This window comes from Bacillus norwichensis (assembly GCF_014836955.1).
Lineage (GTDB): Bacteria > Bacillota > Bacilli > Bacillales > Bacillaceae_C > Siminovitchia > Siminovitchia norwichensis.
The window spans coordinates 115,343-173,013 of the sequence record NZ_JACSPV010000003.1 but is presented as its reverse complement, the minus strand read 5'-3'; the positions used below and the strand labels follow the sequence as shown (position 1 = coordinate 173,013).

The 57,671-nt window shown below is 41.3% G+C and carries 48 protein-coding genes and 1 riboswitch (2 of these 49 running past the window's edge); of the genes, 2 read left to right on the top strand and 46 right to left on the bottom strand.

Annotated features, from left to right (window positions below; translation table 11 throughout):
• The 7 genes from ymfI to H9631_RS03210 all read right to left on the bottom strand — a co-directional run.
• Positions 1–703, bottom strand: the 5' portion of a protein-coding gene (gene ymfI, locus H9631_RS03240; RefSeq protein WP_191809881.1) for an elongation factor P 5-aminopentanone reductase. The gene continues 20 nt to the left of window position 1, outside the view; the window shows 703 of its 723 coding nt (coding positions 1–703); the start codon lies at positions 701–703; the stop codon falls past the left edge of the window.
• Between the two features lie 51 nt (positions 704–754).
• On the bottom strand, positions 755–2,035 hold the full coding sequence (gene yfmH / locus H9631_RS03235) for an EF-P 5-aminopentanol modification-associated protein YfmH (protein WP_191809879.1): 1,281 nt from the start codon (positions 2,033–2,035) through the stop codon (positions 755–757).
• Positions 2,032–3,315: an EF-P 5-aminopentanol modification-associated protein YfmF gene (yfmF, locus tag H9631_RS03230; RefSeq protein WP_191809877.1), complete on the bottom strand. Its 1,284-nt coding sequence runs from the start codon at positions 3,313–3,315 to the stop codon at positions 2,032–2,034. Before yfmF ends, yfmH begins: the two co-directional genes overlap by 4 nt.
• Before the next feature lie 541 nt (positions 3,316–3,856).
• Positions 3,857–6,172, bottom strand: a complete 2,316-nt coding sequence (locus H9631_RS03225; RefSeq protein ID WP_191809875.1) for an FtsK/SpoIIIE family DNA translocase — start codon at positions 6,170–6,172, stop codon at positions 3,857–3,859.
• A gap of 405 nt (positions 6,173–6,577) precedes the next feature.
• The gene (locus tag H9631_RS03220; RefSeq protein ID WP_191809873.1) at positions 6,578–6,802 is read right to left on the bottom strand and encodes a YlzJ-like family protein; all 225 of its coding nucleotides are present in this window, start codon (positions 6,800–6,802) and stop codon (positions 6,578–6,580) included.
• Positions 6,799–7,563 carry a ClpP family protease gene (locus H9631_RS03215; RefSeq protein ID WP_191809871.1) on the bottom strand — a complete coding sequence of 255 codons (765 nt, stop codon included), beginning with the start codon at positions 7,561–7,563 and terminating at the stop codon, positions 6,799–6,801. The genes H9631_RS03220 and H9631_RS03215 overlap by 4 nt, the downstream gene beginning before the upstream one ends.
• A gap of 323 nt (positions 7,564–7,886) precedes the next feature.
• Positions 7,887–9,557, bottom strand: a complete 1,671-nt coding sequence (locus H9631_RS03210) for a ribonuclease J (protein WP_191809869.1) — start codon at positions 9,555–9,557, stop codon at positions 7,887–7,889.
• Positions 9,558–9,760: 203 nt separating this feature from the next.
• Here H9631_RS03210 and H9631_RS03205 point away from each other — a divergent pair, with 203 nt between their 5' ends.
• On the top strand, positions 9,761–11,191 hold the full coding sequence (locus H9631_RS03205; RefSeq protein WP_191809867.1) for a PAS domain-containing sensor histidine kinase: 1,431 nt from the start codon (positions 9,761–9,763) through the stop codon (positions 11,189–11,191).
• A 34-nt stretch (positions 11,192–11,225) separates the two neighbouring features.
• Here the strand turns inward: H9631_RS03205 and dapA are convergent, their stop codons facing one another.
• From dapA to dpaA, 5 genes are all read right to left on the bottom strand, one after another.
• Positions 11,226–12,116 (bottom strand): 4-hydroxy-tetrahydrodipicolinate synthase, encoded by an 891-nt coding sequence (gene dapA / locus H9631_RS03200; protein ID WP_191809865.1) that lies wholly within the window; start codon positions 12,114–12,116, stop codon positions 11,226–11,228.
• A gap of 11 nt (positions 12,117–12,127) precedes the next feature.
• On the bottom strand, positions 12,128–13,369 hold the full coding sequence (gene dapG / locus H9631_RS03195) for an aspartate kinase (RefSeq protein ID WP_191809863.1): 1,242 nt from the start codon (positions 13,367–13,369) through the stop codon (positions 12,128–12,130).
• A gap of 22 nt (positions 13,370–13,391) precedes the next feature.
• Positions 13,392–14,456: an aspartate-semialdehyde dehydrogenase gene (gene asd / locus H9631_RS03190; RefSeq protein ID WP_191809861.1), complete on the bottom strand. Its 1,065-nt coding sequence runs from the start codon at positions 14,454–14,456 to the stop codon at positions 13,392–13,394.
• 169 nt (positions 14,457–14,625) lie between these two features.
• Positions 14,626–15,225 carry a dipicolinate synthase subunit B gene (gene dpaB / locus H9631_RS03185; RefSeq protein ID WP_191809859.1) on the bottom strand — a complete coding sequence of 200 codons (600 nt, stop codon included), beginning with the start codon at positions 15,223–15,225 and terminating at the stop codon, positions 14,626–14,628.
• Positions 15,226–15,229: 4 nt separating this feature from the next.
• Positions 15,230–16,126: a dipicolinic acid synthetase subunit A gene (dpaA, locus tag H9631_RS03180; protein ID WP_191809858.1), complete on the bottom strand. Its 897-nt coding sequence runs from the start codon at positions 16,124–16,126 to the stop codon at positions 15,230–15,232.
• A 634-nt stretch (positions 16,127–16,760) separates the two neighbouring features.
• On the opposite strand from dpaA, the gene speD reads away from it, so the two are divergent.
• Positions 16,761–18,266: an adenosylmethionine decarboxylase gene (gene speD, locus H9631_RS03175; protein ID WP_191809856.1), complete on the top strand. Its 1,506-nt coding sequence runs from the start codon at positions 16,761–16,763 to the stop codon at positions 18,264–18,266.
• Between the two features lie 148 nt (positions 18,267–18,414).
• Here the strand turns inward: speD and H9631_RS03170 are convergent, their stop codons facing one another.
• From H9631_RS03170 to H9631_RS03005, 34 genes are all read right to left on the bottom strand, one after another.
• Complete coding sequence (locus tag H9631_RS03170; protein WP_191809854.1) at positions 18,415–18,648, bottom strand: YlmC/YmxH family sporulation protein; 234 nt, start codon at positions 18,646–18,648, stop codon at positions 18,415–18,417.
• Positions 18,649–18,827: 179 nt separating this feature from the next.
• Positions 18,828–19,892, bottom strand: a complete 1,065-nt coding sequence (locus tag H9631_RS03165; RefSeq protein WP_191809852.1) for an enoyl-CoA hydratase/isomerase family protein — start codon at positions 19,890–19,892, stop codon at positions 18,828–18,830.
• A 17-nt stretch (positions 19,893–19,909) separates the two neighbouring features.
• The gene (locus H9631_RS03160) at positions 19,910–20,695 is read right to left on the bottom strand and encodes an enoyl-CoA hydratase-related protein (protein WP_191809850.1); all 786 of its coding nucleotides are present in this window, start codon (positions 20,693–20,695) and stop codon (positions 19,910–19,912) included.
• Between the two features lie 139 nt (positions 20,696–20,834).
• A complete protein-coding gene (locus H9631_RS03155) occupies positions 20,835–22,295 on the bottom strand; it encodes a CoA-acylating methylmalonate-semialdehyde dehydrogenase (RefSeq protein ID WP_191809848.1) in 1,461 nt (486 codons plus the stop codon).
• Between the two features lie 295 nt (positions 22,296–22,590).
• Entirely contained in the window at positions 22,591–23,481 is an 891-nt protein-coding gene (locus H9631_RS03150) for an NAD(P)-dependent oxidoreductase (RefSeq protein WP_191809846.1), read from the bottom strand.
• A 15-nt stretch (positions 23,482–23,496) separates the two neighbouring features.
• The gene (locus H9631_RS03145; RefSeq protein WP_191809845.1) at positions 23,497–25,212 is read right to left on the bottom strand and encodes an acyl-CoA dehydrogenase family protein; all 1,716 of its coding nucleotides are present in this window, start codon (positions 25,210–25,212) and stop codon (positions 23,497–23,499) included.
• 815 nt (positions 25,213–26,027) lie between these two features.
• Positions 26,028–27,146, bottom strand: coding sequence for a citrate synthase (mmgD, locus tag H9631_RS03140; RefSeq protein ID WP_191809843.1), 1,119 nt, complete (start codon positions 27,144–27,146; stop codon positions 26,028–26,030).
• The gene (locus H9631_RS03135; protein ID WP_191809841.1) at positions 27,131–27,367 is read right to left on the bottom strand and encodes a hypothetical protein; all 237 of its coding nucleotides are present in this window, start codon (positions 27,365–27,367) and stop codon (positions 27,131–27,133) included. The genes mmgD and H9631_RS03135 overlap by 16 nt, the downstream gene beginning before the upstream one ends.
• Before the next feature lie 166 nt (positions 27,368–27,533).
• Positions 27,534–27,731, bottom strand: a riboswitch (cobalamin riboswitch).
• Positions 27,732–27,972: 241 nt separating this feature from the next.
• Positions 27,973–29,211 (bottom strand): M16 family metallopeptidase, encoded by a 1,239-nt coding sequence (locus H9631_RS03130; RefSeq protein ID WP_191809839.1) that lies wholly within the window; start codon positions 29,209–29,211, stop codon positions 27,973–27,975.
• A 361-nt stretch (positions 29,212–29,572) separates the two neighbouring features.
• Entirely contained in the window at positions 29,573–30,544 is a 972-nt protein-coding gene (locus H9631_RS03125; protein ID WP_404801707.1) for a polysaccharide deacetylase family protein, read from the bottom strand.
• A gap of 135 nt (positions 30,545–30,679) precedes the next feature.
• Positions 30,680–32,803, bottom strand: coding sequence for a polyribonucleotide nucleotidyltransferase (gene pnp, locus H9631_RS03120; protein ID WP_191809836.1), 2,124 nt, complete (start codon positions 32,801–32,803; stop codon positions 30,680–30,682).
• A 245-nt stretch (positions 32,804–33,048) separates the two neighbouring features.
• Positions 33,049–33,318, bottom strand: a complete 270-nt coding sequence (rpsO, locus tag H9631_RS03115) for a 30S ribosomal protein S15 (protein WP_191809835.1) — start codon at positions 33,316–33,318, stop codon at positions 33,049–33,051.
• Positions 33,319–33,436: 118 nt separating this feature from the next.
• On the bottom strand, positions 33,437–34,387 hold the full coding sequence (ribF, locus tag H9631_RS03110) for a bifunctional riboflavin kinase/FAD synthetase (RefSeq protein WP_191809833.1): 951 nt from the start codon (positions 34,385–34,387) through the stop codon (positions 33,437–33,439).
• A 15-nt stretch (positions 34,388–34,402) separates the two neighbouring features.
• Positions 34,403–35,308, bottom strand: a complete 906-nt coding sequence (truB, locus tag H9631_RS03105; protein WP_191809831.1) for a tRNA pseudouridine(55) synthase TruB — start codon at positions 35,306–35,308, stop codon at positions 34,403–34,405.
• A 173-nt stretch (positions 35,309–35,481) separates the two neighbouring features.
• Complete coding sequence (rbfA, locus tag H9631_RS03100) at positions 35,482–35,823, bottom strand: 30S ribosome-binding factor RbfA (protein WP_191809829.1); 342 nt, start codon at positions 35,821–35,823, stop codon at positions 35,482–35,484.
• Between the two features lie 15 nt (positions 35,824–35,838).
• Positions 35,839–36,120, bottom strand: coding sequence for a DUF503 domain-containing protein (locus tag H9631_RS03095; protein WP_191809827.1), 282 nt, complete (start codon positions 36,118–36,120; stop codon positions 35,839–35,841).
• A complete protein-coding gene (gene infB, locus H9631_RS03090; RefSeq protein WP_191809825.1) occupies positions 36,117–38,393 on the bottom strand; it encodes a translation initiation factor IF-2 in 2,277 nt (758 codons plus the stop codon). Before infB ends, H9631_RS03095 begins: the two co-directional genes overlap by 4 nt.
• Before the next feature lie 16 nt (positions 38,394–38,409).
• Positions 38,410–38,715 carry a YlxQ family RNA-binding protein gene (locus H9631_RS03085; protein WP_191809823.1) on the bottom strand — a complete coding sequence of 102 codons (306 nt, stop codon included), beginning with the start codon at positions 38,713–38,715 and terminating at the stop codon, positions 38,410–38,412.
• Positions 38,712–38,987: an RNase P modulator RnpM gene (gene rnpM / locus H9631_RS03080; protein WP_191809821.1), complete on the bottom strand. Its 276-nt coding sequence runs from the start codon at positions 38,985–38,987 to the stop codon at positions 38,712–38,714. The genes H9631_RS03085 and rnpM overlap by 4 nt, the downstream gene beginning before the upstream one ends.
• A gap of 11 nt (positions 38,988–38,998) precedes the next feature.
• Complete coding sequence (gene nusA, locus H9631_RS03075; protein WP_191809820.1) at positions 38,999–40,123, bottom strand: transcription termination factor NusA; 1,125 nt, start codon at positions 40,121–40,123, stop codon at positions 38,999–39,001.
• A gap of 35 nt (positions 40,124–40,158) precedes the next feature.
• Positions 40,159–40,626: a ribosome maturation factor RimP gene (gene rimP, locus H9631_RS03070; RefSeq protein WP_191809818.1), complete on the bottom strand. Its 468-nt coding sequence runs from the start codon at positions 40,624–40,626 to the stop codon at positions 40,159–40,161.
• 248 nt (positions 40,627–40,874) lie between these two features.
• Positions 40,875–45,209 carry a PolC-type DNA polymerase III gene (locus H9631_RS03065; protein WP_191809816.1) on the bottom strand — a complete coding sequence of 1,445 codons (4,335 nt, stop codon included), beginning with the start codon at positions 45,207–45,209 and terminating at the stop codon, positions 40,875–40,877.
• A 247-nt stretch (positions 45,210–45,456) separates the two neighbouring features.
• Positions 45,457–47,163, bottom strand: a complete 1,707-nt coding sequence (locus H9631_RS03060) for a proline--tRNA ligase (RefSeq protein WP_191809814.1) — start codon at positions 47,161–47,163, stop codon at positions 45,457–45,459.
• 20 nt (positions 47,164–47,183) lie between these two features.
• Positions 47,184–48,449 carry an RIP metalloprotease RseP gene (gene rseP, locus H9631_RS03055; RefSeq protein WP_191809812.1) on the bottom strand — a complete coding sequence of 422 codons (1,266 nt, stop codon included), beginning with the start codon at positions 48,447–48,449 and terminating at the stop codon, positions 47,184–47,186.
• A gap of 15 nt (positions 48,450–48,464) precedes the next feature.
• Positions 48,465–49,610: a 1-deoxy-D-xylulose-5-phosphate reductoisomerase gene (locus tag H9631_RS03050; protein ID WP_191809810.1), complete on the bottom strand. Its 1,146-nt coding sequence runs from the start codon at positions 49,608–49,610 to the stop codon at positions 48,465–48,467.
• Between the two features lie 243 nt (positions 49,611–49,853).
• A complete protein-coding gene (locus H9631_RS03045; RefSeq protein ID WP_191809808.1) occupies positions 49,854–50,639 on the bottom strand; it encodes a phosphatidate cytidylyltransferase in 786 nt (261 codons plus the stop codon).
• A complete protein-coding gene (locus H9631_RS03040; protein WP_191809806.1) occupies positions 50,639–51,433 on the bottom strand; it encodes an isoprenyl transferase in 795 nt (264 codons plus the stop codon). The genes H9631_RS03045 and H9631_RS03040 overlap by 1 nt, the downstream gene beginning before the upstream one ends.
• A gap of 507 nt (positions 51,434–51,940) precedes the next feature.
• On the bottom strand, positions 51,941–52,498 hold the full coding sequence (gene frr / locus H9631_RS03035) for a ribosome recycling factor (RefSeq protein WP_191809804.1): 558 nt from the start codon (positions 52,496–52,498) through the stop codon (positions 51,941–51,943).
• Positions 52,498–53,223, bottom strand: coding sequence for a UMP kinase (pyrH, locus tag H9631_RS03030; RefSeq protein WP_160705201.1), 726 nt, complete (start codon positions 53,221–53,223; stop codon positions 52,498–52,500). The genes frr and pyrH overlap by 1 nt, the downstream gene beginning before the upstream one ends.
• 152 nt (positions 53,224–53,375) lie before the next feature.
• Positions 53,376–54,257, bottom strand: a complete 882-nt coding sequence (gene tsf, locus H9631_RS03025; RefSeq protein ID WP_191809802.1) for a translation elongation factor Ts — start codon at positions 54,255–54,257, stop codon at positions 53,376–53,378.
• Between the two features lie 128 nt (positions 54,258–54,385).
• On the bottom strand, positions 54,386–55,117 hold the full coding sequence (gene rpsB / locus H9631_RS03020) for a 30S ribosomal protein S2 (RefSeq protein WP_191809800.1): 732 nt from the start codon (positions 55,115–55,117) through the stop codon (positions 54,386–54,388).
• A 448-nt stretch (positions 55,118–55,565) separates the two neighbouring features.
• On the bottom strand, positions 55,566–56,060 hold the full coding sequence (locus H9631_RS03015) for a hypothetical protein (RefSeq protein ID WP_225220818.1): 495 nt from the start codon (positions 56,058–56,060) through the stop codon (positions 55,566–55,568).
• Positions 56,044–56,826, bottom strand: a complete 783-nt coding sequence (locus H9631_RS03010) for a FliA/WhiG family RNA polymerase sigma factor (RefSeq protein WP_191809796.1) — start codon at positions 56,824–56,826, stop codon at positions 56,044–56,046. The genes H9631_RS03015 and H9631_RS03010 overlap by 17 nt, the downstream gene beginning before the upstream one ends.
• 63 nt (positions 56,827–56,889) lie before the next feature.
• Positions 56,890–57,671, bottom strand: the 3' portion of a protein-coding gene (locus H9631_RS03005) for a MinD/ParA family protein (RefSeq protein ID WP_191809795.1). Its footprint extends 85 nt past the window's final position; 782 of the gene's 867 nt are visible here — the last part of the coding sequence; its start codon lies off the right edge, out of view; the stop codon is at positions 56,890–56,892.

Here is a 57,671-nt window from a genome sequence, read left to right as displayed (position 1 = left end):
TTATAGCAATGACTTGTCCAGTGATATAGGAAGCTTTCGGCGATAATAAAAAAGAAATAGCATCTGCGATTTCTTCTGGCTCAGCAAGCCGCCTCAGCGGAATATCCTCCTCCAGGCTGACTAGTTCCTCTTTCGAAAAACGATGGAGCATTCCTGTATTAACTGCTCCTGGGGCTACGCAGTTCACTCGGACCCCAGAGCCTGCGACTTCTTTGCTTAGCGCTTTAGTAAAAGATATTTGCGCACCCTTTACAGTTGAATAAATCACTTCACATGCAGCACCTGTCTGCCCCCACAAAGAGCTAATGATAACGATTTGAGAAACTGAATTTCTCATCAATTTTTGCAGCAGATTTCTAACCAAAATCAGCGGGCTTTTCACATGTAGCTGAATGGCACTTTCCATTGTTTGGTCATCCAGATCAGAAAAAAGACCAAACGGGGCATTTCCACTTGAATAAACGATAGCATCCAGTTGAAATATATTCCTGACCACTTGATCACAGCCGCTTTCAACTGAAAGATCGGCCTTGATCGGAATCACTTCAATGTCATACTCAGACAATTCTGCTATAAGGTCTAAAATGCGCTGTTCATTGCTGTGGTAATGCAAATATAAATTCCAATTTTCCTTCGCAAGAGCCCTTGCAGTCGCAGCTCCTATTCCTCCGCTTGCCCCTGTAATCAAAGCAAATTTTTTCATCTTACATTTCCTTTCACAGAAAAAACCCGGGCTATTGGCCGGGTTTTCTATTTATTTCGGTACCATATGACATGTCGCCATTCTGTCTTCTGAAAAGAAGTCAGCTGCTGCGGTCGTCAAATCATTCAGTGTTAAACTTTCAATGACCGGTACAACATCAAACAGGTTCATTCCATTCAGTTTATAGCGTGTAAACTGATTCGCAATGAATTCTGGAGAGTTGAACGCTCTTAAAAAGCCACCGATCCGCTTCTTCTTAGCCCTTTCAAGCTCCTCTTCTTTCAATTGTCCCTCAGTATTTAGCATCATATTTTGCAGGCGCTCCGTCAGTAAATCCGGCTCTTGAGTATCACTGCCGACAATGGCAAAGCCAAAACCATCTTCCTGCGTATAATCAAATTGGAAGGATTCATCAATCAAGCCATCGTTGTACAATGCTTCGTAATTTGCAGAACTCTTGCCGAATAAAATATCGAGCAAAATATTGACCGTCAATTCCTGCTTGAGCATCGCTTCTCCATCACCATGGAAATGAGGTGCTTTTACACCGACCATGCATTTAGGCGTCTGGACGTCCATTTTGATGACTTGCTTCTTCTTTGCTACACTGTCTGGCTCTTCCTCAAAATGCCTGACGATTTCTGGCGCTGCCTCAAATTGCTTTTTCTTCTGGTCTTCACGAATGAAAGAAATCATTTTTTCAGGATCGACTGGACCTGTAACAAAGATAATCATATTACTCGGATGATAGAACGTGTTGTAGCATAGGTAGAGCAAATCAGCTGTAATGTGGGAGATGGACTCTATCGTCCCGGCTATATCAATCTTGACAGGATGATTTTGATAAAGGTTCTCGATCAACCCAAAATATACTCTCCAGTCTGGGTTGTCATCATACATCGTAATTTCCTGACCAATAATCCCTTTTTCTTTTTCAACTGTTTTTTCTGTAAAATAAGGTTCCTGAACCATATCGAGCAACGTCCTTAAATTTTGTTCAACATTAGATGTGCTGGAAAAAAGATAAGCCGTTCTCGTAAAGGATGTAAAAGCATTGGCAGATGCCCCTTGTTTGCTAAAGAGTTGAAACACGTCCCCATCTTTTTTTTCAAACATCTTATGTTCAAGAAAATGAGCAATCCCATCAGGAACTGTTTGCATTTCTGTATCATTTAAAGGGATAAAAGTGTTATCAATAGAACCGTATCTTGTTGTGAATGTGGCAAATGTCTTATTGAACCCTTTCTTTGGGAGGACATACACTTGAAGCCCGTTATCAAGCGTCTCATGATATAAAGTTTCTTTTAACTGATCGAAGAAAATGCTCTTCACTTGTCGCCCTCCCCCTTCGTTCCTGTCAAAAAGTAAATGGTATCCATTTCAATCTTGCGGGCTGCGTTAATAATATCCTGCTTGGTCGTTTTAGCAATCTGGTCCTGCCACTCATCTAAATTGATGACTGTATGGCCTACAACATTATGATAAAGTACTTCCGTCAATCCACGCGCCGTATCGATTGTTTCTAGAAATTGATTTTGGATAACGGCTTTCGTTTGTTCGATTTCCTGATCGGAGAACTCACCATTTTTCATTGATTGCATTTGTTCTTTAATAATCTTAACGGCATTCTCATAGTTTTGGTCATCAATTCCGGACATGACCATTAGCAAGCCCTTATGGCTTTCTATTCTGCTGGCCGCATAATAGGCCAAATTAGCCTTTTCCCGCACATTGATAAAAAGCTTAGAATGTGGAAAGCCACCAAATATGCCATTAAACATTTGCAACGGAAAATAATCCTGATCACCGTATTTAATATTGGTACGGTAGCCTATATTCAGCTTTCCCTGTTTTAAATCTTGTCTTTCGACAATTTCTTTTACTTCCATATTGCTTTTCTCAACAGTCTCTGAACTTCTCTGCGGGGTGCGTTCTGTAAAACGAAATTCATCACAATAGCTCTCTACTTCTGCTTTGTCAATATCACCGATTATGTAAAGATCAAGTTCGTCTTCTTTTAGCGCCCGCTCATAATACTGGTGCAAAGATTTTTGCGTAATATCATCTACTTGAGAAAGTTCTCCGTGAACAAATAACGAATATGGTTCATCCTTGCACATTTCTTCAGTGACACGATATGTCGCATATCTCATTTTATCATCATAGATTGACTTGATACGCTGTTTTAATGTTCGTTTCTCTTTTTCAACGGTTTCGGTATCAAAAGCCCCGTTGTTTGTATTCGGTTCCAGCAATACTTCTTTTAATAATTGGACTGCCTTTTTTAATAATGGAGTTGAATCTTTGAGGAACGACTCGTTAGCGATTTCAATCGTCAATGTAATAATATGATAGTCCCCTTTTTTACTCAGATCCACATGTAGAGTTGCACCATACAATTGATCAAGATACGTTCGCAACTGCGCTGTGGAAGGGTGTTCTTTTGTACTGCTTTGCAATACATGGGGCAAAAGAGCCCGATAAGTGACAGTCTCTTTTTCCAGTGGCGCTTTCATTTTCCAGATAATGGAGTTGGTCTTGTATTTATCAGTATGAATCAAGTGCAGGTTATATCCTTGCTTTTTCACTGTTTCTTCATGCAGCAACGGCATCCGCCACGCCTCCTTTATATATGGATGAAAAAGTTGGTACAGTACCTCCCGCAAGCCAAGAACTTGAGAGCATGACAGGCACTGATGCTTTTGTACCAGAGTAAGAAAGTATAAAATCAGATGAAATATTTAATTCAAATTAAGTTCTTAAATGTCTAGCTACGACGTACAGGATGTGCTAGTGCAAGCGAAGCGACAGGACGTCGCGACTGAGCCTGCCGACGCACAGGATATGCTAGTGCAAGCGAGGCCACAGGATGTGGCGGCTTGAAGCGGCCGGGCGCCATCTGCGCAAAAATCAAGTCACCCGGAAGTTTATCAGGGAGAATGTGTGCTCCTATGGCACAGCATAAGTTTTTCATGATGTAATCGAAATAAGCAGCTTTACTGTTGTGACTAAGGAACTCCCCCATCAAAGTTTGCCCTTATGCTTGTCGCTTTAGGCTACACGTCATCCGCTTTTCTTAATAGTAGTTTAAGGTTATGTTTATCGTATGTCCAATCTTATCATTATATTCAAAGCGCAAAGTATCTATTCTGATCAGGAAGTTTGTTCTTCTGTCTGAGAAATTAAAACGGTTCTCGGTTTACTTCCTTCATATGGTCCGACAACTCCTCGGGCCTCCATTTCATCAATAAGTCTGGCAGCCCTTGTATAGCCTATCCTGAAACGTCGTTGCAGCATAGATACGGACGCTGTCTGCATCTCAACAATCAATTGGACAGCTTCATCATACAGCTCATCTTCGACTTCTTGTGATGTCTCTGGAATATCCTCAGGAATCATATCTTCCTGATATTGGGCTTTTTGCTGGGATATGACAAAATTGACCACATCCTCAACCTCCTGATCCGACAGGAACGCCCCTTGGACCCGGACCGGTTTTGAAGCTCCCACCGGCAAAAACAGCATATCCCCTCTACCCAGAAGTTTCTCTGCTCCACCAGAATCAAGTATCGTTCTCGAATCAGTTTGAGATGATACAGCGAATGCAATTCGGGAAGGGATATTAGCCTTAATAACACCGGTAATAACATCGACTGATGGGCGTTGGGTTGCAATAATCAAATGGATTCCAGCAGCCCGAGCCATCTGCGCCAGCCGTGTAATCGAATCCTCTACATCATTGGAAGCAACCATCATCAAGTCGGCTAATTCATCCACAATCACAACGATATATGGTAAGAGCGGCTGTTTTTCTTCTCTTTCCGCATTTTCACGCTGAACAAAGTCATTATACCCTTCGATATTTCTTGTTCCAGTATGAGAGAAAAGTTCGTAGCGCCTTTCCATCTCACTTACTACTTTCTTAAGAGCCTGTGATGCTTTCCTGGCGTCTGTTACAACTGGTGCCAACAAATGCGGAATTCCATTATAGACATTCAATTCAACCATTTTCGGATCAATCATCATCATTTTCACTTCATGGGGTTTGGCTCTCATTAAAACACTTGTAATGATGCCATTTATACACACGCTTTTTCCACTGCCTGTAGCGCCGGCAACAAGAAGATGCGGCATTTTATTCAGCTCAGCCACAACTGCATCACCCGTAATATCCCTTCCTAGCCCAATTTGCAATTTCGCCTCTGGTTTTTGATGCTCTTTTGCATCCAGTACTTCTCTTAAAGAAACAACGGCTATTTCTGAATTAGGCACCTCAATGCCAATGGCTGATTTTCCAGGAATTGGCGCCTCGATCCGTATATCTTTCGCAGCAAGTGCCAGTGCTAAATCATCACTTAAGCTGACAATTCGGCTGACCTTAACTCCTGCATCTGGATGTACTTCATATTTTGTAACTGCCGGACCAAGATGGACTTGGGTGACGCGTGCCTTCACCCCAAAGCTTTGGAAAGTTTTTTCCAGTTTCGCTGCATTAGCATGAATCAATTTATATTCATTGCTTTGGTCAGTTGCTTTAGGCCTTGAGAGCAAGGTGGAAGGCGGCAATTCATAATCCTCATTTTCCACCTCAGTAAAAGTGAGATTCGGAGCAAGGTTTATTTCATCCGCACTTGCATCTGGTTCAAGTGACTCGTCTTCCTTGACTTTTGGATGGTTATTTTTTTCGGAGAAACTAGAAATAATCGGTTCTATCGGTTCATCCGTATGTATGTTTACCTGTTCAGGTTCTACAATTATTGGAGGCTTGTCGGCATTGTCCTTTTCCATACCATCTTCCTGTTTCTTCGCCTCTCTTTTTGCTTTTCTTTCTTCCTTCATATCTTTTAGGTCCTTTAAGAACAATGTCCATTGACTTTTGATGAATTCGCTGGACTTTTTTACGCCCCTTTCAACAAGCTCACCCATCGGTTTACCTGTTATTAAAATAATTCCCACCAAGATTAGGAAAAAACTGATGATTTTCGTTCCAGTCGCATCAAAAAGCAGGTAAAATCCGGAAAAGAATACGGCTCCGATCATTCCCCCGCCCAAATCATGAGTTGACGCTTCCCCTTTAATAATCTGCATGAACAAATGATAGGTATTTTTAATGACGCTTTGGTTCGTAAGCAGTCCTTCCTTATTCATCAAACCAAAAAGCTTCACATGAGCTAGCACCAGAATACTAGCTAATATAAGATAACATCCGATGAGCCTGCCTTTTAAGAATACTGGCCATTCTCTTTTTATAATGAAAAAACCGGCAATACCTAATGTCGCCAGCAATCCAACCATATACCATTCACCGAGCAAAAAATAGAAAAAACGTGAGATTCCACGGCCCACAGCACCAAGTTCAATTATGGATATCAACGTCAAAGCAATCAAAGCAATTCCTGCCAGTTCAAATTGAAGAATCTTTTTTAGCTTATTAGTTGTTTTACGACTTCTTCTTTTCTTTTTTGCCATTTTAATCACCTTGCCTAATCTATCATCTTGAACTTAAAAATGCTATTAGTGCATGTTCAAAAATTGCCAAATCAGAAGAAAAACAGCACTGTTTACGAAGCCACGGTAAAATCCATGTTCTTCAGAAGCAAAACACTGAAGGCATTCGCAGCTTATCATGTGTGTCTTTTTGAACATCCTCTTATGATCAAAAGCAGCCCAGAACATATGAGCTAATGATCATTCAATTATATCATAAATCTGATGTACACTTTAGGATGTTTTTCCTGCTTTTCTAAATATGGGTAACCAAAGGATACACCATCATTCGAGCTTTGCCAAAAGTGGTCTCTTAGAATTTTTTTTATAAGATACTGCCTCGAAAGAAATACTGCTTTCCCCAAAAACGAGGAAAGCAGTATTTTTTCAGTAGAAATTTATTTCGTTTATATCAATATGGGAGCCTGGTTGGATCTCGTTTCTCAAATAATGTGACGGATCACTGCTCATAATTCGAATCACTTTACATTTGTGACCTTCCTGCTCCACCAATAGAGGAATACTATTCCAAATACACTCGGTTTGATTTAAGAAAACCTCTTGTTCGGCAGGAAAAATATGTTCATGCGGAACGATGGAATGAATAATCATTGTAGGAGCCTCTCTTCTTTATTATTTTCTTTTTTAGCAGCAATCATTTCGTTCAGCTTCTTCATAGCAGGACCCACTCCTCCCACCTCATTAATCAATCCATATTTTACTGCATCTGGTCCGATTACGTTTGTTCCAATATCGCGCGTCAAATTACCCTTGGCAAACATCAAGTCTTTGAAAGTTTCTTCAGAAATATCGGAGTGCTTTGTAACAAACCGGACAACCCGCTCTTGCATTTTATCCATATATTCAAATGATTGAGGAACACCAATAACTAAGCCAGTCAGGCGAATTGGATGGATTGTCATAGTGGCAGTTTCAGCGATAAATGCGTAAGAGCACGATACAGCAATTGGCACACCAATTGAATGGCCTCCCCCTAATACGATTGACACAGATGGTATGGATAAGGTTGCAATCATTTCCGATATCGCGAGTCCCGCTTCGACGTCTCCCCCTACAGTATTCAAAATGACGAGGAGACCTTCGATTTTTGGATTTTGTTCAATTGCCACGAGCTGCGGAATAATATGTTCGTATTTCGTAGTCTTATTTTGAGGGGGCAGCTGCATATGCCCTTCAATTTGGCCAATGATCGTTAAACAGTGAATATTTGCATCCTGGCTAAGACCAGGGACGTTTGTTGTTCCTAACTGCTGTAGTTTTTCGACAATTCCGGAGGGCTTTGCCTCCGGCGACTCTTCAGGTTCATTCGGTTGGTTTTCAAGCTGGTAATCAGATGATTGTTCCTTCTTCATGAAATACCCCCAAAACAAAAGATAATTGAAATTAGTATTCAACTACATCGTTTTTTTCATGCAGAGGTTAAGAAAAGTGAAGGGCGTGCAACCTTAGAAGAGTTTCGAAGAAGAAGTTACTCAGTCACCACATCCTGTGACTTCGGGCACTAATATGTCTGTCGGCAGGCTCAAAACGCGCGTCCTGTCGCTTCGCTTGCACTTGTACTTCCTGTACGTCGTGCTAGAATAGAAAAACTTAAATCGAATAAAATATTTCACCTGATTTTATGCTTTCTGATCCTAAAACAAAAAGCGCCAAATGGGCGCTTTTTGTTTTAACATTATACTTCCATGATAATTGGCAGTATCATCGGTCTGCGTTTAGTCTGATCAAATAAAAATTGGTTCAGCCTATCCCGGATGTCCTGCTTGATTCCCGCCCAGTCGAAAGAACCCTCGGATATAGCTTGTTCAACAATCAACTGGACAATGTTTGTTGATTCCTCTATCAGCTTCTCCGACTCCCTTACATAAACAAAACCACGCGAAATGATTTCAGGTCCCGATGCAATTTTCTTATTCTTTTTATCCAGTGTCACAACGACAGTGAAAATTCCATCTTGTGAAAGCAGCTTGCGATCCCGCAGGACAATGTTTCCGACATCTCCAATACCGATTCCATCAATCAATATATTTCCAGCAGGCACTTTCCCTCCCACTGACATTCTTCCATCTTTGTACTCAACAACTTCTCCATTGCTCGGAATGAATATCTGATTCTTTTTTAAGCCTGTTCTTTCAGCCAGTTTAGCGTGCTCAAAAAGCATCCGGTATTCTCCCTGAATTGGAATGAAAAATTTAGGCTTCATCAAATTAAGCATGAGCTTGAGATCCTCTTGACTCCCGTGCCCCGAAACATGAATTTTAAAGTACGGCGTACTGACAACTGCTCCCGCTCTGTATAAAAGATCAATCGTTTTGTACATGAAGGTTTCTAGCCCAGGTGAAGGAGTTGCTGTAATTAAAACAGTATCGCCTTTTTTAATATTGATTTGCTTATGATTTTGTCTGGCCATTTTTTGTAATGCTTCAAAAGGCTCACCCATTGTCCCTGTCGAAATAATAACAATTTCGTTATCATTATACTTCGGGATGTCTTTAATCGGTACCATAAGCTCTTCAGACGCCAATGAAAGGTATTTAAGCTTAAGGGCAATTTCAAAGCTCCGCTCAATGCTTTTTCCAACTACTGCCACTTTTCTTCCATTTTCATATGCTGCATCCAAAGCTTGCTGAATTCTTATGAAATTAGATGCAAAGCAGGCAACAATAATCCTTCCTTGCGCAGTGTGAAATGTATTGGACAGTTCTCTTTCTGTGACAGCCTCCGAAATCGTAAAGCCTGGGTTTTCTGCTTCAGTGCTGTCAGATAAAAGGCATAGTACACCAGAATCACCGATACTCGCCATTTTTCCAATTTCAGCACGATATAATTCTGTAGCGGCCTGATCAAATTTAAAATCACCCGTATGAACGATTTTTCCTTCAGACGTCTGTATAGAAACCCCAACTGAATCCGGGATGCTGTGAGTCGTATGGAAAAATGTAACCACTGTGCGTTCAAATTTAATCCTGGAATTTGATCTGACAGTATGAAAACGACTGGATGTCTTCAGTCCGAATTCTTTCATTTTTTCTTTCGCTAATGCGATCGTTAATTTTGTACCGTAAACTGGAGCACTTATCTTCTGCAACACATAAGGCAGTGCTCCAATTGCATCTTCGTGTCCGTGCGTTAGAAAAATTGCCTTGACTCGGTCTTTTTGTTCCTCCAGCCACGTTGTGTCTGGTATAACAATATCAATGCCCAGCATTTCATTTTCTGGAAATTTCAACCCGGCATCAATAATGAAAATATCCGAATCAATTTCGATGACATACATATTTTTTCCAATTTCCCCCACTCCTCCGAGCGGGATTATTTTTATGTTGTCATTTATTATTTTAGTCAAAATATTTCTTCCTCCTATGGTGTATGTATTCCCGATCTTCATCAGTTACACTCCATTATACTTGATTGTGAATTCCATGTTCAACCAATACGGAAATTGGCGAGTGAATGCAAAAATAGTCTAAAGCTTATGATAAAAAAGCGTCGAAAATGTGATACAATTTTTATAATTATGCGAATTCATAATGAAAAAGGAGACTCTGCATGAACAAGAGAAACCTGCTCCAGGAACTAGAAATTTATCGTTCGTTTATTCAATACTCAGATATTCTTTTCTCATGTCATTCAACCAATGGCGATTTTTCATATGTATCCCCTACGTCAGATACTTTGCTTGGATATAAACCCGAAGAACTTTTAGACACCTCTCTTTTCGCTTATTCTCATCCGAGCGACAGAAAAACGTTAAAGGATATTTGCTCGACTCAATCGTATGAACGGGTAAAATATCGTTTCTGCCGAAAGGAAGGGGACTATATCTGGCTTGAAACCACGGTGATACCATATTGCGAAAGTAATGAACCAATAGGTTTCTCCACGATTTCAAGGAATGTGACAAATCAGATTGCTACTAAAGCACAATTGGAAGAGAATAAAGAAATGTACCGTTTGCTTGTTGAAAATTTCCAAGACACTGTCGGCATCATTACAAAAAGCGGTCATTGGATTTATATTAACGATACTGCCAAAAAGCTGTTCGGTGTGACACGTAAACAAGAGGTAATTGGCAAGTCAATCTTTGATTTTATTTTTCCTGCCTCGCATGGGGAGGTAAGGCGTCACCTTATGCAAAATGGTATTGACGGCACATTTGAGCTTACTGTTTCAAGACATGACGGATTGAAAAAATATGTCCAAGTCAAATTGATTCCGACTATTTATAAAGAAAGAGAAACGTTTCAAATTTTGATTCGAGATTTGACTGAACAAAAGAAAGCGGAAGAAATTATGCACAGAACCGAGAAATTATCTGTTGTCGGACAATTAGCTGCTGGTATTGCTCATGAAATTCGAAATCCCTTGACAGCTATTAAAGGCTTCACGCAATTATTAAAAAAAGAAGAGCATAATGACTATCTCGAGGTCATGCTAAACGAATTAGAGCGCATCGAGGATATTGTCAGCGATTTACTGATTTTGGCAAAGCCGCAGCCTTCCAAAATGGAAGAAGTCGATATCGGCATTTTGTTGGAGGAGACAGTTGATCTTTTTCGTTCAGAAGCTCTACTTCATAATGTTGAAATTAAACTGGATATAGATCTGGGCGATTCACTTATAAAAGGAGAATCAAACAAATTAAAACAGGTTTTTATCAATTTGCTGAAAAATGCAATCGAAGCAATGCCGAACGGAGGAGGAATCATGGTTAGTGCCATTAGGACAAGCAATGGGGAAATCATGACTAAAATCCAAGATGAAGGCATGGGAATCCCGGAGGAACGAATATCCAATTTAGGTGAGCCCTTTTACAGTACAAAAGAAAAAGGAACTGGTTTAGGTTTGATGATTTGCAATCGGATTATCAAGAATCACGCTGGAACGATAAGCATTGAAAGCAAAATCAATGAAGGTACTACTATCAGCGTACTTCTTCCAGCTTTCAGCCCTTCTAAGACACCCGCAAACATTAAATAATCCCCTGGTGAAAAGATACCACCAGAGGATTTCTTTAGCTTTTGGAGATTGTTTTTACTGTATTCAATACAGATTGCAAATCCAATCTTTCCTCTTCAGATAAAGGAACAAGCGGCAAGCGCACAGATCCTACGTCCAATCCTGTAAACTGCAATGCTGTTTTAATTGGTCCAGGGTTAGGTGCCTTGAAAATACCTTTCATAAACGGAAGCAACTGCTGGTGTATAACCGCTGCCTTTGCATGGTCACCATTTAAGAATAATTTTACCATGTCTTGCATTTCTTCTCCGATCACATGGCTGGCAACAGAAACAATTCCCACACCGCCAATGGAAAGCACCGGTAATGTCAGAGCATCATCGCCACTGTACAAAATAAAATCATCAGGCGTATTAGCGATAATTTTTGCCATGGCATCTAAGTCGCCGCTCGCCTCTTTAATTGCAACGATGTTATCAATTTTTGACAGTTCAATAACAGTATCAGGCAATAAATTTATCGATGATCTTCCCGGAATATTGTAAAGCATGACAGGCAATTTTGTGGCGCCAGCAATTGCTTCGAAATGTTTAAATAAACCTGCTTGGTTTGGTTTATTATAATACGGTGCAACTAACATGATTGCATCGACGCCAAGCTCCTCGGCCTTTTTGGTCAATTCGATGGATTCATACGTATTGTTACTTCCTGTACCGGCAATAACAGGAACACGGCCAGCCGCTTCTTTGACAACATGTTCAAAAAGGGCTAGCTTTTCTTCAGTCGTCAAAGTAGGAGATTCACCGGTTGTTCCGGCCACGACAAGAGAGTCCGTACCACTATTTATCAAGTGATTTACAAGTTTAGATGTTTTTTGGAAATCAACATTTCCTTTAATATCAAAGGGTGTCACCATTGCCGTTGATACCCTGCCAAATTGAGCCATACACTCACACCTCAATCATATAATTCATATTCAATTTTTTCATTTTGCAATTCAAACGCATCATGCAATACATTTACTGCATTTTCCAATTCATTTCCTTCAACAAGGACCCAGATTGTTGTATGACTGTCAGCCGATTGAAGAATTCGGATTTCCCTTTCAGCCAAGGCAGTTACAATTTTAGCTGTAACGCCCGGAACCCCTGTGATGCCAGCACCAACAATGGACACTTTCGCACATTTTTGCTCCACAACCGGATCATAACCTACTGCATTCAATTCAGCAACAGCACGTTCGACAGTATCTTCAGGAATCGTATAAACTACTCCTGTTGGTGAGATATTGATAAAGTCGACGCTAATATTTGCATTAGCCATTGCTTTAAAGACTTCGGACTGGAAATTATACTGTCCTTTTTTTGCTGTAACTTTTATTTGAGAGATATTTTCCAGAAAAGCGATTCCAGTGACCAACTGGTCGCGCACTTCATGCTGTTCGATTTTGCGATCCAACGTTGTAACAAGGGTGCCTGGTGAATCGGAATAAGTCGACCTGATTCTAAGTGGGATTTTAGCTTGCATAGCAATTTCAACCGCACGTGGATGAATGACTTTCGCTCCCTGGTAAGCCATGTTACACACTTCATCGTATGTAACAACTGGAAGTGGACGCGCTTTTTTAACAATTCTCGGATCAGCAGTCATCATTCCTTCAACATCAGTAAAGATATCAATGAATTCTGCATTCAATGCCGCTCCAAGAGCTGCTGCTGAAGTATCGCTTCCCCCTCGGCCAATTGTTGTAACATCACCGTTTTCCGCTGCTCCTTGGAAGCCAGCGACGACGACTACATCATATGTCTTCAATTCTTCCTTAAGCCGACCACAGTTCATTTTCAAAATTTTGGCGTTTGTAAAATCAACATTTGTAAGAAAACCTGCCTGTGCACCTGATAATGCTGTCGCTTTAATACCTTTCTCATTTAACATATGTGTGAAAACGACACTTGAGATTGTCTCGCCGCAGGATACGAGCATATCTTTTTCTCTGTTGGTAAGGGTTGTTTTTTTATCGCCAATCAAACCTAATAATGTATCTGTTGCATATGGGTCCCCTTTTCTCCCCATCGCTGATACAACGACAACTACCTTGTTGCCGTTATCAAGAGCTTTTTGTATATGTCTCTTTGCATGAGCACGTGTTTCACTATTTTTTACGGATGTTCCACCAAATTTCTGAACTACAACTTTCATTCTAACACCCCAAACTTTTAATTTAGCTGTGCTGCGGCGTTGATACTAATCCCAACTTGACAAGACTTTCTGCGATTTGGACAGTATTTAGCGCTGCCCCTTTAAGCAGATTATCAGATACAATCCACAAATGGAATCCAGTTTTTTCATCCAAATCTCTGCGGATCCTCCCTACGAATACATCGTCTTTTCCTACTGCCATAGCCGGCATCGGATAGATTTGCTCATCCGGATTGTCCTGAAGTGTTACACCTTGTGCTCCTGCAAGGACTCGCTTAACATCTTCAACTGTTACATCATTTTGTCCAACTTCGATATAGACTGATTCAGAATGTCCAGTTTCAACCGGAAGCCGTACACAAGTTGCTGCAACCTTCAAAGCTGGAAGATCCATGATTTTTTTCGTTTCATTTATCATTTTTAGCTCTTCTAATGTATAACCATTGTCAGAGAATTGATCGATTTGTGGAATGGCATTAAATGCAATTTGGTAATGTTTATCTGCCCCACCCACTGGTAGAATTTCAGGTGTAAACTCTTCTTCATCAATAATAGATTTTGTTTGGTTATTCAACTCTGCAATCGCTTGAGCTCCTGCACCAGAAACCGCCTGATAAGTAGAAACGATTACTTTGTTCAAACCAAATTCTTTTCTGATCGGCTCAAGGGCTGCAACCATCTGAATAGTTGAACAGTTTGGATTGGCGATAAGCCCTTTATGATTTCTTACAGCCTCTTCGTTCACTTCCGGAACCACGAGTGGAACTTCAGGGTCCATTCGGAATGCACTTGTATTATCTATAACAATTGCCCCGCGCTTCACCGCTTCAGGTGCGAATTTCTTGGATACGCTCCCTCCCGCACTGAATAAGGCAATATCTACTCCTTCGAATGATTCTGGAACAGCTTCTTCAACTGTGAGAGTTTCCTCTTTAAATTGGATTTGTTTACCTGCTGAACGTGCTGATGACAGCAGCGTCAACTTTCGAATCGGAAAGTCCCTTCTTTCCAAAGTTTTTAAAATTTGCTGTCCCACTGCTCCAGTCGCACCCATTATGGCGACGTGATAACCTGTAGTTTTTTCCATTTGAAAGACTCTCCTCCTAATCCCAACTGCCTGTATTCAGGCTCATAAGGATCATTTCAATAATAATCATTTTAACACACTTTATAGTGCGATCGAAATCATTTTCTTCGAAATATTGAATTGGCGGGAAAAGGTAGATCATTGCATCCGCCTTTTCCCGTAAACACAATTAAGAAAAGTCCCTGAACCTCTCGACTATCACTGGTTGTATCTGATATCCGTTGATCGCGGCTTCCACTGTATCAGACAGCATTTCCATACGGGCAACCATCGAAGTTGGCTTTTTTTCTGGATCGTCCTGCCCGTATGGAATAAAGTATATATTCTTGGCAGCCATGAGCCTCATCAAGTTTACACCATTCAATCCGAGAGCATCATTGGTGGAGATTCCTAAAACGACAGGTTTTCTATTTCTCAAGGTGGCTTTAGCAGCCATGAGTACGGGACTGTCGGTTAATGCATTAGCAAATTTACTCATTGAATTTCCGGTCAACGGGGCAATCACCATACAGTCAAGCGGCTCCCTCGGTCCAAGTGGTTCCGCATCCACAATCGAATCTATGACTCTTCTTCCTGTTGCATTTTCTATCTTGGCAATCCAATCATCACTCACACCAAACTTTGTATCTGTGCTTTTGACTGTATAAGTGACAACAGGAACAACTTCCGCTCCAGCACCCGCCAGCTTTTCAATTTCCGGAATGACAGCATCATAGGTACAATGCGACCCAGTTAAACCGAAACCGATTCGCTTACCTTTTAAACTCATTTTTTTATTTCTCCTTTCGACTTTCCAGTTCATCTGCCAGCAATTGTGACAGAACATTCGCCAAAATTTGTCCTGCTGTTTTAGGTGCAACAATTCCCGGCAGACCGGGAGCAAGAAGCGCCTTGATACCCCGCTTCTCCGCATAGCGGAAATCTGTGCCACCAGGCTTCGAGGCCAAATCAATGATTAAGGTATGTGAAGGCATTTGGGCAATAACCGAAGCATTGACTATTGGATAAGGTATAGTATTAATACAAATATCTATATCGTCCACTTCATTCCTCAGATCATTTATATAAAATGGCTGCAATCCCATTTCAGTTATCCTGGCAATATGTTCGCTCTTTCTTGCCCCAACCTTTACTTCGGCTCCTAACAAAGAAAAAGTCCGAGCAACACTCATTCCAACTCTCCCCAGTCCGAGTACCGCAATGGATGACTGGTGGATAGTTATGTCCGTATTTTGTATGGCCATCATTATCGTTCCTTCAACAGTGGGAATCGAATTATAAATGGCTACATCGTCTCTTTCAAACAGATTGACAAGCTTACGTTTCGATTTTTTAATGATGTTATCCAAGTACTGGTTGCTGATTCCTGAATAGACCGTACAATGCGATGGTGTTTGTTGCAGGATTTCTTCTGTTAACACAACTTTTTCACTTGAGAATATCGTTTCTACTTCTCCTTCCAAGCTAGTTCCGGGAACAGGTAAAATAATCGCATCTATATTTGAAAAATTCAGGTCATGGAGCTTCTCTTTTACAGCACCAGAAAAGGGCTGTTCCAATTGTCCAAAACCAGCAAGGTATATTTTCGCATCCAATTCTGTCAGCTTTTTTATGATTTCCAATTGCCTCGCATCTCCACCCATAACCACAATCTGCATATCTGTCAACATCAAGTTCCATCACCTTCTTTCGCTCCTGCTGAACCCCTTTGCCACCTTATTGTATGTTTGCATAAAAAATAGAGTGCTTGGACGATTTCCAGCACTCTAAAAAGAAAAGAAAATTCGGTTGATATTGCTATACAAAACCAAGAGATTGTAAGAATGCCCTTCCTATACAGCATGATCATAAAAAGAGGCATTTTCTTGAAGTCCTGCACATGAGTGAATCGAATCTTCCTGAAGAAGCTACATTTCTCATTTTTTATCACATATACGATTACAACTTCAGCAATTATATAGAAACAATTAATGCAAGAGTTTTTTTAAGCAAACATTAATTTAATCAAGCGTTGACTTAAAACTTGCCAAATTTTTATTTCTATTATAGGATTGAAGTACTATATTTTAAAGGGTGAACTTTTTGCTGATTGTAGAATTCTAATCTAAATCAACGTTATAGCTTCATTTTGCCGTACAAACCACCTATCTTAGGTGTTATTTATTGTGCAAAAAAAGCAAGATTAGAATTAGTTAGCTTCTTATAAACTTTTAGCGCGACTAATTTTAGTCGCGCTTTTTCTATTCGTTGATTTAGACCAATTTTAATTTTTTTACTTATTAAAATTGAGAGGACGAATCTACAATGCAAAAACAATTACAACAAATTACAGCTGATATGCAACTTGAAGAACAGTATCATACATTAGAGAAGGCTCTACTTGACTTATATTTCCATAAAAATTGCACTACTAAATCTTTAGCTCATACGACAGACTTACCAATACCTATCGTTTCAGCAATGAAAAAAGAATTTGCTAAGCGAGGCTGGGGCAAACACAGCTTGACGAAAAAGGGGCAGCTTGCTATCTCGCAATATTTTCAGCTTTCAGGTGCTGATACTAATCTATACCTTCAATTAACAACTAATGATACATTTCGTACAGAATGGATTACACAAAATAAAAGTGAATTAAGCGCGATTTATGCCGCTAGACCTACAGCTGATGTGGCAATTGATCAAGCAAAATGTACAGTTGAAACAGCCTTAAAACGTGCATTGCTCGCACTAGACTATACAATGTTACTTAATAAGTGCATTTTATGTTTAGGTGATGATGATTTCATCAGTATTGCACTAGCGTTTTTACTCAAGAAAATCGCTCCACATTCCACAACTAAAATTACTGTGTTAGATGTTGATAGACGAATTTTATGTACGATTAACAAAATAGCTAAGGACTACGAGCTTCCGATTAAAACAGATTATTATAACGTTCAGGAGCCTTTGCCTGAAACGTACGGCCATCAGTTTGATTGCGTATATACAGATACACCGTATACCTTGTTTGGTGCACAGCTTTTTTTATCACGTGCGATTAACGCACTAAAACCAGAAGCAATGCGGCATGTGTTTTTTTCCTACGCTAAGCGCAGCTATCAAAGGCAATGGGAACTACAACAAAGCTTATTTACTATGGGCTTCGTTATTGACAGTATTAAATATGACATAAACACCTACGAGGGTGCACAGATTTTAGGTGCTACAAGTCAATTATTCGTATTACAAACAACAGAGCAAATGACTTCCTACATTCCAAATCAGCGAAAATTTACGCGACCAATTTACACGGGAGAAATTGAGCGGAAATCAGTTGTTTATCAGTGCATCCATTGTCAGCATTCACTTACAGTTGGCGCTGGCCATCAATACAATACAATTACTCAACTTCAATCTAGTGGCTGTCCCATTTGCGAAAATAAAAAGTTTTCACAAATGAAAAGAACAGTACAAAAAAAACAATTTAATCATGCATTAGGACATCATATTTTATTAGAGCTGTTTGATTGTGATGTTGCATTACTCAATGACGTTCAGCGAATTAAAACAATAATGTGTCAAGCTGCACATAAAGCAAAGGCAACGATTGCAGCCAAACACTTTCATCATTTTTCACCTTATGGAGTTAGCGGTGTAGTCATTATTCAAGAGTCGCATTTAACGATTCATACATGGCCAGAGTACGGTTATGCGGCAATCGATGTTTTTACGTGTAATAGTAAACTGGCTCTACAAGATGCTGTTAAATATATTACTGAGCAATTTAATGCAGGAAATGTCACACAGCATTACGTGCATCGAGGGAAATAGAAAAAGAGTGATTTGTCTCCATAAGCTATATTAGCAGCTTTCCTGTCAGTCGAAATAATTTAACACAGAGCTATAAACGGCCTTTGGAAAAAAGGAAAATATCCGGCCCCCACTTTAGGGTGGAGTGCCGGATATTTAAAAGAGAATGCTATGAATCAGGAACTTCCAGAATAATCATGTCTGTACCGATTGTTCTAATATTTCTCCACGGTACCCTGATTTCTCCTCCATTTTTTCTAATCCATTTTCCAGTTGGAATAATCAAATGGTTAATCTCGCCTGTACTGCTGTTGATTTCAAGATCAGTCTGCCCAAGGACCCCCATTCGTTCAGCCTTTTTAAAGTCCACGATTTCTTTGCCGCCAAGTTCGCTTAATCGCATAGTGCGCCTCCTTATTCAACCTACTCTTTGTACAATATATAGCCTGTTTCCAAGATTTAGAATGACAAAACCTCTTTTTGTAAAAAGCACAGATTCCTTCCGCCGCCCTATTTTACGTCCACTTTTGAAATAAGAAAACTAAAAAAGCGATTCTTCATTAAAAAGAACCGCCAACCTCTTCATTCCTTGTAAATAACACTGCTATCCTGGAAAAAACTTTCCACATCTTGATCAGAAAAATCGGATAAATTTTTATAGATGTACTGAGGCTTTCTATCCTTATCAATCACGACGGACCGCACACCTTCGAAGAAATCTTCATGCCGTAAAAAGTGTTTTGCCAGAATAAGATCTGTTGCAAAGCATTCTTCAGCTGATTTTTCTTCTCCATCTATAAGCTGTTTTAACGTAACTTTTAATGAAGATGGTGATTTGGATAGGAGAATTCCCTTTGTTTTTGACGCAAATTCGCTTGGATCTGTCTCTAATGATGCAAGGATCTGTTCAACTGTGTGATGTGAAAAGTGTTGATCGATTTCAGTTTTTATGGAGGCAAGATAACCATTTTCCAATGGACGACTTGAGAATTCAGCTAATAATTGGTTTAAAGCCCCATTCACATCATGCCCATGCCAATCTGTCTGCTCAATGCGATTAAGGAGCTCAGGCAGTTTGGCGCTTTCCATATAATGATCTGCAGCATTCGCAAAAAGAACGTCCGCAGCCGGGATAACTGATGCTGTTAATGCTAAATAGCGGCCCACAAATCCTGGTGCTTTATTTAAGAAATAAGCAGCTCCAACATCCGGAAAAAATCCGATATTCATTTCCGGCATGGACCATTTCGTGCGTTCCGTGACAACACGATGGGCGGCACCATAGGTTAATCCTACTCCGCCCCCCATGACAATACCATCCAGGCAGGCAACAATCGGTTTTGGATAGGAATAGATGGCCAAATCCACTTTATATTCCATTTCGAAAAAGGTTTCTGCTTGTTTTAACAATTCCTCGCTTTTACTGGCTTTATAAAGCTCCTTGATGTCACCTCCAGCACAAAACCCCTTCTCTCCTTCTCCTTGTAAGACAATGACTTGGATTTGGTCCATTGCCCTCCATTCTTTTAATTTCTCACCAATCAGCTTCAGCATCTCATAGGAAAGCGAATTTAAGGCCTTTGGGCGATTTAGCGTAATGAAGGCGGCCCCACCAGCACTAACCGAGAACAATACTTCGTTTTCCATACTGAATCCCCTCCCTCTTAAGAGTGTTTAAATTGCGGCTTTCTTTTTTCAATAAATGCTTGAACTCCTTCCTTGGCATCTTCCGTTAAAAATAGTTCAGCAAATCGCTTTCGCTCCCTTTCAAGCCCTGATTGAATTTCTTCTTTCATTCCCTGAACCACACACTCAATCGTACGTGATACACTTGTCATACTTTTTCCATCAATGAAGGAACGAGCAATAGTCTTTGCCACCGGCAGAAGCTCTTCCGGCTCCGTTACCATTTGAATAATGCCCAGCTCCAGTGCCTCATCAGGGCTCAATTGCTTGCTTGTTAAAATTAAGTTTAATGCCGTCGCTGTATTTGTGATTCTGCTCAGCCGTTGTGTGCCGCCGAATGTTGGGAGGAGTCCAAGCTTTAATTCCGGCAAACCAAGAATTGCTTGATTAGAAGCAATCCGATAGTGGCAGCTTAATGCGAGCTCCAACCCTCCGCCAAGGGCAGGACCGTTAATGGCCGCAATAACCGGCTTTTTCATGGCCTCGATCTCATCACAAATGGCTTGCCCCGCTTCAGCCATTTTCAGTGCTCTCTCCTGATGTCCAAAGGCAGAAACGAATTCCTTAATATCAGCTCCAGCTACGAAAAATCGACCGGAACCGGTAAGGATGATAGCACTTGTTTCCTCATCTTCCGCCAGCTCCTGAAAAATATAACGCAGATGATCAATACATGCTGATGATAACGTATTTGCCGGGGGATGATCCACTTTAACGATCTTAATCGTACCTTCCTTGTTTACATTCGCAAATGTATCTATCAATTGCTTGTTCCTCCTTTGAAAGATCGATCATTGCCGCAAAGACCACAGCACTTGCTTTCTGGTACAGAGAGGCTTTTGTATATCCGCAAACTTCACTAGCAAGCCTCCCTGTACCAAAAATTTTATAAAAATTAGCCAATCATTGAAACCAGCGTTCCGTCACAACTTTTTTACGTGTATAAAACTGCACGCCATCCTTTCCATTTGTTCCAAGGTCACCGAAGAACGAGGCTTTATTTCCTGCAAAGGAGAAAAAGGCCATAGGGGCCGGGACATTTACATTCACACCAATCATACCGGCATCAATTTTCTCCCGAAAAATCTGTGCACTTTTACCGCTCTCCGTATAGATTACAGCTCCATTTGCGAATCTGGATTGATTCGTGAGGCTGATACCTTCCTCTAGATTTTTGACTCTTACTACGCTTAGTACAGGTGCAAATATTTCATCTTGCCAGATTTTCATATCCGGTTTTACATGGTCAAAGATGGTTGCGCCCACATAGTATCCTTCTTCATCCGTTTCTGTATCTCTTCCATCAACCAACAAGGAAGCTCCTTCTGCAACGCCTGTAGCAATGTACTGCAAAACCCGACTCTTATGGACATCACGGATTAAGGGTCCGACAAAGTTTTCTTCAGAATGCCCATCTCCCACCTTTAATTTTCGCGTTTCTGTAACAAGAGCTTCCAGGAATTCATCCGCAATTTCTTCCACTACTGCCACAACTGAACAAGCCATACAACGTTCACCGCTGCTTCCAAATGCTGCTCCGATGACACCTTGCACTGTCTTTTCCAAATTACAATCTGGCATCACAATGGCATGGTTCTTTGCTCCTGCAAGTGCCTGAACCCTTTTTCCATGGGCAGTGCCTGTTTGGTAGATATGCTTCGCAACGGGTTCGGAGCCTACAAAGGAGATAGCTTTAATGTCGGGATGCTCTAGCAAACTATTGACAGCTTCTTTTCCGCCATGCACTAAATTTAAGACACCTTTTGGAAAACCAGACTCATAGAAAAGCTCCACTAGCTTTCCTGCTAAAATGGGAGTTCTCTCTGATGCTTTCAGGACAAATGTGTTTCCGCATGCAATTGCAAGAGGGAACATCCAAAGTGGCACCATCATCGGGAAATTGAAAGGTGTAATCCCTGCAACAACTCCAAGAGGATAACGCCAAATTGACCCATCAATACCTTCTGCAATATTCGGCAGTGCTTCGCCCATCATTAAATTTGGCGTTGAGGTAGCAAGCTCCACTACTTCAATGCCGCGCTGCACTTCTCCGCGAGCATCCTTTAATGTTTTACCGTTTTCCATTGTAATGACTTGAGCTAGATTTTCTTTTTCTTCCTGTAAGAGTTGCAGGTATTTATATAAATGGCGTGAACGGTTTGGAACAGGCGTTTCAGCCCACTGTGGGTAGGCACGTGCAGCTGCCTTTACAGCGAGGTCGATGTCTTCTTTTCTGGATAAAGGAACGTGTGCCAACAGCTTCCCGTTTGCCGGATTCGGCACAGATGCTGTCTCTGTACTAGACGAATTGACCCACTCTCCATTAATATGGTTCTGTAAAATTTGAACATAAGTTGTAATCATATTCTCAATCTCCTTTTCTAATAGGTTAAAAAAGCAGAAGCAAAAAGGAATATATTCTTATCAAATGCGCTTAGCGTATTTACGCCCAGATTTTATCGAGCTTGGCTCGATAAATTTCCTCTGAAAATCTGTGGCATTCGCGGAGGCTTTAACTTCATTCAGTCGGAGTTTTAACCCCACTGAATGGAACAAAATACGCACTCACCTTACCGTGGGAGACTTCTGCTGAACGAAGTTAAATTTATAAGCGGTACTGGAACAAGCTAACGAAGAAGTTTTCCGTTAATTCTCTCTCTTATAGAATAGAAGTCTTCTGTTCACTGATTTTTTTAAAAACGACCGCCATATCTTTTTCTCCAAAACCACTCTTCTCTGCCTCTTCATACATTTGAAACAGTACCTTACTGATTGGTAAGTCCAACTGATTTTGTTCAGCCAGATCTAACGCAAATCCAAGATCTTTCCTTAATAGTTTTAAGGCAAAACCCGGCTCATAATTATCATTTGCTATAAAGCTTTTATAATTCCGTTCATAGATTCGGCTTTGCCCATAGCTGACATTTAACATATCGAATAATTTCTCCAAATCTAGATTGCTTTTTTTAGCTAAATTCAGTGCTTCACCGACCCCGGCTGTATAAAATCCGATCAACAGATTATTTATTAGTTTCACAGCCGTTCCACTGTCTACGCTTTCACTGACATGAAAGATATTTTCTCCGAGAGCATTAAACAGAGGCAACGAACCTTCGAATGCTTGTTTTGATCCGCCTACCATAAAAGTTAAAGTTTTATTGACTGCCCCAATGACCCCTCCGCTGACAGGAGCCGCTAAAAAGTACATCCCTTTATTAATTACAGCTTTTTCAATTTTTTTATTTAGGTCAGGAGCGACAGTACTTGTGTCAATCAGCACAGTACCGGGTTGACTGTTTTCAACAATACCCTCTTCACCTAAATAAATTGCTTCAACTGCATTTGTTGATGGCAGGCTAGTAAAAATGGTGTCACAAAGTCTAACAAGATTTGAAATGGAAACGCCAATGATGCCTCCCAACTGTTCAAATTTTACTTCTGCTTCTTTATTTAAATCTATACCGTAAACGGTGAAGCCAGACTCCAGTAAATTTTTGGACATGGGAAACCCCATATTCCCGAGACCAATAAATCCGATATTTTTTTTCATCTTGTTTCACATCCTTCATTTAATAGTTCTCGGATTATTTACCATATGTTTCGTAATTTCTCTCTTTATCATAAAGAGATTTCGATAAAGTGGAATGGAGAAGTGCCGAATTTCATCCAATTGTATTTTTCGCTTTTGTTCGTCTGGTTCAGCCGCCGAAATAATTTCGATTGCATACTCTTCCACTCTCCGGTAGCCTTCTTCGCACAAGACTTCTGTTATCCAAAGCTTCTTTTCTTCCTTTGCTGCACCATTTTTCCTACGAGCCTTTTCTGTTCTCAACAAAGCGGACTCCATCACGTAGACTTCCTTAGCCATGTCAGCCAATAAACGCATATATTCCTGTTCATGTTCCAAATCAATCTGCAAATTTGAAATCGTTTGTAAAGTTATGTTCAATAAATGCTTGGATATCTGCATATATTGATGATTTCTTTCCAATTGCTGATAAGAAGAAGAGAAACCCTCAACAGACTTATTCTGGGAATATCTTTTTAATAAGATTTTCGAAATAGTTAATCTGTTAATTTCATTTGTTCCCTCAAATATGCGGCTAATCCTTGCATCACGGTATAATCGTTCTACTTCATAATCCTGCATGTACCCGTATCCACCATGGATTTGTACCGCTTCATCCACAATACTCCCTAATATTTCTGAACAATGGACTTTATTGAGTGCGCATTCCAAAGCAAAATCCGAGATTTTACCTGTTATATCATGCGTTTCGTTTGCATCGATGACATCATCCAATTCGCCTGCAGTACGGTAAGCAGCACTTTCTGCACCATAAATTGCAATCGACATATTCGCGAGTTTTTCTTGAATCATTGTGAAATCGACCAAAAAGGTATTGAATTGTCTACGTTCTTTCCCATAATTTACAGCGAGTTGAAGTGCTTGCTTGGAGGTCCCGATATTTGAAAAAGCCAGTTTAAGGCGAGCCATATTTAGAATATTCATCGCAACTTTATGACCCTTCCCTACTTCTCCAAGAACATTTTTCTTTGGGACTTCTACGTCTTCTAAAATTAACGTAGCAGTGGAAGAACCTTTAATGCCCATTTTCTCCTCTTCCGGTCCTACAGATACACCTCCAAAAGAACGCTCCACAATGAATGCGGTTATACCCTCGCCCGTTTTGGCAAAGACGACAAAAACATCAGCCAGCTGAGCATTTGTAATCCATTGCTTTTCCCCATTTAACACCCACGTTGTTCCATCCTCACTTAAAACAGCATTCGTTTTTGGTCGAAGGGCATCTGAACCTGCATCTGGCTCTGTCAGGGCATAGGCTCCAATCCACTCCCCTGAGACTAGCTTTGACAGGTACTTCTGCTTTTGCTCCTCATTTCCAAAATACACATAAGGCAATGTGCCGACTCCAGCATGAATATTATAGGAGACGCTGAATGAACCGCCAAAGCCCAAGCCTTCCGCAACAATTCCTGAAATTTTTTTATTGAGTCCAAGACCGCCATAAGCTTCCGGAACTTCAATGGCGAGCAGCCCAAGTTCCCCTGCTTTTTGAAATAATTTTCGAGTTACCTCATGCTGTTGCCCTTCAATCGCTGGGACACTGGGCGTAACATCCTGTTTTATGAATAGCTCTGCCGTCTTCGCGATAAGCGCTTCTTCTGCTTGAAAATCTTCCGGTGTAAAAAGACGAGCGATTCTATCATCATTTAGTAAAAATGCATCATGCGTAAACCCGTACTTTATTTTTTCCATACCGGTCCCTCCCTGTATGGTCTGTTAGTTGCATTCTTTCTATCTTCTAAGAAAAGCGCAAGCGCTTCGTCATTCCCGATGGACATTCTTCAGCCATCACAAGAAAGCCGCTTAGTCCTTTCAGGCTAGGCTGAGTTGCATAACAATACACTTTGTTCAAATAGTTAAATCTGAAAAAATTATGCTTCTTACTCATTGAATATATAAAGACGGTCCCCCATTCCGTATCAGATCTGTTTGCCAATGATACACGTGACCGCCTTCTGCTTATTACAATTCATGCTGTGTTTGGCATTGGAGTAAGAAAATTATAAGGTTCGGAAAGCATATTAATGAGCCAGTTCCCCAGCCATCACAGCAAAGATGCTCATTTCAATTACATCGTGAAAAGCTTCTTTGATTATGCTTCATGCAGCTTGGCAACGAGGGAAACATACCTGCCGCAGGAGGACATTCTCCCTGAATAAATTTCAGCCGATTTTATGCTTTCTCGCTCTACTGAAAAGGTTTACTTTTTCACTTATAGAAATTATTTCTTCTGGTAAGAATGTTTAGCTAAATTTTCATGGCAGTGCACCGATGACTGAAGGATCTATTTTTTCAGTAAACTGCGACCACATTTCCGATTGAGCGCTTGCTCAGGATTAGGCCAACAAAAATGATATTGCCTAGTTTCGACAACTTTCATCTTCTCCATGAATTGTCAATCCTTGGATGGGATTGCTTCTGAGCATTTTCCCCACATTTAAGTACATCAAGCAAAGTATAACGAGCTACTTGTATCTCGTGATTTTTAATTGATATAATCAACCCTTTTAGCTTAAACTTGCGTGACGCCCTCCGGTATAGTTCACGCGCGGTCGGTAAAGGCGATTATTGGCATGCTGCTCTATGACATGGGCACATAGACCAACAGTTCTGGAACTGAAGAAAATTGGCGTATATAGCGGAATGTCAATGCCAAGCATCCAGTAAACAGGTGCCGCATAATAATCCAGATTCGGATAAAGCCCTTTTTCTCTTTCCATCACCTTTTCCCCAGCATCACACATTTGCAACAGCAGGTCGTCCCCTTTCAAGTCTGACAGCTGCTTGAGTGCTTCTTTTAGCATAAGAGCTCTCGGGTCCATCTTTTTCATGTATACTCTATGTCCAAATCCCATAATTTTTTCCTTGTTATAAAGCTTTTTCTGCAGCATTTCCACGAAGCCGGAAACGCTCTTAGCCTCATTCAGCATATGCATGACCGCCTCATTCGCACCGCCATGCAAGTTCCCTTTTAAAGATGCAACTGCACCAGTCAGGGCACCGTATAAATCTGATTGTGTGGAAGCAATGACTCTTGCTGTGAAAGTAGAGTTCGGCATTTCATGCTCACTATATAAAACAAGCGATAGATCAAATATTTTTTCTTCCAGCGGAGAAGGCCTTCTCCCTGTAAGCATGTAAAAAAAGTTGGCACTATAGGATAATTCGTGAAGAGGCTGAATTGGCTCTTGCCCGTTGATGATGCGATAGCTATTGGCTACAATGTTTGGGACCTTCCCCAGCAGTCGATAGGCACGTTTTTTATTGGATGAAATGGAACGGTCGTCGATTTCAGCATCGAAGCCAGCAATCGCCGATATCCCTGTCCTCAATCCGTCCATTGGATGAGTTTCTTTTGGTAGTAATTTAAAAATATCTAAGATTCCTTCAGGAATTTCATATTCACTTTTAAGAATATTTGCTACAACGGCTTTTTCTGAATCCAGCGGCAGTTTGTTCTCAAGCAAAAGATAAACAATGTCTAAATACTCTTTACTCTGGGAGAGTTCAATAAGATCGTATCCTCTTATAATGATTTTACTTTCGTCGGTATCTAAAAAAGATATGTCCGTTTCTGATGCAACAACGCCTTCAAGTCCCGGAAAATAATTTATTTTAGTTTCCATTCTTCTTCCTCCCGTCCAAGTAGATCCTGCTTTATCATCCTGTAAGCCTTTTCTAAATTTTGTAGACAGATTTCTTTTTCCTCCGGTGTCACTTCATTTGCTCTAATCTCAGCTATTAGTTGTTCATGTTTTTCCTGGATGGAACATGATTGCCCCGAAACGAAATTATTCATAAGGCATGTTTTGAAAGTATGAATACAGTCATCAACTGTTTTAAGCAAAAATGCTCTCCTCCAATAATAAGGCTTCAAAAAATTTCCCCAATAAAAAAACAACTTCCAAGGAAGTTGTTAAGTTACGAAGGAATACTGAAACAAACATGTTGATAAAAAATTTAAAAACATGTACTTTTATTCCGCACTTAACACCCCCTATCCTCGTAGGTACTGATGTTTGCTAAAACAGGCAGGTCTCCTGGCTTATGATCATCGCTTTTCGAACCCTTCCCATTCCCTTTTACAGGAAACAGTGGCCTTTTCGAACCGCTCCCAATTACAGTTGCGGGACAGCGCCGGAATTTCACCGGCTTCCCTTTTAAGCAGGTAAAATATAAAATTTTACCGCACCTGTTTCTACACACATATTTAATTTTACAAATCCAATATATCAATTTTTCTAAAAATTTACAACAGTATTTCATAAAGAACTTATTTTCATGTAGAAATCATGTGAAGATTATGACTGAAGTTAATCCTATATAGAAAGCCACAAACAGTGTTTTATGTTTGGATTTTGGTGCGATTAAAAGGACCTATGAGAAAATTACTTTATAAATAAAAAAAGCTTGTAGAGAAAAACTTCCATTCTCTACAAGCCTATGTTCAGATTAACTTGACTGTAATAATAATTTTTCCTCAGGGCTGATCAAAGCAAGCGTATATTGATCAGTAAAAATTCGATTTGCCAAATCGTTTACGCTTTGAATGCTGACACCATCAATTTCATCTATGATTTCGTCCAAAGTTTTGTGGCGTTTTAGCAATAATTCATTTTTGCCATTTCTGCTCATACGGCTGTTTGTACTTTCAAGACCCAGCATTAAGTTTCCTTTTAACTGCTCTTTGCTGTTCCTTAACTCTTTTTCTGTGATACCATCCCTTTTTAACTCACCAAGTGTACTATTGATTGTCTCAAAAAGGGCATCAATCTGATTGGCGCCTGTTCCTCCGTAAATCGTAACGATTCCGCTATCCTTATAAGAGGAATGATAGGAAAATACGGAATAAGCGAGTCCTCTTTCTTCACGCACTTCTTGAAAAAGGCGGGATGACATGCTGCCGCCAAAAATATTGTTCATAACAATTAAACTATATATATCAGGATCACCAATTGATAAGCCCTCAAACCCAATGCATAAATGAGCCTGTTCTGTATCTTTTTGCCTTGTGACATGATTTGACTTGAAAACAGGCTTTGCTTCATCCTGACGACGACCTTCCCTGTTAAAAGAGCCAAACAAACGCTCAACTTCTTTTATGAAAGACTCGTCAATATTTCCTGCAATGGATATGACTATCTTTTCCGGGGTATACATTTCTTCTACGTACGATCTCAATAAATCGCCTGTAAATGTGGACAACGTTTGCTCAGTCCCCAAAATAGGATAGCCAAGAGGATGATTATCAAATGCTGCTTTGCTGAGCAGATCATGGACGATGTCATCCGGAGCATCTTCATACATCTTGATTTCTTCTCCGACTACGTTCTTCTCTTTGTTCAACTCATCCTCAGCAAAAGTTGAGTTAAAGAACATATCAGCCAATATTTCAAGCGCATACTGAGAATGGTTGTCCAACACTTTTGCATAATAGCAAGTATATTCTTTTGAAGTAAAAGCATTAACCTGGCCGCCGATCGAGTCGAATGCTTCAGCCAGTTCTTTAGCGTTCCTAGTCGTTGTTCCTTTAAAAAACATATGTTCAAGAAAATGGGATATACCATTATTACCTGGTAATTCATCCCTTGATCCAGTCCCAACCCATATCCCAATGGCAACAGAGCGGACAGAAGGTATATTCTCTAAAACGACTCTGACTCCGTTTTGACATGTATATTTTGTAATCACTGAAGTTCCTCCTGTTCATGGTGTAAAAAGAAAAGCGGAAGACGGCTGATCAGGGGCGACCAGCGCTGGCCGCCTTAGACCGCAACGTCCTGTCGCATCGGTGGCACTAGCACATCCTGTGCGTCGAAGGCACTCTAGTGAAGTCATCTTTTGACTTCATGGTTTGATCGAAAGCGACCTCGAGCCCCTGCCATCTGAAGCTAGACAAAAAGAAAAGCGGATGCGACTGTTCAGCCCCGACAAGCATAAGGCGCTTCCCGAGGAGGCAGTCTTTCAGCCACCACAGGGAAGCGACTTATGACCTCGAGGGGCTAGGCTCTGAAGCTAGACAATAAAGAAAAGCGGATGCGACTGTCCAGCCTTATTTATCTTCTTGATCTATCTTAATGATATGTTCTTCATCCATCAATTTTGTGACTGTACCAATCCTTAAGTTCTTGTTCCTGATCTGCTTAATCAGCTGATCAAAAGCTTTTGCTGTAGAATCGGTAGGATGCATCAAAATCATCGCCCCTGGATGAACCTTTGTCATTACTCGATCTATAATTGTTTCGGGCGAAGGCTTCTGCCAATCAATTGTATCTACTGTCCACATGACCGTCTTCATGTTCAATTTATCAGCAATGAGAATTGTGTGATCACTGAAGCCCCCACTTGGCGGTCCGAACCATACAGGTTTCTCCCCTGTAGTAGCCTCTATGATTTCATTAGTCTTCAATAATTCTTCACGGGTTTTAGCCTCTCCCAGCGTCTCCATTTTGGGATGACTGTATGAGTGATTTCCGATTTCATGCCCATCGGCAGAAATCATTTTGGCTAGGTCTGGGTTCTCCTTCACCCACCGGCCTTCCAAAAAGAATGTTGCCTGGATGTTATTTTTCTTTAGGGTTGTCAGCATTTTAGGCAAGTATTCATTCCCCCAGGCCACATTAATCAAGAAGCTGACCATCGGCTTATCCGGATGTGCCCTGTAGATAGGGGCCGGGGACAAATCCTTTAAATGGGTTTTTGGAGGAATTTGTTTAAAAACAAGCTTACGGGCATCAAAGTCTCCGCCTTTCATCTTTTTATAGGAAGCTTTGATATCCACTTTCACGCCATTATATCCTGGCATTGCTTTCCAAACCCTGTCTATTTTCGCATCCTGAGGCGCTGCATCATATTTCTCCGCAGCACGGGTAATCTGTTCATACAATGCATCCTGGCTAGAACTAACCGGATGTGAACCATTTACTAACTCATCTAAATAGACCGTTGTATAGGGATTATTGACAATCAATATTGCTAGGATAGCAATAAGACCCAATCCTGGCAAGTGTTTTGTATTTTTCACGCCCATTTCCTCCTTCAACCAATTTTATGAGGATTATGGACAAGGTAGAACAGAGAACCTGCCGGTTTGTGCCAGTTTGCTGATCGTATGCAATTTATTGAAAAAAGCCAGGAATCACCTGGCTTTTTTTCAGTGCTATTCTTTCGCTTGATTTTGTTTTTCCTTCTGCTCTTTAAGAACGACTTTGCGGGAAAGATTAACTCTTCCCTGATTGTCGATTTCCACTACTTTCACAAGGACTTCGTCTCCGATGGACACGACATCCTCAACTTTATTGACTCTTTCCTCCGCCAATTGTGAAATATGGACAAGACCATCTTTGCCAGGGAAAATCTCCACGAAAGCACCAAATTTCTCGATTCGCTTCACTTTTCCAAGATATATTTGTCCAACCTCTACTTCACGGACGAGGTCTTCTATGATCTTCTTGGCCTTTTCATTCATTTCTTCATCAGCGGAAGCGATGAAGACCGTTCCGTCCTGTTCAATGTCAATCTTGACATTAGTCTCTTCAATGATTTTATTGATTTGCTTACCGCTCGGTCCAATAACATCCCGGATTTTATCAGGATTGATATGGAGTGTAAGAATCTTCGGCGCATACGGAGAAAGACGTTTCTTAGGCTCAGAAATAGCGGAATTCATTTTCTCTAAAATAAACATCCGTCCTTCTTTTGCCTGGTGGAGCGCTTCTTCTAAAATTTCACGTGACAAACCTTCGATTTTAATATCCATTTGCAAGGCAGTGATTCCGTCCGCCGTACCGGCAACCTTGAAGTCCATATCTCCCAAATGGTCTTCCATTCCCTGGATATCAGTTAAAATCGTGTAATGTTCTTCGGATTTCACTAACCCCATCGCAATACCAGCAACCGGCGCCTTAATAGGAACACCTGCATCCATCATAGCCAGTGAGCTTGCACATATGCTCGCTTGGGATGATGAACCATTTGATTCCAACACTTCAGAAACGAGGCGAATCGTATATGGAAAATCTGATTCACTTGGAATAACAGGTTCTAATGCCCGTTCCCCAAGCGCACCATGGCCGATCTCCCTGCGGCCAGGAGCTCTAATTGGTCCTGTTTCGCCTACGCTGAAATGTGGGAAATTATAATGGTGCATGAATCTTTTGGATTCCTCAATCCCAAGGCCGTCCAAAATTTGAACATCACCAAGGGCCCCAAGTGTACAAATACTAAATGCCTGAGTTTGCCCTCTTGTAAACAAACCGGAACCATGTGTTCTTGCCAACAACTGTATTTCTGTTTGGATAGGTCTAATTTCATTGGGCTTCCGGCCATCCGGACGGATTTTTTCAACAGTAATCAAGCGGCGAACTTCTGCTTTCACAAGATTATCTAAAACTTGCTTCACTTGTTTGATTAAGTCTTCATTATCCTCTTCGCGCTCTGAAAAGCTTTCGATTACGTTATCCTTTACTTCTTGGATAGCTTCTTCACGCGCATGCTTTTCCTCTACCTGAATTGCAGCGACAAGTTGTTCCTCGCACATTGAACGAACTTCCTGCTCCAGTACAGTATCAATTTCATATAATTCGATTTCCCTGTTTTCTTTCCCTATTTCTTCAGCAATCTGTTCTTGGAATGCGATCAAGCGTTTTATTTCATCATGCCCGAACATGATTGCTTCCAGCATCGTTTCCTCAGAAACTTCATTTGCTCCAGCCTCGACCATGTTAATGGCATCCTTTGTTCCAGCTACAGTCAGATCAATATCGCTCTGCTCCATTTGTTCTACCGTCGGATTAATAATGAATTTTCCATCCACACGTCCGACAACAACTCCAGCGATAGGTCCCATAAATGGTATATCAGAAATTGACAATGCCAATGAAGAACCGAACATCGCTGCCATTTCTGAAGAGCAATCTTGGTCAACGCTCATTACAATGCTTACAACCTGTACTTCATTTCTGAATCCATCAGGAAACAGCGGGCGGATCGGGCGGTCAATCAGACGGCTAGCTAATATCGCCTTTTCGCTTGGACGTCCTTCCCTTTTAATGAAGCCGCCTGGGATTTTCCCCACTGCGTACAACCTTTCTTCATAGTTAACTGTCAATGGAAAAAAATCAACAGATTTTGCTGCTTTTGAAGCAGTAGCTGTCGATAAAACAGCTGTATCGCCATAGCGGATAAGAGCCGCTCCATTGGCCTGTTTTGCAAGCTGGCCTATTTCAACGGTCAAATTCCGTCCGGCCCATTCCATAGAAAACACTTTTTTCTCGTGGTCCATTTTACAACGCCTCTCTTTCATAACCTAATTGTAAATAATTGGCAGAAACATAAAGTAAAAAACTCTCGCCTGATACGCAACTGAACATTAGACATAGATATGAGCATCTCCTACCCATGTCCAATGTTCAGTTCGAATATGCGCCTTTTGGCGCATTTTCATTTGAACTTACGTACAGGCGTCTGCCTTTTCATCCTAACAAAAAAGCGGGAATTTATCCCGCTTTCAGTTACATCTTTATCATCTTAACGACGCAGGCCAAGTTTATCGATCAATACACGATAACGTTGAACATCCTTTTCGCGCAGATAAGTCAATAAGTTTCTGCGGCGTCCAACCATTTTCATTAATCCACGTCTTGAATGATGATCTTTTTTATGGACGCGAAGATGGCCGTTCAAGTTGTTGATTTCTTCAGTTAAAACCGCAATTTGAACTTCCGGAGATCCCGTATCGCTTTCATGAACTCTGTACTGGTTGATGATTTCGTTTTTACGTTCTTGCGTAATGGACATCTGTCCAACACCTCCTGTTTTTCATCCCCAATTACCGAGCAGACGTTGGTGAATCGCACTGCCAAGCAATGGTTCTTGATACTGTTATAGAATACAACTTTACATTGGAAAAATCAAGTTATTTTGCATCCTGCTCAAAAAATATCTGTGCGGTCTGTTTATCCTTTAAGATTTGATCTTTGAGGTGGTCCAAATGATCAAACTTTTGTTCATCTCTTATTCTCAAACGCCACTCTATCGTCACTTCTTCACCATAAATCGAACGATCAAAATCAAGCAAATGGATCTCAACAGACAATTCCATTTGCCCTGGTTCATGAAATGTAGGCTTATACCCGACATTGCAGACTCCTTTTTCCCATTGATCATTCACAAGCATACGTACAGCATAAACGCCTTTTTTCGGAACAAGATAGTCATTCTTCAGACGAATATTGGCGGTAGGAAAACCGAGCTGCCTTCCACGTTTTTCACCATGTATGACAGTTCCTTTTGTTGTATAGAACCTTCCAAGTAGCTCTTGTACTTCTTCAGTTCTGCCTTCTCTTAACAGCTTCCTGATCCAGGTTGAGCTGACTTTTTCCTTGTATCTTTCAAGCTTGGGCACTGTCACAACCTGAAGTTTTCCTTGCCCGTGCTCCGGAAGTGTCTCCATCGTGCCTTTTCCAAATTTTCCATATGTAAAATCAAACCCCGCCGTCACATATTGGACGTTCAAGTCTAACAGATATTGCTGAACAAACTCAGCAGGCTGAAGACTCGCAAAAGCGGATGTGAATCTCACAATCAAAAGATAATCAATCCCTAATCCCGAAATGAATTCTATCTTATCCTCTATTGGTGTAATGTATTCAACGTCTCCTCCTGTTTCCGACAGGGCAACAGAAGGGTGAGGATCAAAGGTCATGACAGCACTATTAGCTCCTTGCTCATCAGCCGTTTTTTTGGCCGTCAGAATTACACTTTTATGCCCTTCATGGACTCCGTCAAAAAAACCTAACGCCATTGAAAGGGGAGCAAAATCATTCTTTTGAAAAGTATGTGGATGCTGAATCATTATTACTTTCACTATACGTCACCTGTTTCATTCATTTCTTAACACTTTTACCGGTTTAATCAGGCCAGGCTTTTGAGCATGAGATTGATAAATAGCTAAAGCCTTCCCTTCATACAATAGCACTGTTTCTACATTTGTCCATTTGTCAGGCATGTCCAAAACAGCGCCATTTCGGACTTTTATTGCTAATTTATCACTAATTTCCATAGAGGGCAAATGTAAAAGACCCCTCTCAAGCGGAAAAATGACCTCCGCCACTTTTCCTTGGTCAATAAGTGAATCCAGCTCATCAAAAGTGACACAATGCTCCTGATTAAATGAAGCAGATGCTGTCCGGATAAGATCTGACATATGGGCCGGATATCCAAGCTTCTCTCCTATCATCACAGCTAGCGTCCGAATATAAGTTCCTTTGCTGCAGTGGACGGAAAAGCGAAAAGAACAAAGCCCATCACGAAAAGTAACAGTGTCCTCCAAAAGCTTCAAATGATATATTTTGACCTTCCGAACCGGCCGCTCAACCGAAATACCTGCCCGAGCATATTCGTACAAGCGTTTTCCATTAACCTTTACAGCAGAAAACATAGGGGGAGTTTGCTGAATTTCTCCCGTTAAAGAATTCAGTACATCCTTCATTGCTTCTATTGTTATTTCCTCTTGAACAGGCTTTTTTTCAACTATTTCTCCAGCAACATCTTCAGTTGTTGTGGAAAAACCGATAGTAATTTCACCTTCGTATTCTTTTCCAGCATCTGTAATATACTCAGCTATTTTTGTTGCTCTGCCGAGACAGATCGGCAACACACCTGTAACGTCGGGATCAAGAGTACCTGTATGCCCGACTTTTTTCATTCCCAATAGTTTTCTGACCTTATAGACGCAGTCATGGGATGTCAGCCCTTTCGGCTTCCACAATGGCAATATTCCCTCCACAGGCTCCTCCTCCTCTTTAGAAATGCGTAAGCGCTTGAATAGCGCAGTTCAACGGCCATCACAGAGAAACTGCTTGCGGCCTCCAAGGGCACTGATACAGCAATAATTTGGCCCTAGTCAATATCCGGCACCGGATTTTCATCTTGAAAAAAGGATAGACAAGTTTGTCTATCCTAATCTTCATTCATATCTTTTAATAGTTTCTCAATCCTGTTTCCATATTCGATTGATTCATCAAATTCAAAACTGATTTCGGGTGTTTTTCGCAGCCTGATTCTATGACCAATTTCCGACCGGATAAATCCAGTGGCTTTAGTCAATCCTTTCAGTGTATCTTCTTTTTCCTGATCACTGCCTAGAACCGAAATATAGATTGTGGCCTGCTGAAGATCTCCTGTCACTTCTACATCGGTAACAGTGACAAACCCGACTCTTGGATCTTTAATCTTCCGGGAGATAATTTCACCCAGCTCTTTCTTCATTTGTTCGCCGACACGATTGGCTCGTAAACTCATGTATAACACCTCACATTACAGCCATTCATAATGGGTTGCCCCGATTCTTTCCCATTCTGGGAAAGAATCCAGGAATTCAATAACCTCTTCCAGTTCACGCTCAGCCCTTTTCCGAGCTGAGGCCACAGTGACAATAGCGATACCAGCTCGCTGCCACACATCCTGATGATTGACCTCAGCAATGGAAACATTATATTTTTGCTTTGTTCTTGTTAGAACTCGCTTTACTACTGAGCGTTTATCTTTCAGGGATTGGGCGTTATAAATTCGAAATTCACACTCAGCGAATCCGATCAAGCACGCTCGACTTCTTCCATTACGAATGCTTCGATCACGTCGCCTTCTTTTACATCATTAAAGTTTTTGATCGTGATACCACATTCATATCCCTGACTCACTTCTTTGACATCGTCCTTGAATCGCTTCAAGTCATCGATTTCACCTTCGTAGATGACGATTCCATCCCTAATCAGACGAACGCCGCTGTCACGAGTGATTTTTCCATCCGTTACGTATGAACCGGCAATTGTTCCGATTCTAGAAACTTTGAATGTTTGTCTCACTTCTGCTTGGCCAATTACTTTTTCCTCATATTCAGGATCCAGCATACCTTTCATCGCGGATTCGATCTCTTCGATCGCCTTGTAAATGATACGATGCAGTCTTATATCTACTCCTTCAGAGTCAGCTGCACGTTTAGCATTTACATCTGGACGAACATTAAAACCAATAACAATGGCATTAGAAGCTGCTGCCAGTGTGATGTCTGATTCATTGATAGCACCCACGCCGCCGTGAATAATCCTGATGTTGACGCCGTCAACATCAATTTTCCTTAACGATGCAGCTAAAGCTTCCGCAGAACCTTGAACATCCGCTTTGATGATTACATTGAGCTCTTTCATTTCACCTTGTTTCATCTGTTCAAAAAGTGTATCAAGACTTACACGTGAGTTTTCGCCTCTTTGAGCTTGCAATGCTTGCTGGGCGCGTGTTTCTCCGACTTGACGGGCAGTCTTTTCATCTTGGAATACGACAAACCGGTCTCCTGCCTGAGGTACATCGCTCAAACCAGTAATTTCGACTGGGGTTGAAGGTGCAGCTTCTTTGACACGCCGTCCGATATCATTCACCATAGCACGGACACGGCCAAAGGCGTTACCGGCAACGATTGGGTCTCCCACTTTCAATGTACCATCCTGTACAAGCAATGTGGCTACCGAACCGCGGCCTTTATCAAGCTGGGCTTCAATAACAGTTCCGAGAGCACCCCTTTTCGGATCAGCTTTCAGCTCTTCCACTTCACTTACAAGAAGTACCATTTCCAGTAAACTGTCTATCCCTTCCCCGTGAAGAGCAGAAATTGGAACAAAAATTGTTTCTCCGCCCCAATCCTCTGGTACAAGGCCGTGTTCAGTCAATTCCTGCATCACTCGATCAGGATTTGCAGTCGGTTTATCAATCTTGTTGACCGCAACAATAATTGGCACTTCTGCAGCCTTTGCATGGTTTATCGCCTCAATTGTTTGTGGCATAACTCCATCGTCAGCAGCTACAACTAAAATTGTAATATCTGTCACTTTGGCTCCCCTGGCACGCATTGTTGTAAACGCGGCGTGACCCGGAGTATCCAAGAATGTAATTTTCTTACCGTTTGTTTCGATCTGATAAGCACCGATATGCTGTGTGATTCCACCGGCTTCACCGGCTGTTACCTTTGTATTTCTTAAGGAATCAAGGAGAGTCGTTTTACCATGGTCAACATGTCCCATGATTGTAACAACAGCTGGTCTTTCCACCAGATCCTCTTCGCTGCTATCCTCTTCAAAATACACTTCAAGATCAGTCTTATCAATTTGAATTTCTTCTTCTACTTCAACGCCATATTCTGCACAGATTAGCTCTATAGCGTCTTTGTCGAGTTCTTGGTTGATTGTTGCAATAACACCGAGCATAAATAACTTTTTAATAATCTCAGAAGGTTCTCTGTGAATCTTCTTTGCAAGCTCAGCTACTGTTAGAGACTCTATAAAAGTGATTTTTTCCGGCAACTCTTTTGGTTTAGGTGGAGCAGGCTGATGCTGATGTTGTTTCTGGCGCTGACGATTTTGGTTTGGTTTGCGGTTGTTTCGGCCCGGTCCTTTATTGCCTCCCCGCTGATTTCCCTTTGCGTTAGATCTAAGATTTCCGCCGTCGTTTTTAGCATGATTTGGCTTATTATTATTATTATTACGGCCGCTTCTTTGTCCTTGATTCCCTTGACTTCCTTGATTTCCCTGTTGTCTATTTTGCTGTTGTTCCGATCCGCCTTTTCGCTGCTCTCCGCTCTGTCCAGCTCTGGCTTGCGGACGTCCCTGCTGTTGACCTTGTCTTTGTTGCACCCTCCTCTGAGAGCCTCCTTTTTCTCCGCTGTTCCTTTTAAAAACGGAATCAAGCTTTCCAATTGCCTGGCCATCAATAGCCGACATATGATTTGTCACTTCTATATTCATGCTTTTAAGCTTTTCTATTACATCTTTACTGGAAGTATTATGTTTTTTTGCATATTCATATACTCGCATTTTACTCATATGTTCACCCCCGGGTTTAATCATAAAACAATGTTACCAACTTTTTCGCAAATCCGGCCTCCGCTATTGCAACCACAACCCTTGCTTCTTTTCCGATTGCCTGGCCGAGCATTTCCCTTGTCTCTGCAAAAACGACAGGAACATCATAATACCGGCATTTATCCTGAACCTTTTTGGAGGTATTATTGGATGCGTCTTTTGCCAATATGACCAGCTCTGCTCTGCCGCTTCTAATTTCTTTGATGACTAGTTCTTCACCTGATATTACTTTGCGCGCACGATTGGCCAAACCGAGCAATGACATCCATTTCTCATTTTTCATTTATTATCTCCATCAATCAGGGAAAGCAACTCATCGTATATCTCATCTTTTACTTCGGCCTGCAGATGGCTGGCAAGCACTTTTTTATTTTTAGCGGCCAAAATAATGTCTTTATCTTTGGAAAGATAAGCACCTCGACCAGATTTCTTTCCGGTCAAATCTACAGAAACTTCTCCTTCCTTGGAGCGGACAATCCGGATCATTTCTTTCTTTGGCCTCATTTCGCCGGTAGCGACACATTTTCTCATAGGTATTTTTCTTTGCTTTGCCATCTTCCTCACCCCTATTCGATTTCTTCGTTCAACAAATCGAATGATTCCAATTCCTCTGCTTCCTCAAAATCAAATACTTCGTCCCTTGGATAAATCCCAGCTTCACGGGCATCCGTTTCACTTTTAATATCTATTTTCCAGCCTGTCAATTTTGCAGCAAGACGAGCATTTTGTCCGCGTTTTCCAATTGCCAGGGAAAGCTGATAATCTGGAACAATCACAGTTGTCGCTTTGTCTTCTTCGCTCACAATAACATCAAGCACCTTAGACGGACTTAATGCATTTGCTACGAATTCAACCGGATCTGAAGACCATTCAACTATATCAATCTTCTCACCTTTCAATTCGTCAACAATGGCTTGGACCCTTGCTCCTTTAGGTCCGACGCAGGCTCCTACAGGATCAATATCATCATACTCTGTTGCAACAGAGATCTTTGAACGATCCCCAGCTTCTCTTGCAACCGACTTTATTTCAACAGTTCCATCGTATATTTCCGGAACTTCGATTTCAAACAGGCGCTTAAGCAAACCAGGATGAGTTCTTGAAACGAAGATTTGCGGACCCTTTGTCGTCTTCTCAACTTTTGTCAAATAGACTTTGATCCGATCATGCGGCTTATATGTTTCATTAGACATTTGCTCACTTTGTGGAAGCAACGCCTCAATTTTCCCAAGGCTAACATAAATGAAACGAGGATCTTGACGTTGGACGATACCTGTCATGATATCATCCTCACGATCCACAAATTCTGAATAGATAATGCCTCTTTCAGCTTCTCTAACGCGCTGTGTAACAACCTGTTTGGCTGTTTGAGCTGCAATCCTGCCAAATTCCTTAGGTGTTACTTCAAGCTCCACCATATCACCCGGCTCATAGGAAGGGTTGATATTTCGCGCTTCATCCATGGAGATTTCAAGCCTGGAATCGAAGACTTCATCAACCACTTCTTTTCTGGCAAAAACCCTCATGGTTCCTGTTTCCAAATTCAAATCAACGCGCACATTCTGCGCCTGGTTAAAGTTTCTTTTATATGCAGACACTAGAGCAGCTTCAATGGCCTCAATAAGGACTTCCCGGGAAATTCCTTTTTCTTTTTCCAAAATAATTAGAGCATCCATTAGTTCTGAGCTCATGAACATGTTCTCCCCTTTTCTCTTTTGTTCGCTATTTAAAAAACGACGGCTAAACGGGCTTTTGCCACTTTTTCATATGGAATTTCAAATGTTTTCGTCCGGGTTTTTATGCTGACGTCGATTTTTAAAGCTTCGCCATTAAATTCAACCAGCTTGCCTTCAAATTCTTTTTCACCATCGATTGGTTCGTAAGTTTTGACATTGACTTGCTTTCCAATGGCTTTTGTAAAATCCTCCGCCTTTTTTAAAGGTCTTTCTGCTCCTGGCGATGAGACTTCTAAAAAATAATTATGTGGTATAGGGTCCAATTCATCCAGCTTCTCTCCAAGCTTTTCACTAACAAGGCCGCACTCCTCAATGTCTACGCCAGTTTCCTTGTCAATGAAAAGACGAAGAAACCAATTTTTTCCTTCTTTGACATATTCGATATCAACCAGTTCAAGCTGGATTTCCTCTAGAATCGGAGCCACAAGTTCTTCAACCATGTCTGTTACTTTACTCATAAAAACCTCCAAAAAATAGAGTCCCTATTTGGTTCCGTATATTTATCTGCAAATAAGAAAAGCGCAAGGCGCCGAAGCTAGACCAAACAGTTACCAACTTAAGTGAAAGCTTAGTCTAATTTGAATTTCTTTTCTTACAATACGAAAGAGTGGGGGGCACCCACTCTTTTTGCGCAGAGTCTATTCATAGTATTTCCAATAAAAATATACCATAACCCTATACCATTTGCAAATAATTGGCTGAAACCTCAGAAAAGAGACAGCTGGTTTTGATCAGGTAGTGATTCTAAACAACCTTGCTGATCCAAGTATTCTATCACTGTCTTAGAGACTTTTCCACGCTTCTGGAGGTCTTCCTTCGACAGAAATTCTCCATCCGCACGAGCCTTTACAATGTTTATAGCAGCATTTGTACCTAAGCCAGGGATGGCGTTGAATGGCGGAATCAATGTATTCCCGTCAATGACGAATTCAGAGGCTTTCGACCGATAAAGATCGACTCGCTGAAATTTAAATTTGCGTTCGCACATTTCTAGAGCGATCTCCAGAACTGTCAGCAGGTTCTTTTCTTTCGTTGAGGCATCAAGCCCTTTTGCATTGATTTCTTCTATTTTGGATCGGATAGCCTGAGAACCGCGCACCATTGCTTCAAGATCAAAATCCTCCGCTCTAACCGTAAAATATGCCGCATAATAAAAGAGTGGATGATGGACTTTGAAATAGGCGATTCTCACTGCCATCAGTACATAGGCCGTAGCGTGTGCTTTTGGGAACATGTATTTAATCTTTTTACAAGAATCAATATACCATTCTGGGACTTTATTATTCCGCATTTCTTCTTCCCATTCTGGCGGCAGCCCCCGTCCTTTCCTCACAGACTCCATAATTTTAAAAGCCAGTGACGGTTCAAGACCTTGATAAATAAGGTAAACCATAATATCATCCCGACATCCAATAACCTCAGATAGTGTACATGTTCCAGCTCGAATCAGCTCCTGAGCATTGCCAAGCCATACATCAGTACCATGTGATAGCCCTGAGATCTGGACGAGCTCTGAAAATGTAGTTGGCATGGTATCCTCAAGCATTTGCCTTACAAAGCGGGTACCAAACTCGGGGATCCCTAATGTTCCTGTCTTACACATAATCTGCTCTTCTGTTACACCAATAGATTCAGTGCCGCTGAAGATCTTCATTACTTCCGGATCATCGATTGGAATCGTTTTAGGATCCATACCGCTAAGTTCTTGCAGCATACGGATCACTGTGGGATCATCGTGTCCAAGAATATCCAATTTTAATAGATTGCTATCTATGGAGTGGAAATCAAAATGTGTCGTTCTCCAATCAGAACCGGTATCATCGGCTGGAAACTGAATCGGACAAAAATCGAATATTTCCATGTCCGACGGCACTACAATGATTCCACCCGGATGCTGTCCGGTTGTCCGTTTCACGCCGGTACACCCTTGCACTAGTCTATCGATTTCCGCATTCCGCATCATTAAATTATTGTCCTGTTCATAACCCCTTACATAGCCATAGGCTGTCTTTTCTGCCACTGTTCCAATCGTACCCGCCCGGTATACGTAGTCTTCTCCAAACAGTTCCTTCGTATAATTGTGAGCATGCGGCTGGTAATCACCAGAGAAGTTCAAATCGATATCCGGCACCTTGTCTCCCTTAAATCCTAAGAATGTTTCAAAGGGTATGTCGTGTCCATCCTTTTTATATCCCGCCCCACATTTTTCACAAGATTTATCCGGAAGGTCAAATCCGGAGCCGACTGATCCATCATCAAAGAACTCCGAGTGCTTACATTCTGGGCAAACGTAATGGGGAGGCAGTGGATTGACCTCCGTTATTTCAGTCATCGTAGCCACCAAGGATGAACCAACCGATCCCCTTGACCCTACCAAATAACCGTCCACTAAGGATTTTTTTACAAGTTTGTGAGAAATCAAATAGATAACGGCAAACCCATGACCGATAATACTTGCTAATTCCTTCTCAAGCCTTGCTTCCACTATCTCTGGAAGTTGTTCACCATAAATTGACTGAGCCATTTCATAACTCATTGACCTGATTTCTTCTTCAGCTCCGTCAATTTTCGGAGTATACAAATCATCTTTGATCGGTTTGACATCTTCTATCTTGTCTGCAATCAAGTTTGAATTTGTTACAACAACTTCATATGCTTTTTCTTTTCCAAGAAAAGAAAACTCAGCTAACATTTCATCTGTTGTTCTGAAATGAACTTCAGGCAGATTGTATCTATTCATCGGATTGGCTCCGCCCTGTGATCTGATCAGTATTTCCCTGTAAACCTTGTCCTCTTTGTTCAGATAGTGAACATTTCCGGTAGCGACAACAGGCATATTCAATGCTTCACCCATACTTACTATATTTTTGATAATATCCTCAAGATCCTTCTCATCCCTTACGAGCTCCATTTCAAGAAGTGGTGCGTAGATGGGTTTCGGATGAATTTCCAGGTAATCGTAAAACCCTGCTGCTTTTTCCGCTTCCGCACGTCCCTTTTGCATCATTGCTTCGAAAACTTCTCCTTTATCACAGCCAGAGCCGACAAGGATACCTTCTTTATATTTTTCCAATAAAGACCGTGGGATACGCGGAACTCTATAAAAGTAGTTCATGTGAGAATAGGAAACTAGCTTATAAAGGTTTTTGAGCCCGTCATCATTTTTGGCGAGTAATGTACAATGGGAAGGCCTCGCCCGTTTATATGAATCGCCTTTTCCCATATTGTCATTCAGTTGATCATGGTAAAGAATATCCTTCTGTTTTGCATCTCCGAGCAATTTCAAAAATATTTTCCCTGTTGCTTCTGCATCATAAATCGCCCTGTGATGCTGGACAAGCTCAATATCAAACCGTTTAGCCAATGTATTCAATCGATGATTCTTAAATTCCGGATACAGAAACCTTGCGAGTTCCAAAGTATCAATCACCGGATTTTCCACTTTCGGCAATCCTGCTCTCTGGTTGCCAGCACTTAAAAAGCCTATATCGAATGATGCGTTATGTGCAACGAGTATGTCGTCCTCAATCCATTCATGAAAATCCTTGAGGACCTCTTCTATTTCGGGAGCATTTTCGACCATGTCATCCGTTATTCCCGTTAACTCAATTGTAGTAGCTGACAAAGGGTGATGCGGGTTTGCAAACCTTTCGAAACGGTCAATTTCTTCTCCGCCGCGTATTTTGACTGCAGCCAACTCAATGATTTTGTCATATATTGCCGAGAGGCCCGTGGTCTCAACGTCGAAAACGATATATGTGTCTTCTTCTAATAGTCTATGAGCGCTGTTATAGGCAATTGGGACACCATCATCAACCAGATTGGCCTCCAACCCATACAACACTTTTATATCATTCTTTTTTCCAGCACTGTAAGCTTCAGGAAACGACTGAACGACTGCATGATCTGTAAGCGCAATAGCGGTATGTCCCCATTTTTTTGCTTGAGAGATAAAGCTGCTTATGGATGTAACGGCATCCATTTGGCTCATTGGCGAATGCAAATGGAGTTCAACTCTTTTTTGCCCTTCCGCTAAATCTTTTCTTTCCTTCGCCTTCACTTCATTGATATCTTGGGCCATAAGAACAAGCTCCCTGGCAAAGGTATCATTTTGCACACTTCCACGAACCCTTACCCACATGCCTTTTTTCAGCATATTCATAAGGGCAGCATCTTCATTATCTTTCGAGAACTTTTTCACGGAAATAGAGTTCGTATAATCCGTCATTTTGAAAGTAAGCAATGTCCTTCCGCTGCGAAGCTCTCTTGTTTCAGCTGAAAAAATATATCCTTCCACCGTGATACGGCGTTCTTCATCATGGATTTCTTCAAGTCTTTTAATCTCTTCATCACTTTTGATTGTATATCCAATCGTCAACGGACCACTCATTTCTACGCCGCTGTCATTCTCTTTCTCCGCTTCCATCCGCTGCATCTCCGCTAAAGCCTGACGTGCCCGTTCTTTGTCTTCTTCTTGCTTTTCTTTCATAAATTTCTCATACTCTTCATTTGATTTTGCCTCATCACCGATTTCTGCTGACAGCATGACAGATGGAAAACCAAATTTCATATATATGTCGGAAAGTTCTTTTCCGTATTTTTCCTGAAGCGTCCTCGCCTCCATGTCATTTCTGACCTTGACAATAAGTTTATTGCCTTGGACATCAGGAAGCTGTCCATCTAAAAGCCCGAAGAGCATCGGAGACATCCCCTCGATCTCTTGTAGACAGTCACGCCAATAATCGATAACAAGCTCTTTATTATATGTATGATCATTGTAAGACAGAGTGAAATCCACCTGTGCAATCTTGTGAAAGGCTTGTTGAAGTTTTTGGGAAAATGTTGTATAAACGCGGCATGGGAGTAGACTTTCCAATAAAAAATAAAAATGCCATCTCTTGTTTGTTTTATCGACAACCAGTTTTTCTATCTGACCGGATTGAAAATATTGCATATATTGGTCATCTGTTAACCCTATCTGCTGGAGCAGCAATAGGAAACGTTCTTTTTTTTCGGCGGGATTCTGCGTCTTGGACGTCATTTTTTGATCCTCTCCCCCAATTCATTCTGCAAATAAGCTAAGCAGCAGGTGTGTATTCATTTTGAATATCTTTCCGTGCCCTACCATCCAAACAAACTAAAAATATTATGCCCAGCTTACCAGCGGATCCAAGCATGATGGGCTTCTGATCCCTGGGATGAACAAAACACTTGCGCTTCTTATCACATAAACTTTCTTTATTTTAACAAAGGAAGGCACCTTTTAAAAAGGTACCTTTCATTTTGAATTACAATTCTTTAAAAATATTTGTAAGCACTTGTAGCAGATCCTCTGCTTTCACTTCCTGCACTTCACCGGACTTCCGGCCTTTTACTTCCACAATGCCTTCAGCAGCTTTTTTACCGACTGTCACACGAACTGGCATTCCAATCAAATCAGAATCTTTGAATTTGACCCCAGGCCGTTCATTGCGGTCATCTAAGAGCACATTATAGCGATTTTCTTTCAACTCTCCATACAATTTTTCAGCAAGATTTTCTTGATCCGAATCCTTCATATTAACTGGAATCAAATGAATATGATAAGGAGCAATATTTGCTGGCCAGATCAATCCGTTCTCGTCGTTGAACTGTTCAGCAACCGCCGTTAGTGTACGCGATACACCTATGCCATAGCAACCCATGAGATATGGCGATGGTTTTCCATTTTCGTCCAAATATGTTGCTGACATCGCTTCGCTGTATGTTGTTCCGAGTTTAAAGATATGCCCGACTTCGATTCCTCTAGCGAATTTGATCGTCCCTTTTCCATCAGGAGACGGATCACCTTCCTGAATGAATCTGAGATCCACAAATTTTTCAACTGTAAAATCTCTCCCAGGAACGGCATTCATGTAATGGTAATGATCTTCATTGGCACCGCAAACAGCGTTTACCATCGTCTCTATTGCCTTATCAGCAATGATTCTCAAGGTTGCTGGAAGATTGACAGGTCCGATGGAACCGAATGAACAATTCAAGAGCTCTTTGGTCTGCTCTTCATCAGCAAATTCAACTGAAGTTGCATCCAAGGCATTTTTCACTTTAATATCATTGATTTCGTGATCTCCCCTGACCAGTACCATGACGGGCTCTTCGTCCACAATCAGGACAAGGGATTTGATGATCTTTGATGCTTGTACATTTAAGAACTCTGAAACTTCAGCAATTGTTTTTTGTCCAGGCGTTTCTACTTTAGAGAGCTCTTTTTCCGGCTCATCCGATTTTTCATATTCCTGGTGAACTTCTGCCATTTCTATGTTTGCAGCATAGGAGGAACCATCTGAGTAAGCAATCGTATCCTCTCCAATCTCCGACAGAACCATGAACTCCTGTGTATCTTTCCCGCCAATGGATCCGGAATCTGCCAAAACTGCTCTAAAATCCAAACCACATCTAGTAAAGATATTCGTGTAGGCTTGGTACATCTTTTGATAGACATCATCAAGACTTTCCGCTGATGTATGGAAGGAATACGCATCTTTCATGATAAACTCACGACCTCGTAAAAGACCAAAGCGCGGACGCTTTTCATCCCTGAATTTCGTTTGGATTTGGTACAGTGTCACGGGAAGACGTTTATAAGATGGTACTGCATCACTCACAATGGTTGTAATGACTTCCTCATGTGTTGGGCCTAATGCAAAGCTGCGATCATGCCTGTCATGCATTCTCATCAACTCATCACCGTATGTATACCAGCGCCCGGAGGACTGCCATAATTCGGCTGGTTGGAGAGCCGGCATGAGCAGCTCGGCTGCTCCAGCGTTTTCCATTTCTTCTCTAATGATCTGCTCAATATTATCAAGCGCTCTTTTGGCAAGCGGCAAGTATGAATATACACCGCTTGCGATTTGCTTTATAAAACCAGCTCTGAGCAGCAGCTGATGGCTTTTAATTTCAGCATCAGACGGCAGCTCGCGGAGCGTTGGAATCAATGTCATGCTTTGCCTCATCACTTGCACCTCTATCTACATTATTTAATAATAAAAAATCGTTGAATGTCATTCCATGTAACAACAATCATCAAAACCATCAAAAGAGCGAAACCGATAAAGTGGACCATTCCTTCTTTTTGGCGGTCAATCGGCTTTCCGCGCAGGGCTTCTACGCCAAAGAACAGAAGGCGTCCACCATCAAGTGCCGGTACTGGGAGCAGGTTCATGATTCCTAAGTTAATACTTAGGAGAGCAGCCCATTTTATCAGTAACAGAACTCCTGATTTCGCCACGGTTTCCGTTGTTTTATATATGCCGACAGGGCCCGCCAGCATATCAATAGAGAACTGCCCTGTAACAAGCTTTCCAAGCAATCTGAAAATCTCTACTGTCCAATGGTAGGTTTCAGTGAAACCATTGATGGCTACGATTGAGAATGACTTATCAACGGGCGCTTGCACTCCAATCAAGCCAAACTCCTCGCCGTCAGCTACCTCTCTTTTAGGAGTAACCAGAATGTCCAGCGTTTTATCCTCACGTTCAACTGTAAAGGCAAGCTCTTCTCCAGGATGACTGCGGACAACTTCGGTAATATCTTCAAAGTTTGAAATTTCGGCGCCGTCGATGCTTAAAACAACGTCGCCCTCCTTAAATCCTGCTTCGTATGCTGATCCGTCCGGAAGCAATTTGCCGATAAGCGGATCGTTTATCTGTACTCCTTGGATGAACCCTAATACTGTGAAAATAACGATGGCAAGTACAAAGTTCATCATCGGTCCGGCAAAAATGGTCATTGCCCTTGCACTCAGTTTCTTAGAACCAAACTGGCGGTCCCATGGTGCTATTTGTGTTTCCGTCTGATCTTCGACAATCATGGCTTCATGAGATAGATGGAACGTTTTTAATGTCTCATCGTCTCCATCCTCATACCCTTTTATCAATAGATCATGTTCAAGGTCGGCCGATTCCACTTCCACTGCGCGTGCATTTGAAAAACGGTCCTTTCCCTGCAATATTACTTTTTCTACCAGACCATCATCATTTAAAACGAGTGCTACCCGATGGCCTGGCTTGATTTCCATCATCTCCGGGTCATCTCCGGCCATTCTTACATAACCCCCAAGAGGAAGAAGACGAATGGTGTACAATGTTTCCTTTGTTTTATGGGAAAACACCTTAGGCCCCATACCGATCGCAAACTCTCTGACAAGTATTCCTGCACGTTTCGCAAAGACAAAGTGTCCCAGCTCGTGGAAAAATACCAAAGCGCCAAAAATAATGATAAAAGCGATGACTGTATTCAAAAAAATAACCACCTTTTAAAGGAGTGTATGAACTAACCTTCTTGTCTCCCTATCTACTTCCCTTATGGCAGAAAAATCAGGATTTTCAATGATATGATGCCTTTCCATGGCTGTTTCGATCAGTTCTTCAATCCTGATAAATGGTATTTTCTGTTCAAGGAAAGCATTTACAGCAGCTTCATTTGCTGCATTTAATACTGTTGGTAATGTCCCGCCCCGTCGCCCGGCCTCATAGGCGAAATATAGGCATCGGTACCGGTCCATGTCCATTTTTTCAAAGTGAAGCTCCCCAATTTCCGCAAGGTTAAGTTTTTTCGCCGACGGAAGCGGCAAGCGCTCCGGATAAGTAAGAGCGTATTGAATGGGAACTCTCATATCAGGGGTTCCCAGTTGTGCAATCACACTGCTGTCATGGAATTCAACAAGCGAGTGAATGATACTTTCTCTGTGTAAAAGAACATCTATTTGATCATAGGGTAAATCAAACAGCCAATGAGCCTCTATCACCTCTAGGCCTTTGTTCATCATTGTAGCAGAGTCAATTGTAATTTTGGAGCCCATTGACCAATTAGGATGATTTAAAGCCTGTTCAAGGGTCACGGACTTCAATTCTTCTCGGCTCAAATCTCTGAAACTTCCGCCTGATGCAGTAATCAGCAGCCTGGAAAGATTCTGCATTTCTTCACCTTGCAAGCATTGGAAAATGGCAGAGTGCTCGCTGTCTACTGGTAAAATATCCACTTTTTTTTCCTTTGCCGCCGCCATGACAAGATGTCCTGCTGTGACTAAAGTTTCTTTATTAGCTAAAGCAATAGTTTTTCCAGCTTCAATCGCCTGTAATGTCGGATAGAGTCCAACACTCCCGATAACTGCATTTAGAACAACATCCGCCTTATCGTATACCGCAGCTTCCACCAAACCTTGTTCACCGCATACAAATTTTATATTAGAAGAAAACTCCCCTTGCAAAGTTTCGCAGTCCTCTTTTGTCTGTACCGAAACAAGCGGCGGCTGAAACTCCATAATAATCTCTCTGACAAGGCCTATATTTCTGCCGGCTGTTATGGCAGCCAGTTGAAATTGCTCAGGATGTTCCCTGATCAGCTCAAGAGTTTGGGTGCCGATTGACCCTGTTGCTCCCAATAAACTAATATATTTCAAACTCTTCACTCCCGATGACTACTATTCATACTTATTCAACTAAAAACCAAATTTAGAAGCAAGGTCTGCACAGAAACAACATCCATGCGCCTTGGCATATTTGCGCCTAGCATTTATCGAGCTTCGGCCATAAATTTCCTCTGAAGGCTTTAACTTCATTCAGCCGGGGTTTAAACCCTACTGAAATACTAATACGCATTCATCTTACCACTTACAGAAGTGGAAGACTTCTGCTGAATGAAGTTAAATAATTTGCAGCACATGGACGAGCGGCAATACAAACAGCCAGCTGTCACATCTGTCCAAAATGCCTCCATGCCCTGGCATGATATTACCCGAATCCTTCACCCCATAATGACGTTTGAAGGCGGATTGAGCCAAGTCCCCAATTTGTCCAAAAACGGAAAGTACCACAGTCACAATCAGCAATTTGACTAGAGGGATGTCAAGGCTGGTAAAGCTGAAGAATGCCAGCGCAATGAGGACAGCAATCACAATCCCGCCGAGGGAACCTCCGATGGTCTTATTTGGACTGATTTCAGGCCATAGCTTACGTTTGCCTAAAGACCTTCCAACAAAATAAGCCCCTGAATCTGTTCCCCATACAACAAACAATACATAGAACAGATAAACGATTCCAGCTTCGCGTGTTTCCATCAGAAAGTGGAAACCAATTCCTACATACAATACCGATAGTATAACAAATCCAGCATCATCAAAAGTGAATTTATTTTTACTTATAACAGTATATGATAAAAAAAGGAGAACAGCCAAAATGGCAGCCTTTATTTTAATATCCGCCCCATGTCCTGAATCAAACACTTGTCCGGGTAAAAGAACAACCCAAAGGAGCGCTAAAGACAAGACTCCTTGCACAGATGCGAGCGACAAGCTTCGCATTCTCAATAATTCATACACCCCAATTGTTGCCATAGCATATATCAAGAGAATAAAAGGAATCCCGCCGATATAAAGCAATGGCAAAAAAATCGCTATTGCTACTATTGCTGAAATAATTCTAACCTTCATTATTGTATCTCCTCACCGAGTAATCCGCCATATCGCCTAGAACGCTTTTGAAATGATTCAACTGCTTCAAGTAAGTGCTCTTCCGAGAAATCAGGCCAGAGAACATCCATGAAGTACAGCTCTGTATACGCAAGTTGCCAAAGCATGAAATTGCTTAGGCGAACCTCCCCACTTGTTCTGATAAGCAAATCTGGATCTCTCAAACTTTTTGTCATTAAATAATTCGAAAAGCATTCATTGTCAATATCCTCTTCATTGATAACGCCTGTCTTGACATCTGTGGCGAGATGTTTGATGGCATCAATTATTTCCGAGCGGCTTCCATAGTTTAATGCAAAGTTTAAAATAAGACCGTCATTGTTTTTTGTTTTCTCTTTCGCATGATCAACAGCTCTTCTTGTACTGGCTGGAAGTTGGTCCATATCTCCCATTGTTGAAACTTTAACATTTTCCTCTATCAATTCGGGTAGGAAACTGTTCAAAAACTGTTCTGGAAGTTTCATTAAGTAATCAACCTCTGTTTTAGGGCGCTTCCAGTTCTCAGTTGAAAAAGCATATAATGTAAGGATTTTAATTCCTAGTTTATTAGCTGCTTTCGTTACTTTTTTTACTGTCTTCATTCCCTCATGATGCCCTGCAATACGAGGAAGAGTCCTTTTTTTCGCCCATCTTCCGTTACCATCCATGATAATAGCAACATGGTCCGGAATAGGGTGAGCAAGAATTTGACTGATTCGGTCTTCCTGCCCATCTTGATCCTTTGAAGTTTTCCATAACTTCATTTTATTGAACATAACAAGTCCTCCGTCAGAAATACATTCTTCTGTGCGTCAAACATATTTTAGCATATCCATATGATGAAGCGATATGATTCTCCATCGATTTATTCCTTCATTTTGGTATAAAAGGAAAAAACCCTCCAAAAGGAGGGATTTTATATTTAAAATAAGAACTTTTCCTAGTTACCCGAATTGAACAGGCGCCTCCGCTTTTGTTTAACGTCCAACTCTAGCGCCTATCGACTAGCAGACTTCACGCCTACTCCTACGATAAGTCAACATCGGCTCCTTTGATCGCCGTGTTTCCTTTATCTCGTCGAAGGCACTCCAGTCTGTACGTCGATGGACAGGCGCCTCCGCTTTTGTTTTAACGTCTAGCTTCAGCGCCTATCGACTAGCAGACTTCGCACCTACTCCTACGATAAGTCAACATCGGCTGGCCTTTGGCTTCGCCGTGTTTCCTTTATCTCGTCGAAGGCACTCCAGTCTGTACGTCGATGGACAGGCGCCTCCGCTTTTGTTTTATACAGCCAAAACTTCCTGTTCCTTCTCTTTTGTAAGTTCATCAATTTGCTTAATATGTTCATCCGTCAGCTTTTGAATGTCATCTGCATAACCGCGCAGGTCATCTTCAGAAATTTCACCGTTCTTTTCAAGTTTTTTTAAATCTTCGTTTCCGTCTCTACGAATGTTTCTTATGACAACCTTGGCATCTTCTGCTTCTTTTCTAACTTGTTTCACAAGATCCTTACGTCGGTCTTCTGTTAGTTGCGGAATGGAAATCCGAATCAGGGAACCGTCGTTGTTTGGCGTTAAACCAAGATCGGATTTTAAAATAGCTTTTTCCATTTCTCCTAAAGTCGTTTTATCATAAGGCTGGATCACAAGGAGACGAGCTTCAGGTACTGAAATGTTTGCCATTTGATTAATTGGTGTCGGGGCACCATAATAATCCACAGAAATTTTGTCCAAAAGCGCTGCATTCGCCCGGCCCGCACGAATGCTTGCTAAGTCGCGACTGTACACCTGAATGGCTTTTCCCATTCTGTCTTTCGCATTTGAAATCACTTTATTCGGCATTATTCCTTCCCCCTTACTATCGTTCCAATTTGTTTACCCATGACAGCACGTTTGATATTCCCTTTTTCAGTAAATGAGAACACAATCAACGGAATATCATTGTCCATGCAAAGGGACGAAGCGGTAGAATCCATGACAGCAAGTCCTTCTTTCAATACATCAAGATAAGACAGCTGGTCATATTTAACGGCATCCTTATTTGTCTTCGGATCTGCACTGTATACGCCATCCACATTATTTTTGGCCATTAAGATAACATCAGCTTCAATTTCCGCTGCTCTTAATGCCGCTGTTGTATCCGTTGAGAAGTATGGGTTACCAGTACCTGCCGCAAAGATAACAACACGTTTCTTTTCCAAATGTCTAATGGCACGGCGTCTGATATAAGGCTCGGCCACTTGAAGCATATCAATGGATGTTTGAACACGAGTTTCAATTCCAAGCTGCTCCAGGCTATCCTGCAAAGCTAGGGAGTTCATAACCGTTGCAAGCATTCCCATATAATCTGCAGTTGCACGGTCCATGCCCATCTCACTTCCAACTTTTCCGCGCCAGATATTTCCGCCTCCAACCACTACAGCAACTTCAACATCAAGTAAAGCTACTTCTTTAACTTGCTCTGCAATAGATTTGATCACTGTGGGGTTGATACCGAAGCCTTCATTTCCTGCCAGTGCTTCACCACTTAATTTAAGTACAACTCTTTTATATTTTGGGGTATCCATCTGAACCTCCAATAATCCCTTATTGTATGTAATTGACGAATGTTGTTTTTAAAATAGGGAACACGATGTGTTCCCTATTTTAACATATAAATTCTAAGCTCATGATTATTAGGCCACGATTTCATTTGAAACGGAGCCACATATCACTATGCTTACTTTTTCGTTTGGCTCATTACTTCTTCCGCGAAGTTTTCTTGGCGTTTTTCCAAACCTTCGCCTACTTCATAACGAACAAATCCAAGCACTTCAGCGCCTTTAGATTTTACAAATTTACCAACTTTTTCATCTGGGTTTTTGACAAATGATTGATCAAGAAGGCAGATTTGCTCGAAAAACTTACCAAGGCGGCCTTCAACCATTTTTGCAACAATTTTTTCAGGCTTGCCTTCATTTAGGGCTTGCTGTGTAAGAACTTGGCGTTCACGCTCGATTTCTTCCTCAGATACTTGGTCACGTGAAACATATTTTGGCTTGATTGCAGCAATGTGCATAGCAACATCTTTTGCAGCTTCTACATCAGTTGTTCCTTCAAGAACCGCTAGAACACCAATACGTCCGCCCATGTGGAGATACTCACCGAATACACCGTTGTCAGATTTTGTTTTAATTTCAAAACGACGAAGTGTAATTTTTTCTCCAATTTTAGCAATTGCACTGTTAATAAACTCAGTCACAGTCTCGCCATTGCTCATTTTTTGTTCCAAAGCTTCTTCAAGGGATGCAGGTTTGCTCGCAAGAAGGTGCTCAGCCAGTTCCTGTACAAGTTGTTGGAAATTTTCGTTTTTAGCAACAAAGTCAGTTTCTGCGTTCACTTCTAATAGAACGGCTGTATTGCCTTCACTTAAAATAAAAGTTGTTCCTTCAGCTGCAATTCTGTCAGCTTTCTTCGCAGCGGAAGCCATTCCTTTCTTTCTAAGGAAGTCGATTGCTTCCTCCATGTTACCGTTTGTTTCTGTTAAAGCTTTTTTACAATCAAGCATGCCGGCACCAGTTTTGGCACGCAATTCTTTAACCATTTGAGCAGTAATTGCCATTTTCATTTCCTCCTCGTGTAATAAAAAAGGTGTCAATAAGAACATGATTGTGTGAAAAAAGGTGACAAAGTGTCATCACTCTTATCACCTTTCGAATCGCCTGAATTCAGGCAGATATCATATAACGATTAGGCATTAGCAGTTTCAGTAGATGCTTCTTCTTCCTCTGCTGGCTCTTCGCTGTATTTAGCTTCCAACAGTGCGTCAGCCATTTTAGAAGTAAGCAATTTTACTGCGCGGATTGCATCATCGTTTGCTGGAATGACATAATCTATTTCATCCGGATCACAGTTTGTATCAACGATACCGACGATTGGAATATTCAACTTACGTGCTTCAGCAACAGCAATGCGCTCTTTTCTAGGGTCAATGATGAACATTGCGTCTGGAAGAGTCTTCATTTCTTTAATACCACCCAAGAACTTGACAAGACGATCGCGCTCTCTGTTGAGCATAACTACTTCTTTCTTTGGAAGGACTTCGAAAGTACCGTCTTCTTCCATTTTTTCAATCGCTTTTAAGCGCTCGATTCTTTTTTGGATCGTTTCAAAGTTAGTCAAAGTTCCGCCAAGCCAACGATGGTTCACATAAAATTGGCCTGCACGTTCAGCTTCATCTTTTACAGATTCCTGAGCTTGTTTTTTAGTTCCAACAAAAAGGACTTTACCATTGTTTTCAGAAAGCTCTCTCATAAAGTTGTAAGCTTCTTCAACCTTTTTGACTGTTTTTTGCAAGTCAATGATATAGATACCGTTTCTTTCCGTAAAGATGTATTTTTTCATCTTAGGATTCCAGCGGCGTGTTTGGTGTCCAAAGTGTACACCTGCTTCAAGCAATTGCTTCATAGAAATGATTGACATAATTTTTTCCTCCTCGGTTTTTTCCTCCGCTTCACTCATCTTCCGGAAAGACTGTTCTGTAGAAAAACAGCACCCTCTCGCGAAAATCATGAAACGTGTGTATTAATACCATCAAATAATATAGCATAACCAAATAGGTTAATCAAGCCTGAAATGCCATATCACTCTAAGAATCCAATTTAATGTAAAATTATGAAACGAAACTCAGGGTATGTTGTCCACATCGAAAATTGTTTCCGACGTTCCTTTTGTCTTTTGACAAAAAATATTTACTTTTTCACTCGAAACAATCAAGTATTAAGATTGAATTATTACCTATTATTAAACAGCTATTTTCAGAACACACCCCTTATACCAGAATTTCTCGCTTCCTCAACAAGTCGATATTTAGGGCCGCAATAACTAAAAAGAGCTAACGATTGTCAGCTCTTTTCACAGATTTCTAAATTCACTGGAATTTCAGCAGAAGCTCTATTTCTGTTTTACCTTTATTCAGCTTCCTCGCAATGTCCGTTACGGTCAAACCTTGTTCAGTCAGCAACTCCACCTGCTCCCTCAATGGCATTGGATCTACGGCATCGTCCGAAACAGCTCCTTGAGGGTCCAAGGGTTTTACTGTCTCTTGCTGATGCTTCTCAGTTGTTGGAACAAACTGCTTTTCTTCCATTATACTATTTGCCGTTATAGCATCCATGGTTGTATCCTCTGTCTCCCTGCTCTCCATTAATCTGCTCAAAAGTTTTTCATTTTCATCTTTGATTTCTTCAAGCAGGGAAGCCATTACCTGTTCCGATTCCTTAAGCACAAGCAGTTGTCTCTTTTCAATCCCCATCAACTTGTTTTGTCGCATATAGAGCAGTAGCAGAGCAAACGCCAAAAGGACGTTGATTAGAAATAAAATGAATATAAGTGTTCCAGTCACTTTTTCATCTCCGCCTGTCATTTTTGTCCGTCTTCAATAATTGCTGCCTTAATTTGAAGAGGGCTTTAGAATGAATTTGTGAAATTCTCGATGTGGATAGCTGCATAATATGGCCGATTTCGGTCAGCGTTAACTCTTCTTCATAAAACAGACTTAACACAAGCTGCTCATTGTCAGTAAGAGTTGTAATCACTTCCGCCATTTCTTCAAGCCATTCTTTTTGTATAATCTGCTCTTCTGGTGTTGGAGTTTGATCATCTTTAATTGTATACGAATGATTCTCTTCGTCCTCTTCTCCTGACATATATTCATTCACGGAGAAAATTTGGGCAAAAAAGTACTCATTCATTGTTTTGATTACTTCTGTGTCAGTCACGCCCATTTTGGCAGCAATTTCTTCAGGTGAAACATGACGCATATATTCTTGTTCCAAAGCGTTTTGTACACCTTCTATTTCTTTCGCCTTCTCCCGTGTACTTCTCGGAAGCCAATCTTCTTTTCGCAGCCCATCTATTATAGCCCCTCTAATCCTAAAGGAAGCATAAGTATCAAATTTAAGTTTCCTGGTCAGATCAAACTTGTCCAAAGCATCGAGCAACCCCATAATACCTAAGCTCTTTAATTCTTCTCTACTTACGTTTTGGGGTAAATTAACCGAAATTCTTTGCACATGATAAGTGACAAGTGGCATATATTTTTTCACTAAGTGATTGCCTGATTCCGAGTCTCGCTCCTCTCTCCAGCGTTCCCAATGTTTATGTTCCTCAAGGGGCAGTGTAATCGACATATGTATCCCCTCCTCTAACAAATTAGAATGCTTCGGGAAAAGAAAATCCTTTTTGCGCAATTTTTATTTGCTGTAAAACAATTTGTGCAACCTAGTAATAAATGATTCTTTTAAATGAGCAGGTTGCTGATTTAAATTTCCATGGATGAGAGATAGAGTCAGTTTTTTCATATTGACTGAAACAGGCGCCCTTGGAAATTCCAAATATACCGGTCGATTGGCTAGGACAGCTTTTCTCATATGCTTATCTTCCGGCAGTATTCCCAATAAGTGGATTTCTTTTTGAAGAAAAGTTTCCATAGCTTTCTTCAGGCGTTCGAAGGTCTCCCTACCTTGCTTATCATTGTCTGAACGGTTGCATATGAGAAGCAGCCTGGCATCAGCCCGCACTCGATGAATAAGCTTCATCATAGAATAGGCATCCATGATAGCCGTAGCCTCCGGTGTTGAAATAACAATAACCTCATCAGCCGCCAAAGATAGCCGAAGCATCCACGGTCCTGCACCCGCACCCATGTCAAAAATGATAATATCGTAGATTTCCTGCATTCTTTTGAAACCGTAAAAAAGCCTGTCAACGGTTGTCTCGTCAAGTTCAACCGCCTCTTGAAATCCGTTTCCACCAGCTATGAACGAAACGCCTCCAGGACCCAATTCGACAATTTCAGAGAGCGGTTCTTGATTATAAATAAAATCCCCCATCGTTTTCGTTGCCGCTCCACCTAATAGTAGATTGACATTCCCCATACCAATGTCCAGATCGACAACAAGTACATTAAATCCCTGCTCAGCAAGAATGATGGCCATATTGCTGGAAATATTGGATTTTCCGACTCCGCCCTTTC

Bases quoted from the DNA above. Each gene is read 5' to 3' on its own strand.
- yfmF (WP_191809877.1), bottom strand. From the start codon at position 3,315: ATGCCGTTGCTGCATGAAGAAACAGTGAAAAAGCAAGGATATAACCTG.
- H9631_RS03225 (WP_191809875.1), bottom strand. From the start codon at position 6,172: ATGGCAAAAAAGAAAAGAAGAAGTCGTAAAACAACTAATAAGCTAAAA.
- H9631_RS03220 (WP_191809873.1), bottom strand. From the start codon at position 6,802: ATGATTATTCATTCCATCGTTCCGCATGAACATATTTTTCCTGCCGAA.
- H9631_RS03215 (WP_191809871.1), bottom strand. From the start codon at position 7,563: ATGAAGAAGGAACAATCATCTGATTACCAGCTTGAAAACCAACCGAAT.
- H9631_RS03205 (WP_191809867.1), top strand. From the start codon at position 9,761: ATGAACAAGAGAAACCTGCTCCAGGAACTAGAAATTTATCGTTCGTTT.
- dapA (WP_191809865.1), bottom strand. From the start codon at position 12,116: ATGGCTCAATTTGGCAGGGTATCAACGGCAATGGTGACACCCTTTGAT.
- dapG (WP_191809863.1), bottom strand. From the start codon at position 13,369: ATGAAAGTTGTAGTTCAGAAATTTGGTGGAACATCCGTAAAAAATAGT.
- asd (WP_191809861.1), bottom strand. From the start codon at position 14,456: ATGGAAAAAACTACAGGTTATCACGTCGCCATAATGGGTGCGACTGGA.
- dpaB (WP_191809859.1), bottom strand. From the start codon at position 15,225: ATGAGTTTAAAAGGTAAGCGAATCGGTTTCGGTTTAACTGGGTCGCAT.
- dpaA (WP_191809858.1), bottom strand. From the start codon at position 16,126: ATGTTGACAGATATGCAGATTGTGGTTATGGGTGGAGATGCGAGGCAA.
- speD (WP_191809856.1), top strand. From the start codon at position 16,761: ATGCAAAAACAATTACAACAAATTACAGCTGATATGCAACTTGAAGAA.
- H9631_RS03170 (WP_191809854.1), bottom strand. From the start codon at position 18,648: ATGCGATTAAGCGAACTTGGCGGCAAAGAAATCGTGGACTTTAAAAAG.
- H9631_RS03165 (WP_191809852.1), bottom strand. From the start codon at position 19,892: ATGGAAAACGAAGTATTGTTCTCGGTTAGTGCTGGTGGGGCCGCCTTC.
- H9631_RS03155 (WP_191809848.1), bottom strand. From the start codon at position 22,295: ATGATTACAACTTATGTTCAAATTTTACAGAACCATATTAATGGAGAG.
- H9631_RS03150 (WP_191809846.1), bottom strand. From the start codon at position 23,481: ATGAAAAAAAATATCGGATTTATTGGTCTCGGGAATATGGGGTTTCCC.
- H9631_RS03145 (WP_191809845.1), bottom strand. From the start codon at position 25,212: ATGGAAAAAATAAAGTACGGGTTTACGCATGATGCATTTTTACTAAAT.
- mmgD (WP_191809843.1), bottom strand. From the start codon at position 27,146: ATGGAAACTAAAATAAATTATTTTCCGGGACTTGAAGGCGTTGTTGCA.
- pnp (WP_191809836.1), bottom strand. From the start codon at position 32,803: ATGGACCACGAGAAAAAAGTGTTTTCTATGGAATGGGCCGGACGGAAT.
- rpsO (WP_191809835.1), bottom strand. From the start codon at position 33,318: ATGTCCATTACGCAAGAACGTAAAAACGAAATCATCAACCAGTACAGA.
- rbfA (WP_191809829.1), bottom strand. From the start codon at position 35,823: ATGAGTTTACGAGCCAATCGTGTCGGCGAACAAATGAAGAAAGAGCTG.
- infB (WP_191809825.1), bottom strand. From the start codon at position 38,393: ATGAGTAAAATGCGAGTATATGAATATGCAAAAAAACATAATACTTCC.
- H9631_RS03085 (WP_191809823.1), bottom strand. From the start codon at position 38,715: ATGAAAAATGAGAAATGGATGTCATTGCTCGGTTTGGCCAATCGTGCG.
- rnpM (WP_191809821.1), bottom strand. From the start codon at position 38,987: ATGGCAAAGCAAAGAAAAATACCTATGAGAAAATGTGTCGCTACCGGC.
- nusA (WP_191809820.1), bottom strand. From the start codon at position 40,123: ATGAGCTCAGAACTAATGGATGCTCTAATTATTTTGGAAAAAGAAAAA.
- rimP (WP_191809818.1), bottom strand. From the start codon at position 40,626: ATGAGTAAAGTAACAGACATGGTTGAAGAACTTGTGGCTCCGATTCTA.
- H9631_RS03065 (WP_191809816.1), bottom strand. From the start codon at position 45,209: ATGACGTCCAAGACGCAGAATCCCGCCGAAAAAAAAGAACGTTTCCTA.
- H9631_RS03060 (WP_191809814.1), bottom strand. From the start codon at position 47,163: ATGAGGCAAAGCATGACATTGATTCCAACGCTCCGCGAGCTGCCGTCT.
- H9631_RS03045 (WP_191809808.1), bottom strand. From the start codon at position 50,639: ATGAAGGTTAGAATTATTTCAGCAATAGTAGCAATAGCGATTTTTTTG.
- H9631_RS03040 (WP_191809806.1), bottom strand. From the start codon at position 51,433: ATGTTCAATAAAATGAAGTTATGGAAAACTTCAAAGGATCAAGATGGG.
- frr (WP_191809804.1), bottom strand. From the start codon at position 52,498: ATGCCGAATAAAGTGATTTCAAATGCGAAAGACAGAATGGGAAAAGCC.
- pyrH (WP_160705201.1), bottom strand. From the start codon at position 53,223: ATGGATACCCCAAAATATAAAAGAGTTGTACTTAAATTAAGTGGTGAA.
- tsf (WP_191809802.1), bottom strand. From the start codon at position 54,257: ATGGCAATTACTGCTCAAATGGTTAAAGAATTGCGTGCCAAAACTGGT.
- rpsB (WP_191809800.1), bottom strand. From the start codon at position 55,117: ATGTCAATCATTTCTATGAAGCAATTGCTTGAAGCAGGTGTACACTTT.
- H9631_RS03015 (WP_225220818.1), bottom strand. From the start codon at position 56,060: ATGACAGGCGGAGATGAAAAAGTGACTGGAACACTTATATTCATTTTA.
- H9631_RS03010 (WP_191809796.1), bottom strand. From the start codon at position 56,826: ATGTCGATTACACTGCCCCTTGAGGAACATAAACATTGGGAACGCTGG.